This window comes from Streptomyces caniscabiei (genome assembly GCF_014930365.1).
GTDB classification, from domain to species: domain Bacteria; phylum Actinomycetota; class Actinomycetes; order Streptomycetales; family Streptomycetaceae; genus Streptomyces; species Streptomyces caniscabiei.
The window spans coordinates 1-57,536 of the sequence record NZ_JABXWI010000026.1; the positions used below are offsets into that span (position 1 = coordinate 1).

At 72.2% G+C, this 57,536-nt stretch carries 48 protein-coding genes (1 of these 48 running past the window's edge); 26 read left to right on the plus strand and 22 right to left on the minus strand.

Features of this window, described 5'->3' with window-relative positions:
• Nucleotides 1-109: 109 nt before the first annotated feature.
• Nucleotides 110-727 carry a TetR/AcrR family transcriptional regulator gene (locus tag HW837_RS42485; RefSeq protein ID WP_093791903.1) on the minus strand — a complete coding sequence of 206 codons (618 nt, stop codon included), beginning with the start codon at nt 725-727 and terminating at the stop codon, nt 110-112.
• 318 nt (nt 728-1,045) lie between these two features.
• Here HW837_RS42485 and hmgA point away from each other — a divergent pair, with 318 nt between their 5' ends.
• From hmgA to HW837_RS42500, 3 genes are read left to right on the plus strand one after another with little or no spacing between them, the layout of a single operon-like run.
• The gene (gene hmgA / locus HW837_RS42490; protein ID WP_045557012.1) at nt 1,046-2,371 is read left to right on the plus strand and encodes a homogentisate 1,2-dioxygenase; all 1,326 of its coding nucleotides are present in this window, start codon (nt 1,046-1,048) and stop codon (nt 2,369-2,371) included.
• 28 nt (nt 2,372-2,399) lie between these two features.
• Complete coding sequence (locus tag HW837_RS42495) at nt 2,400-3,149, plus strand: GntR family transcriptional regulator (protein ID WP_193381903.1); 750 nt, start codon at nt 2,400-2,402, stop codon at nt 3,147-3,149.
• Between the two features lie 12 nt (nt 3,150-3,161).
• Nucleotides 3,162-4,358 carry a type ISP restriction/modification enzyme gene (locus tag HW837_RS42500; protein WP_193381904.1) on the plus strand — a complete coding sequence of 399 codons (1,197 nt, stop codon included), beginning with the start codon at nt 3,162-3,164 and terminating at the stop codon, nt 4,356-4,358.
• A gap of 9 nt (nt 4,359-4,367) precedes the next feature.
• On the opposite strand, the gene HW837_RS42505 is transcribed toward HW837_RS42500, so the two are convergent.
• Nucleotides 4,368-5,075: a TetR/AcrR family transcriptional regulator gene (locus HW837_RS42505; RefSeq protein ID WP_193381905.1), complete on the minus strand. Its 708-nt coding sequence runs from the start codon at nt 5,073-5,075 to the stop codon at nt 4,368-4,370.
• Between the two features lie 63 nt (nt 5,076-5,138).
• Here HW837_RS42505 and HW837_RS42510 point away from each other — a divergent pair, with 63 nt between their 5' ends.
• The 3 genes from HW837_RS42510 (at nt 5,139) to HW837_RS42520 (ending at nt 8,225) form a co-directional block, all read left to right on the plus strand.
• A complete protein-coding gene (locus HW837_RS42510; RefSeq protein WP_093791899.1) occupies nt 5,139-6,116 on the plus strand; it encodes an ATP-binding cassette domain-containing protein in 978 nt (325 codons plus the stop codon).
• Nucleotides 6,113-6,895 (plus strand): ABC transporter permease, encoded by a 783-nt coding sequence (locus HW837_RS42515; protein ID WP_193381906.1) that lies wholly within the window; start codon nt 6,113-6,115, stop codon nt 6,893-6,895. Before HW837_RS42510 ends, HW837_RS42515 begins: the two co-directional genes overlap by 4 nt.
• A 106-nt stretch (nt 6,896-7,001) precedes the next feature.
• A complete protein-coding gene (locus HW837_RS42520; protein ID WP_045557006.1) occupies nt 7,002-8,225 on the plus strand; it encodes a CaiB/BaiF CoA transferase family protein in 1,224 nt (407 codons plus the stop codon).
• A gap of 39 nt (nt 8,226-8,264) precedes the next feature.
• Here the strand turns inward: HW837_RS42520 and HW837_RS42525 are convergent, their stop codons facing one another.
• From HW837_RS42525 to HW837_RS42535, 3 genes are all read right to left on the minus strand, one after another.
• The gene (locus HW837_RS42525) at nt 8,265-8,531 is read right to left on the minus strand and encodes a hypothetical protein (RefSeq protein ID WP_045557005.1); all 267 of its coding nucleotides are present in this window, start codon (nt 8,529-8,531) and stop codon (nt 8,265-8,267) included.
• Between the two features lie 115 nt (nt 8,532-8,646).
• A complete protein-coding gene (locus tag HW837_RS42530) occupies nt 8,647-9,459 on the minus strand; it encodes an anti-sigma factor (protein ID WP_093791895.1) in 813 nt (270 codons plus the stop codon).
• A 34-nt stretch (nt 9,460-9,493) separates the two neighbouring features.
• Entirely contained in the window at nt 9,494-10,036 is a 543-nt protein-coding gene (locus HW837_RS42535) for a sigma-70 family RNA polymerase sigma factor (protein WP_045557003.1), read from the minus strand.
• 233 nt (nt 10,037-10,269) lie between these two features.
• Between HW837_RS42535 and HW837_RS42540 the strand changes: the two genes are divergently transcribed.
• The 4 genes from HW837_RS42540 to HW837_RS42555 all read left to right on the plus strand — a co-directional run bounded on the left by HW837_RS42540 (nt 10,270) and on the right by HW837_RS42555 (nt 17,504).
• Nucleotides 10,270-11,793, plus strand: a complete 1,524-nt coding sequence (locus HW837_RS42540) for a DUF4331 domain-containing protein (RefSeq protein ID WP_045557002.1) — start codon at nt 10,270-10,272, stop codon at nt 11,791-11,793.
• A gap of 138 nt (nt 11,794-11,931) precedes the next feature.
• Nucleotides 11,932-13,821 (plus strand): tetratricopeptide repeat protein, encoded by a 1,890-nt coding sequence (locus HW837_RS42545; protein ID WP_196790137.1) that lies wholly within the window; start codon nt 11,932-11,934, stop codon nt 13,819-13,821.
• Entirely contained in the window at nt 13,818-15,671 is a 1,854-nt protein-coding gene (locus HW837_RS42550) for a nickel transporter (RefSeq protein ID WP_193382478.1), read from the plus strand. Before HW837_RS42545 ends, HW837_RS42550 begins: the two co-directional genes overlap by 4 nt.
• 72 nt (nt 15,672-15,743) lie before the next feature.
• Nucleotides 15,744-17,504: a serine/threonine-protein kinase gene (locus tag HW837_RS42555; protein WP_045556999.1), complete on the plus strand. Its 1,761-nt coding sequence runs from the start codon at nt 15,744-15,746 to the stop codon at nt 17,502-17,504.
• On the opposite strand, the gene HW837_RS42560 is transcribed toward HW837_RS42555, so the two are convergent.
• Entirely contained in the window at nt 17,488-18,294 is an 807-nt protein-coding gene (locus tag HW837_RS42560) for an SGNH/GDSL hydrolase family protein (RefSeq protein ID WP_045556998.1), read from the minus strand. The two genes, HW837_RS42555 and HW837_RS42560, sit on opposite strands and share 17 nt — an antisense overlap.
• 314 nt (nt 18,295-18,608) lie before the next feature.
• Between HW837_RS42560 and HW837_RS42565 the strand changes: the two genes are divergently transcribed.
• The 7 genes from HW837_RS42565 to HW837_RS42595 all read left to right on the plus strand — a co-directional run bounded on the left by HW837_RS42565 (nt 18,609) and on the right by HW837_RS42595 (nt 28,311).
• Nucleotides 18,609-19,814 (plus strand): S8 family peptidase, encoded by a 1,206-nt coding sequence (locus HW837_RS42565; protein WP_045556997.1) that lies wholly within the window; start codon nt 18,609-18,611, stop codon nt 19,812-19,814.
• Between the two features lie 205 nt (nt 19,815-20,019).
• Nucleotides 20,020-20,409 carry a hypothetical protein gene (locus HW837_RS42570; protein WP_045556996.1) on the plus strand — a complete coding sequence of 130 codons (390 nt, stop codon included), beginning with the start codon at nt 20,020-20,022 and terminating at the stop codon, nt 20,407-20,409.
• 3 nt (nt 20,410-20,412) lie between these two features.
• Nucleotides 20,413-21,534 (plus strand): GNAT family N-acetyltransferase, encoded by a 1,122-nt coding sequence (locus tag HW837_RS42575; protein ID WP_045556995.1) that lies wholly within the window; start codon nt 20,413-20,415, stop codon nt 21,532-21,534.
• A 349-nt stretch (nt 21,535-21,883) separates the two neighbouring features.
• On the plus strand, nt 21,884-22,687 hold the full coding sequence (locus tag HW837_RS42580) for a glycosyltransferase family 2 protein (RefSeq protein ID WP_045556994.1): 804 nt from the start codon (nt 21,884-21,886) through the stop codon (nt 22,685-22,687).
• Nucleotides 22,684-23,697 carry a glycosyltransferase family 2 protein gene (locus HW837_RS42585; protein WP_045556993.1) on the plus strand — a complete coding sequence of 338 codons (1,014 nt, stop codon included), beginning with the start codon at nt 22,684-22,686 and terminating at the stop codon, nt 23,695-23,697. Before HW837_RS42580 ends, HW837_RS42585 begins: the two co-directional genes overlap by 4 nt.
• Nucleotides 23,694-24,509 (plus strand): polysaccharide deacetylase family protein, encoded by an 816-nt coding sequence (locus HW837_RS42590; protein ID WP_177262097.1) that lies wholly within the window; start codon nt 23,694-23,696, stop codon nt 24,507-24,509. The genes HW837_RS42585 and HW837_RS42590 overlap by 4 nt, the downstream gene beginning before the upstream one ends.
• Nucleotides 24,502-28,311, plus strand: coding sequence for a lipopolysaccharide biosynthesis protein (locus HW837_RS42595; RefSeq protein ID WP_045556992.1), 3,810 nt, complete (start codon nt 24,502-24,504; stop codon nt 28,309-28,311). The genes HW837_RS42590 and HW837_RS42595 overlap by 8 nt, the downstream gene beginning before the upstream one ends.
• Before the next feature lie 30 nt (nt 28,312-28,341).
• Here HW837_RS42595 and HW837_RS42600 read toward each other — a convergent pair whose 3' ends face one another.
• On the minus strand, nt 28,342-29,757 hold the full coding sequence (locus HW837_RS42600) for a GH39 family glycosyl hydrolase (protein WP_045557342.1): 1,416 nt from the start codon (nt 29,755-29,757) through the stop codon (nt 28,342-28,344).
• Between the two features lie 146 nt (nt 29,758-29,903).
• Here HW837_RS42600 and HW837_RS42605 point away from each other — a divergent pair, with 146 nt between their 5' ends.
• Nucleotides 29,904-30,998 (plus strand): DUF5925 domain-containing protein, encoded by a 1,095-nt coding sequence (locus HW837_RS42605; protein ID WP_045557341.1) that lies wholly within the window; start codon nt 29,904-29,906, stop codon nt 30,996-30,998.
• A 30-nt stretch (nt 30,999-31,028) separates the two neighbouring features.
• The gene (locus HW837_RS42610) at nt 31,029-31,805 is read left to right on the plus strand and encodes a DUF72 domain-containing protein (protein WP_045556991.1); all 777 of its coding nucleotides are present in this window, start codon (nt 31,029-31,031) and stop codon (nt 31,803-31,805) included.
• A gap of 29 nt (nt 31,806-31,834) precedes the next feature.
• Here HW837_RS42610 and HW837_RS42615 read toward each other — a convergent pair whose 3' ends face one another.
• Complete coding sequence (locus tag HW837_RS42615) at nt 31,835-32,203, minus strand: GntR family transcriptional regulator (protein ID WP_045556990.1); 369 nt, start codon at nt 32,201-32,203, stop codon at nt 31,835-31,837.
• 71 nt (nt 32,204-32,274) lie between these two features.
• Between HW837_RS42615 and HW837_RS42620 the strand changes: the two genes are divergently transcribed.
• Nucleotides 32,275-33,204 carry a GNAT family N-acetyltransferase gene (locus tag HW837_RS42620; protein WP_045556989.1) on the plus strand — a complete coding sequence of 310 codons (930 nt, stop codon included), beginning with the start codon at nt 32,275-32,277 and terminating at the stop codon, nt 33,202-33,204.
• On the plus strand, nt 33,185-33,697 hold the full coding sequence (locus tag HW837_RS42625) for a ribonuclease FAU-1 family protein (RefSeq protein ID WP_093791887.1): 513 nt from the start codon (nt 33,185-33,187) through the stop codon (nt 33,695-33,697). The genes HW837_RS42620 and HW837_RS42625 overlap by 20 nt, the downstream gene beginning before the upstream one ends.
• A gap of 85 nt (nt 33,698-33,782) precedes the next feature.
• Here HW837_RS42625 and HW837_RS42630 read toward each other — a convergent pair whose 3' ends face one another.
• Nucleotides 33,783-34,442 carry a class I SAM-dependent methyltransferase gene (locus HW837_RS42630; protein WP_045556987.1) on the minus strand — a complete coding sequence of 220 codons (660 nt, stop codon included), beginning with the start codon at nt 34,440-34,442 and terminating at the stop codon, nt 33,783-33,785.
• Nucleotides 34,443-34,579: 137 nt separating this feature from the next.
• Between HW837_RS42630 and HW837_RS49805 the strand changes: the two genes are divergently transcribed.
• Nucleotides 34,580-34,714 (plus strand): hypothetical protein, encoded by a 135-nt coding sequence (locus HW837_RS49805; RefSeq protein WP_086785113.1) that lies wholly within the window; start codon nt 34,580-34,582, stop codon nt 34,712-34,714.
• A gap of 134 nt (nt 34,715-34,848) precedes the next feature.
• On the opposite strand, the gene HW837_RS42635 is transcribed toward HW837_RS49805, so the two are convergent.
• The 3 genes from HW837_RS42635 to HW837_RS42645 form a co-directional block, all read right to left on the minus strand.
• Nucleotides 34,849-35,616 carry a dienelactone hydrolase family protein gene (locus tag HW837_RS42635; RefSeq protein ID WP_093791885.1) on the minus strand — a complete coding sequence of 256 codons (768 nt, stop codon included), beginning with the start codon at nt 35,614-35,616 and terminating at the stop codon, nt 34,849-34,851.
• Nucleotides 35,617-35,893: 277 nt separating this feature from the next.
• A complete protein-coding gene (locus HW837_RS42640) occupies nt 35,894-36,763 on the minus strand; it encodes an esterase/lipase family protein (protein ID WP_193381909.1) in 870 nt (289 codons plus the stop codon).
• 173 nt (nt 36,764-36,936) lie between these two features.
• The gene (locus HW837_RS42645) at nt 36,937-37,383 is read right to left on the minus strand and encodes a MarR family winged helix-turn-helix transcriptional regulator (protein WP_093791881.1); all 447 of its coding nucleotides are present in this window, start codon (nt 37,381-37,383) and stop codon (nt 36,937-36,939) included.
• Between the two features lie 123 nt (nt 37,384-37,506).
• On the opposite strand from HW837_RS42645, the gene HW837_RS42650 reads away from it, so the two are divergent.
• Nucleotides 37,507-37,881, plus strand: coding sequence for a cupin domain-containing protein (locus HW837_RS42650; protein ID WP_045556983.1), 375 nt, complete (start codon nt 37,507-37,509; stop codon nt 37,879-37,881).
• A 15-nt stretch (nt 37,882-37,896) separates the two neighbouring features.
• Here HW837_RS42650 and HW837_RS42655 read toward each other — a convergent pair whose 3' ends face one another.
• Complete coding sequence (locus HW837_RS42655) at nt 37,897-38,865, minus strand: DNA polymerase Y family protein (protein ID WP_093791877.1); 969 nt, start codon at nt 38,863-38,865, stop codon at nt 37,897-37,899.
• Nucleotides 38,862-42,389 (minus strand): DNA polymerase III subunit alpha, encoded by a 3,528-nt coding sequence (locus HW837_RS42660; RefSeq protein ID WP_193381910.1) that lies wholly within the window; start codon nt 42,387-42,389, stop codon nt 38,862-38,864. The genes HW837_RS42655 and HW837_RS42660 overlap by 4 nt, the downstream gene beginning before the upstream one ends.
• Nucleotides 42,390-42,584: 195 nt before the next feature.
• On the opposite strand from HW837_RS42660, the gene HW837_RS42665 reads away from it, so the two are divergent.
• On the plus strand, nt 42,585-43,640 hold the full coding sequence (locus HW837_RS42665) for an ABC transporter permease (protein ID WP_193381911.1): 1,056 nt from the start codon (nt 42,585-42,587) through the stop codon (nt 43,638-43,640).
• Nucleotides 43,641-43,647: 7 nt separating this feature from the next.
• On the opposite strand, the gene HW837_RS42670 is transcribed toward HW837_RS42665, so the two are convergent.
• From HW837_RS42670 to HW837_RS42695, 6 genes are all read right to left on the minus strand, one after another.
• On the minus strand, nt 43,648-44,727 hold the full coding sequence (locus HW837_RS42670; RefSeq protein ID WP_193381912.1) for a S1 family peptidase: 1,080 nt from the start codon (nt 44,725-44,727) through the stop codon (nt 43,648-43,650).
• A 686-nt stretch (nt 44,728-45,413) separates the two neighbouring features.
• Nucleotides 45,414-46,193 (minus strand): slipin family protein, encoded by a 780-nt coding sequence (locus HW837_RS42675; protein WP_045557339.1) that lies wholly within the window; start codon nt 46,191-46,193, stop codon nt 45,414-45,416.
• A gap of 243 nt (nt 46,194-46,436) precedes the next feature.
• Entirely contained in the window at nt 46,437-47,339 is a 903-nt protein-coding gene (locus tag HW837_RS42680) for a S1 family peptidase (RefSeq protein ID WP_045556979.1), read from the minus strand.
• Nucleotides 47,340-47,832: 493 nt separating this feature from the next.
• Complete coding sequence (locus HW837_RS42685; protein ID WP_093791873.1) at nt 47,833-48,786, minus strand: LLM class flavin-dependent oxidoreductase; 954 nt, start codon at nt 48,784-48,786, stop codon at nt 47,833-47,835.
• 272 nt (nt 48,787-49,058) lie between these two features.
• The gene (locus HW837_RS42690; RefSeq protein WP_177262096.1) at nt 49,059-50,879 is read right to left on the minus strand and encodes an FAD/NAD(P)-binding protein; all 1,821 of its coding nucleotides are present in this window, start codon (nt 50,877-50,879) and stop codon (nt 49,059-49,061) included.
• A gap of 400 nt (nt 50,880-51,279) precedes the next feature.
• Nucleotides 51,280-52,515, minus strand: a complete 1,236-nt coding sequence (locus HW837_RS42695; RefSeq protein ID WP_193381913.1) for a DUF5685 family protein — start codon at nt 52,513-52,515, stop codon at nt 51,280-51,282.
• A 303-nt stretch (nt 52,516-52,818) separates the two neighbouring features.
• Here HW837_RS42695 and HW837_RS42700 point away from each other — a divergent pair, with 303 nt between their 5' ends.
• Nucleotides 52,819-53,262 (plus strand): cell division protein SepF, encoded by a 444-nt coding sequence (locus tag HW837_RS42700; protein WP_045556976.1) that lies wholly within the window; start codon nt 52,819-52,821, stop codon nt 53,260-53,262.
• A 53-nt stretch (nt 53,263-53,315) separates the two neighbouring features.
• Here HW837_RS42700 and HW837_RS42705 read toward each other — a convergent pair whose 3' ends face one another.
• Together HW837_RS42705 and HW837_RS42710 are read right to left on the minus strand one after the other, a co-directional pair.
• Nucleotides 53,316-54,485: an acyl-CoA dehydrogenase family protein gene (locus tag HW837_RS42705; protein WP_193381914.1), complete on the minus strand. Its 1,170-nt coding sequence runs from the start codon at nt 54,483-54,485 to the stop codon at nt 53,316-53,318.
• A gap of 220 nt (nt 54,486-54,705) precedes the next feature.
• On the minus strand, nt 54,706-56,319 hold the full coding sequence (locus tag HW837_RS42710) for an MFS transporter (protein WP_093791869.1): 1,614 nt from the start codon (nt 56,317-56,319) through the stop codon (nt 54,706-54,708).
• A 339-nt stretch (nt 56,320-56,658) separates the two neighbouring features.
• On the opposite strand from HW837_RS42710, the gene HW837_RS42715 reads away from it, so the two are divergent.
• On the plus strand, nt 56,659-57,536 hold the 5' portion of the coding sequence (locus HW837_RS42715; RefSeq protein WP_093791867.1) for a glycosyltransferase family 39 protein. Its footprint extends 340 nt past the window's final position; only the first 878 of its 1,218 coding nucleotides appear in the window; it begins with the start codon at nt 56,659-56,661; its stop codon lies beyond the right edge, outside the window.

The window sequence follows — 57,536 nt, forward strand, 5'->3', positions numbered from 1 at the left end:
GGCCGGGGCCGGAGGCCGGGGCCGGGGCCGGAGGCCGGGGCCGGGGTCGGAGGCCGGGGCCGGTGCCGGAGGCCGGCGGCATCGCCGGGCCCCGGCCCCCGGGCCGGCCTCAGTCCAATACACGCGCGAGATAGGCCCGCAGCAGCTCGCGCATCTCCAGGATGATCCGCTCGTCGCCCTCCGGGGAGACCCGGAAGGCCAGGTGGACCAGGGTGTCGGCGGTCTCGACGGCGATCAGGAAGGTGCGGCGCAGGTCCTCGTCGGGGGCGCGGTCGATGAACGCGGAGAGCAGCTGCGACAGGCGGTCGGCGACGCGGTGATTGGGTTCCTGGCGGCTGCCGCCGACCGGGATCTGGTTGCCGAAGTCGATGAGGGCGAAGCCCGGGGTGTTGCGCTTCATGTCGAGGTACTCGTCGAGGACGGCGTCCATCGCGGTGCGCCAGTCCCGCCCGCCCGTCGCCTTCAACCGGCGGGTGACCCGGTCGGTGAACCGGTCCAGGTTGCGCTCGGCCAGCGCGTCGGCCATCGCGCGCTTGTTGCCGAAGAAGCGGTAGACGGAGCCGATGGGCACACCCGCGCGCAGCGCCACGGCACGGGTGCTCAGCGCGTCGTAGCCGACCTCGTCGAGGAGGTCGGCGCAGGCGTCGAGGATCCTGGTCAGTCGTTCGGCACTGCGCCGCTGCACGGGGGCGCGGCGCAGGGAGGTCGCCTGGGACACGGGCTTCATGATGCCTTTCCGCCTAGGTCCGATGAGCTGTCCGAATATCAGTACGGCCGGTACCGCCGCTCCCGCTCAGCGCGGGACCGCGCGGACACCGGACATCCGCACGCCCACAGCCTGCCGGGAGACTAGAGCACCGCACTGACAGGACGGATCCCCCCGCGGTCCGGTTCTCCCCCTCCGCCCGATGCACCCGATCTGTGGACGCCCCGGCGGCGTCCGGTTGTCGTCCGTCGGGCCCTCGCCGCCGCTTCGCCCCCTTGCACCCGCCCCGGCCGAATCCTACGGTGAAGCACAGGAATCGAAGATCGCGAGGGAGCGGGCATGAGCGGGGACGCGAGGAAGACGGCCGAGGGGCTGGAGTACCTCTCCGGCTTCGGCAACGAGCACGCCTCGGAGGCGGTCCCGGGCGCGCTGCCGCACGGCCGCAACTCCCCGCAGCGCGCCCCGCTCGGCCTGTACGCCGAGCAGCTCAGCGGCACGGCGTTCACCGAGCCGAGGTCGCACAACCGCCGCTCCTGGCTCTACCGGATCCGCCCCTCGGCCGCGCACCCCGCGTTCACGCGCACGGACAACGGCACGCTGCGCACGGCCCCCTTCACCGAGACCGTCCCCGACCCCAACCGACTGCGCTGGAACCCGCTGCCGGAGCCCGCGGAGGGCACCGACTTCCTCGACGGGCTGTGGACCCTCGGCGGCAACGGCGACGCGACCCTGCGCACGGGTATGGCGGTGCACCTGTATCACGCCAATTCCGCCATGGAGCGGGTCTTCGGCGACGCGGACGGCGAACTCCTGATCGTCCCCGAGCGGGGCGGCCTCCTGCTGCGCACGGAGTTCGGCCTGCTGCGCGCCGAGCCCGGCGAGGTCGCCCTCATCCCCCGGGGTGTCCGCTTCCGCGTCGACCTCCTCGACGGCTCCGCCCGCGGCTACGTCTGCGAGAACTACGGCGCCCCCTTCCGCCTCCCCGACCTCGGCCCCATCGGCGCCAACGGCCTCGCGAACGCCCGTGACTTCCGGGCGCCGGTGGCCGCGTACGAGGATGTCGAGGGCCCGGTCACGGTGGTGAACAAGTTCTGCGGCAACCTCTGGACCGCCCGCTACGACCACTCCCCGCTCGATGTGGTCGCCTGGCACGGCAACCACACCCCGTACGTCTACGACCTGCGCCGTTTCAACGTCATCGGGACGATCTCCTACGACCACCCGGACCCGTCGATCTTCACGGTGCTGACCTCGCCGAGCGACACCCCGGGCCTCGCGGCGGTGGACTTCGTGGTGTTCGCGCCGCGCTGGCTGGTGGGTGAGGACACGTTCCGGCCGCCCTACTTCCACCGGAACGTGATGAGCGAGTACATGGGGCTGATCGAGGGCGCGTACGACGCGAAGACAGCCGGAGAAGGGGGCTTCGTGCCCGGGGGCGGCTCGCTGCACACCATGATGTCGGCGCACGGTCCGGACCGGGAGACCTTCGACCGGGCGAGCGCGGCGGAGCTGGAGCCGCAACGGGTGGACGACGGGCTCGCCTTCATGTTCGAGACGCGCTGGCCGGTCCTCACCACCGCGCAGGCGGCCCGCTCGGAGCAGCTGCAACAGCGGTACGACGACGTGTGGTCCGGGCTGCGGCGCCACTTCGGCCCGTTGCGCTGAACCCGCCGGGCCGGGTACGGATACCGACGTGACCTCCTTCGCTCCGGACTCGATCGTCCTGAACCGCAAGCTGCCGCTCTGGTACCAGGTGTCGCAGTCCCTGCGCGCCTCGATACTGGGCCGGCAGCCGCAGGAGCCCCTGCGGCTGCCGACCGAGGAGCAGCTGGCCGTGCACTACGGCGTGAGCGTGCTGACCATGCGGCAGGCGCTGAAGGAGCTGGAGGGCGAGGGGCTGATCAGCCGGCACCGCCGGCGCGGCACGTTCATCGAGCCGAGCGCCCGGCGGGGCTCACCGGTCCGGCTGCTCGGCTCCGTGGACGCGATCGTGGCCCAGCAGTCGGGGATGACGACCGAGCTGCTGGAGCAGGGCAGCACCCCCCTGTCGGGTGAACTCTCGCCGTACTTCCCGGACTTGACCGAGGTGGCCCTCTACCACCGACTGCGCGGCGACGAGCGGACGGGCGAGCCCACCAACCACGCCCGCAACTACGTGCGTCCCGAGCTGGCCGAGCGCATCGACCGTGACGATCTGCTGCGCTGGCCGATGACCAAGGTGCTGCGCGACGTCGTGGGCGTGCGCATCGGCCGGATCACCGACACGGTCGAGGCCCGGATCGCCGACCCGGAGACCGCCCGCCTCCTCCAGGTGCCGCTGCTCAGCCCGATCCTGCACTACACGGGCGTCACCCACGACGAGTCCGGCCGCGTCCTCGACGTCGCGGTCATCCACTACCGCGGCGACCGCTTCTCGTTCACCGTGTCCCTCGACGCCCACTGACGAGGCCGTACGATGCCCAGCGTGACGCCCGACGACGCTCCGCCGCTCGCGGACCTCATGCCGTGGTCCGTCGCACCGCCACGGCTGGGCCGGGGGTGGCCGGCGGCCCCCGACGCCGTGTCCCTGAAGGCCCGCTGGGACGCCCTGATGAAGGCGGAGGGCCCGGACCGCGAGACCCTGTTCGTCCCCACCCGCTCCCGCACGCTCACCTCGGCGGTGACGCAGCTGCCGGGCCGGACCACCGGCACCGGCCGGCTGGCCCGGGAGTCGGGCCCCTGCCCGGAGCCGGTCCGGGTGCTGGCCGCCCCCTTCGACGAGCAGTGGCTCGTCCCCGACCACCGGCTCATCGACGCCGCCCGTCCCGAGCTGTGGCGGGTGGCGGACGACCGTCAGGTCTTCGTGGTCGAACAGACGGTCGCCCAGGACTCCGTGGGCCCTCTGCTCACCGCGTCGTCCGTGCTCCCGCTCGCCCCGCCGCACGGCCCCCGCGTCGGCCGCGTCCACCCGCTGTACCGCCGCCCGGGTGCCGTCGAGCCGAACCTGGCACCGGGTCTGACGGAGTACCTGGGCGAGCGCCTCGGCACCGGCGGCGGCGTGGATCCCGTCGACGTCCTCGCCTGGATCCTGGTGGCCGCGCGCCCCGGCCCCGGCTCTGTCGCGGTGCCCCTCCCGGCCGACCCCGGCCGCTGGTCGCGGGGCGTCGAGCTGGGCCGCCGCGTCCTGTGGCTGATGCGCCGCGACGGCGAACGCCCGAAGCTCCCCGGCGGCCGTCGGCCCTATGTGCGCGCCCCGCTCCCGTCCCGTCCCGTCGAGTTCCGCTACGACCGCGACGAGGAGAGTCTCGTCGTCGACGAGGGCCGTATCTCCCCCGTCCCGTCCGAGGCCTGGGACTTCCACGTCGGCGGTGTCCGCGTGCTGGAGGAGTGGTTCACCCGCCGGACGGAACCGGCTCAGCCGGGCACCCTGGAGGCGATCCGCCCGGCGACCTGGCCGCAGTCCTGGACCTCGGAGCTGCTCGAACTGATCACGGTGCTGGCGCTGCTGGCCGAACTTCGGCCGAGGCAGGAGGAGTTGACGGTCGAGGACCCGATCACGACGACGGACCTGCGCCGGGCGGGGGTGCTCCCCGTCCCGGACTCCTCCCGTCGGCCCGCCTCGGTCCTGGACCACCGCGAGGAGGGCCCGGAGGGCCAGTTCACCCTGCTGTAAGGCGGCCCGCTAGGGCGCGAAGGAGTCCAGCACCCGGTCCAGCATCCACTCGAACACCGCCTCCAGGTCGATCGGCCCGGAGTCCTCCATGAACGCCGCGGCCAGCCGCGGATACGCCCCGCTCGCGATCTGCCCGCCGAGGTAGGCGATCCGGACCTCGTTCTCCCGCTCCTCCGACCACGGCAGCGACCGCACCCGCTCGGCGGTCGCCAGCTCGTTCGCGACATAGGTCGTCACGCACCCGTTCAGCATCCCGAGGAGCTGCATCTTCGCCCCGTACGGCGCTTCGAGCGAGTCCATGCAGGCCATGCAGTGCTCCAGATACCGCAGCCCGTTGGGGCTGAAGCCGTAGACCGGCGACATCAGCCGGGGCATCCAGGGGTGGCGACGCAGCAGGTCACGCGCCTGGTGGGCCACCCGGCGCAGATCGGCCCGCCAGTCGCCGCCCGGCTCCCACAGCTCGTGCTCCCCGGCGACCACGTCGACCATCAGCTCGTACAGGTCCTCCTTGCGGGGGACGTAGTTGTAGAGCGACATCGTGCCGCAGCCCAGCTCCGCGGCGACGTGCCGCATCGACACGGCGTCCAGGCCGCCCGCGTCGGCGAGCCGCACGGCGACCGCCGCGATGTCCGCGCGGCTGAACGCGGGCCGCGGGCCCCGGCCGGTGCGCTCGGGGCGCGCCCAGATCACTTCGGGTCGGGCCGCTCGGCCAGCCATCGGTCATCACCTCGGCCACCATCCTAGTTACGTACAGCGTACGTAATGCGCTATGGTCGACCCATGACTACTACGTACGCTGTACTTAGTGAGGGTCTGGAGAAGAGCTTCGGCGACGTCCGTGCCGTGCGCGGCCTCGATCTCGCCGTGGAGGAGGGCACGGTGGTCGGGATGCTCGGCCCGAACGGGGCGGGCAAGACGACGGCCGTACGGCTGCTGGCGACGCTGCTGCGGCCGGACGCGGGGTCGGCGCGGATCGCGGGCCACGACCTCGTGCGGGAGCCGGCCGCGGTCCGGCGGATGATCGGGGTGACCGGGCAGTACGCGTCGGTCGACGGCGACCTCACCGGGCGGCAGAACCTCCGGCTGTTCGCGCGGCTGCACCGGGTCCGCGACACGGCGGCTCGCGCGGCCGAACTCCTCGACCGCTTCGGCCTGACCGAGGCCGCCGACCGGCCGGTCTCCACCTACTCGGGCGGCATGCGCCGCCGGCTCGACCTCGCGGCCAGCCTCGTCCGCCGCCCGGCGGTGCTCTTCCTCGACGAGCCCACCACGGGCCTCGACCCGGTCAGCCGCAACCGGACGTGGGACGCCGTGCGCGCCCTGAAGGAGGAGGGGACGACCGTGCTGCTGACCACGCAGTACCTGGAGGAGGCCGACCAACTCGCCGACCGCGTCGTGCTGATGGACCGGGGCCGGATCGCGCACAGCGGTTCGCCACCCCAACTCAAGGCGCTCATCGGCGCGTACGCGGAGGTCGTCGTGGCCCACGCGGACGCGATGACCGCCGCGGCCGGTGTCCTCGACCAACTCACGGGCGCGGAACCCTCGTTCGACCACGACCGGCACGCCGTCGGCGTGATCGCGCTGGACCCGACGCTCACCCTCCCCCGGCTGGTGCGCGAACTCGACGCGGCGGGCGTGCCGTTGCTCGACGCGAGCCTGCGCCCGCCCACTCTCGACGACGTGTTCCTCCGTCTCACCTCAGGCGCACCGGCAGACCTCCGCGACCGACGAGACCTCGAGGAGCGTGCGGCATGAGCGCGTTGGCGTACGACGGCACGGCGATGCTGGGCCGGCAGCTGCGGAGGGTCCGCAACAACCCGGGGCTGCTGATCCTCACCCAGACCATGCCCGTCTCGATGCTGCTGTTCTTCGGGTACGTCTTCGGCAGCGCGCTCGCCGTGCCGGGCGAGGAGTACCGGCGGTTCCTGGTGCCCGGTCTGCTGGTGGCGACGGCCTCCGGCGGGATCATGACCGGGATGTTCCAGGCCGCCCAGGACACCCACCGGGGCGTGATGGACCGCTTCCGGACGCTGCCGATGAGCCGGGCCGCCGTGCCCCTCGGCCAGGCGCTGGCGGACCTGGTGGTGACCGTCGCGGGGACGGTGCTGTTCCTGCTCGTCGGGCTGGTGGTGGGCTGGCGGGTCGAGGGGGGCGCGCTCGCGGCGGCCGGCGCGCTCGCGCTGTTGCTGCTGTTCCGGTTCGCCTGCGTGTGGATCGGCATCTTCCTGGGGCTGCTCACCCGCAACGAGGAGGCGGCCGGGCAGCTGGGCGGTGCGACCTTCCTGCTGCCGCTGCTCTCCAGCGCGTACATCCCGACCGAGGGTCTGCCGGGCTGGCTGCGCACGGCCGCCGAGTGGAACCCGATCAGCGCGGTCGCGACCGCCCTGCGCGACCTCTTCGGGAACGCGGCCGTGCCGGAGGGGGCCGCCTGGCCGGTGTCGCATCCCGTCGCCGGGTCGCTGCTCTGGTGCGCGGTCCTGCTCGCGATGTTCGTGCCGCTCGCGGTGCGCACCTACGCGGCGGGCCCCAGGTGACCTCCGGCCCGTTCGGGGGACGGGCCGGAGGCCGTCGACGCCGGGACGCTCGCCGGGGCGCGTGACACGCGGCACTCCCTGGTGACAACGGCGCCCCGGCGGGGACATGATCCACGGCATGCGACCACTCCCCCGCGCCGGTGATCCCCTGCCCCTGGACGGCATCACCGTCGTCGCCGTCGAGCAGGCCGTCGCGGCCCCCTTCGCCACCCGGCAGCTCGCCGACCTCGGCGCACGGGTGATCAAGGTCGAGCGGGTGGACGGCGGTGACTTCGCCAGGGGCTACGACACGGCGGCCCGGGGCCTGGCCTCGCACTTCGTGTGGTGCAACCGGGGCAAGGAGTCCCTCGCGCTGGATCTGAAGGACCCGCGCGGCCTGGCCGTCGTACGCCGGCTGGTGGCGGACGCGGACGTGTTCGTGCAGAACCTCGCGCACGGCGCGGCGGCCCGGCTCGGTCTGGACGCGGCCACGCTGTGCGCGGCGCACCCCCGGCTGATCGCCGTGGACATCTCGGGGTACGGGGCGTCGGGGCCGTACGCCGGCAAGCGGGCCTACGACATGCTCGTGCAGTGCGAGGCCGGGCTGGTGTCGGTGACGGGGACCCCGGAGCGGCCGGTCAAGGCGGGCATCCCGGCAGCGGACATCGCCGCCGGGATGTACGCGTTCTCCGGGGTGCTCGCGGCGCTCGTCCGCCGGGGCGTGACCGGGCGGGGCGGGCCGGTGGAGGTGTCGATGCTGGAGGCGCTGGCCGAGTGGATGGGGCATCCGCTGCACCACGCGATGCACGGCGGGAGCGCTCCGGCCCGCACGGGCCTCGGGCACGCGGTGATCGCGCCGTACGACGCCTATCCGACGGCGGACGGCGGGCGGGTGCTGCTGTCGGTGCAGAACGACCGGGAGTGGCGGCGGCTCGCCGAACAGGTGCTGGGGCGGCCGGAGTTGGCCGACGACCCGGAGTTCGCGACGAATCCGGCGCGGGTCGAGCGCCGGGCGCGTACCGACGAACTGGTCGCCGGGGCGCTGGGGCTGCTGGACACCGACGAGGCGCTGGCGCGGCTGGAGGCGGCGGGGATCGCCTGTGCGCGGCTACGGGATGTGACGGAGGTGGCCGAACATCCGCAACTGGCGGCCCGGGACCGTTGGCGGGAGGTGGAGTCACCGGTGGGGCCGCTGCGGGCACTGCTGCCGCCCATCACGCTGCCGGGCGGGGACGAGGCGCGGATGGGGGCCGTGCCCGCGCTCGGGGAGCACACCGGTTCGCTGCTGCGTGCCGCGGGGATGACGGACGACGAGATCGCAGCGCTGCGCCGGGACGGCGTGGTGGCCTGAGCGCGGGCCTCCTGCGGGAGAGCCCTTGGTGCTGTGGTGCTAGCGGCTGCCGAACAGCGAGCGGCGCAGCCTCTTCAGGGGGGCGAACAGCGAGACCCGGCCGACGCGCGTGTCCTTGCGGCTGCTGCGCTCCTGCGGGGAACGTGACGTCAGCTCGCGCATCAGCGAGGTCGCCTCGGCCGCCTCGCGCTGTGGCACGGCGGGGCCGCTCAGCACCGAGAGATGTCGGTCGAGACGCGAACTGGTCGCGCTGCTCCCGCACGTGATCGCAGGGACCCGCGCCCTGCGCACTGTTATCTGTTCCATGTCACTCCCCACCCGTACGAGTCCACCCGGCCCGGGCAGCGTAACCATATCGCCCCTCCCGAGCACTCGGGAATCACGGCCCTGGTATTCACCTACCCCGTAACGGTGTTGCTGACTACTCTCCGAATCCGACCGATTCCAGGGCGAGTTGGACAACTGGCTGGCTGGTGGGCTGCGGTGATCCACCGTCGGGTTCGACGGTCACGGCGAGTGACGTCGCGTCGGTGTCCAATCCGCTCGTGACCAAGGGCGTGTCGCCGTCGAAGAGGCCCAGGGAGCGTGGTTGCACGTCGGGGCGCATGAGCCAGAGCTGGTGCACCCGCTTCTTCGGGAGGTCCTCGAATCCGCTGAGGGTCACGATCGCGCTCCCCTCCTCCGCGGAAGCGATCACTCCGATTCTGTGGCCCTCCGCGTCCCGGTCACTGGTCGCGCGGGCGTCCGGTGCCGCGAGAACGTGGTCGATCTCACTCGCCCGCACCCGCTCGGCGGCCAGCTCGTCGCGGGTGCGGTCGGCCTGGACGGCGAAGAGGGACGCCACCACGAGTGCGGCGGCCGCCGTGACGGTGGACAGCGGGACGAGCCAAGAGCGCAACCGGGGCGCACGGGCGCGCGACCTCGGCGGCGGCTCGGTCCCCCACACATGCCGCGGCAGATGCTGGGGCCGCGACGGCTGGGCGCTCCAGGACCGGTTCTCCTGGGGGGTGTTGAGTACGGCGGCGAAGACCCGGTCGCGCATCGCGGCCGGCGCGGGCGCGGCCGTCGACCAGGCGAGCCGGACCGCGTCCTCGGACAGGGCGCGCACCTCGGCCGGGCAACGGTCGCAGCGCTCCAGATGCTCCTCGAAGCGGCGCCGCTCGTCGGGCTCCAGGGCGTCCAGGGCGTAGGGAGCGGCGAGCGAGTGCAGGTCCTCGCGGCGGAACAGGCTCACTCGGCACCTCCCCCGGGCCGGCCGTACAGGGCGCTCATGCGACTCCTCCCAGGCATTCGCGCAGCCGTGTGAGTCCGTCGCGCATACGGGTCTTGACCGTGCCGAGCGGCAGTGAGAGCCGCTCGGCCACTTCACGGTAGGTGTAGCCGTCGTAGTAGGCGAGGGTGACGGACTCGCGCTGGAGGGTGGTGAGCTTATCCAGGCAGTGGCGTACCCATTGGCGTTCGAGTCCGGCCTCGACCTCCTCGGCGACCTGGTCGAAGGCGGGGTGGTGGTTGCGTCGTCCCTCGCGCTGCTCGCGCTCGGTGGCGGCGCGGGCGCTGCGCACCCGGTCCACCGCGCGTCGGTGCGCGAGGGTGAGTATCCAGGACAGTGCGCTGCCCCGGTCCGGATCGAACCGGCCCGCGGAGCGCCAGAGTTCGAGCAGCACCTCCTGGGCCACCTCCTCCGACTGCGCGGGGTCCCTCACGACCCTGCGCACCAGCCCGAACACCGGGCCGGACACCACCGCGTACAACTCCTCGAACGCCCGTTGGTCGCCCCCGGCCACCCGGACCAGCAGCTTGTCCGCCTCCACTCGCTCCCCCTCGCCTCCGGCCGAGCACGGCCATCCTCGCGCGTAAGGCATTCGCAACCGACCCACCTCCGGATGGGGTTACGGATCCGGACGACATCCGGATCAACAAATCCCGCTCTCCGCTGAAACAACCTTTCAAACGCGCCGTAAGAACGTTTGGGATTCGACCAATCCACCCTGCCGACCGCTCCGAATGGCGTTCGTCAGGCAAGTTGGGACAGAGGACGGACGGCATGACGACACCTACTTCCAGGAGCGGCGCGGGACGGCGGAGCATCGCGTCCCTCATCTGTGCTTCGCTGGCCGCCGGAGGACTCGCGGCCGCCGGCGTCACCGTGTTGCAGCCGGGGGCGGCCTCCGCCTCCAGCCACCGGGAAGCCCCGCTGATCTCGGGGGAGCCCCAGTTCGACAACACCGACGTGTACGCCTTCGTCAGCCCCGACAAGCCGGACACGACCACGGTGATCGCGAACTGGATCCCCTTCGAGGAGCCGGCGGGCGGACCGAACTTCTTCACCTTCTCCGAGGACGCGGAGTACGACATCCGCGTCGACCAGGACGGCGACGCCCAGGAAGACCTCATCTTCCGGTACACGTTCAAGACGAAGACGAAGAACGACAAGACCTTCCTGTACAACACGGGCGTCGTCGAGAGCCTCGACGACCCGGACCTGAACATCACGCAGACGTACGACATCGACCTCATCAAGCTGGACAACCGCCGCGCGGTCTCCAAGACCAAGCTCGCGGACGACGTGTGGGTGGCGCCGTCGAACGTCGGCAAGGCGTCGATGCCGGACTTCAAGAAGCTGCGCGACGAGGCCGTGTACAAGACGGCGAGCGGGGTGACCACGTACGCGGGTCAGGCCGACGACCCGTTCTTCCTGGACCTGCGCGTCTTCGACCTGCTCTACGGCGGTGACCTCTCCGAGGTCGGGCGGGACACGCTGAAGGGCTACAACGTCAACTCGATCGCCCTGCAGATCCCGAGCGAGGCGCTCGCCCAGTCCAAGGACCAGCCGATCGTCGGCATCTGGTCGACGACGCAGCGCGAGGGCGCCGACGGCCAGTACCACCAGGTGTCGCGCCTCGGCATGCCGCTGGTGAACGAGGTCGTCAACCCCATAGGCGACAAGGACAAGTTCAACGCGTCCTCGCCGGTGGACGACGCCCAGTTCCTGAAGAACGTCACCGAGCCCGAGCTGCCCAAGCTCATCGAGGCGATCTACAAGATCCCGGCCCCCAAGGAGCCGCGCAACGACCTCGTCGACGTCTTCCTCAAGGGCGTCGAGGGCCTCAACCAGCCGCCGCACGTGACCCCTTCGGAGCAGCTGCGGCTCAACACCTCCATCGAGCCCACCAAGAAGCCGAAGCGGCTCGGTGTGCTGGACGGTGACAACCAGGGCTTCCCGAACGGACGCCGGCTCACCGACGACGTGATCGACATCGCGCTCCAGGTCGTCGAGGGCGAACTGGTCGACGCGCCCAACGACCTGGGCGACGCGGTCGACAAGAACGACAAGAAGTTCGGCAAGTCCTTCCCGTACGTCGGTCTGCCGACGGCCGGTTCGCGGGGCAAGACGGTCAAGGGCAACACCACCAACAACGTCCGCAGCGCGCTGGGCGGCGGTGTCGAGAGCGGCACCGACGACACCACCCTGATCGCCGCCTCGGCGGGTGCCGGCGCCGCCGGTGTCCTGCTGATCGGCTCGGGCCTGCTGTGGTGGCGCCGTCGCAACGACCGCGCGTACTACTAGCCGGCCCCGCGTCCGGGCCCTTCCCCATGGGGCCCGGCCGCCGTGACCGGCGCGGCCCGCTCGTATCCATCCCCCACGGCGCGGGCCGCGCCCCACGACCACGATCACCGCAGTAGGCAAGGACGTTGAGGAGAGGGCATGTCCCCGCGTACGAACGAGAGCGCGCCGCAGCACGGGCGTCCGCGTCCCGACGAGGGTGCTCCCGAGCCCGCCCGGGACGCCCTCGCCGAACCCGGGCCGACGGCTGCCACCGGGCCGGCGCCCGACGCCGGGGCTGCGTCGGACGGCGGGGCCGCGTCCGACGCCGAGGCCACGTCCGGGTTCGATGCCGAGCCGAGGCTGATGCCCGACGCCGAGGCCGACACCGCATGCGACACCGAGGCCGCGTCAGGCACCGAGCACGACGCCGAGGCCACTCCAGACAGCAAGCCCGGCGCAACGTCCGCATCCGCATCCGCATCCGGGCGTAACGCCAAGCCGAACCCCGTGTCCGGCACCGAGCCCGACTCCGCATCCGACACCGAGCCGAGCCCGGTGTCCGAAGCCGCGTCCGACGGCGAGTCCGCACCCGGGTCGGACACCGAAGCCGGTTCCGCGTCCCGTTCCGGGGCCGGCGGCGGGCTCGGGGCCGTGGCGGAGAGTGAGGTGGGTCCGGTGCTCGGGCGCGGGGCTCGCCGCGGGCCCGCGCCCGAGTCGGCCCGTCGGCGGCTGGCGCGGCTCACCGCGTGCGCGGCGGCGCTGGCCGTCGCGTTCACCGGGTTCGCGGTGGCCCTCGGCGCCCGGGACGACGACCGGACGGTGGCCATGTCCTCCTCGCCCGGCGTCTCGGCGGCCCAGCTCGCCGGCGGCGACCTCGACACGGCGGTCGAGCGGCTCCAGGCCCATCTCAAGCAGCAGCCCAAGGACTTCGGCTCCTGGTCCACGCTCGGCCTCGCCTACGTCGAACAGGCCCGGGTCAAGGGCGACCCCTCCCGCTACCCGCAGGCCCAGAAGGCCCTCAAGCGCTCGCTGGAGCTGCGCCCGGACAACGACCCGGCGCTCGCTGGCCTCGCCGCCCTCGCCGCCGCCCGCCACGAGTTCGAGGACGCCCTGCGGTACGCGGACCGGGCGCTGAAGGAGAACCCGTACAGCGAACGGGCGTTGTGCAGCCGCGTCGACGCCCTCGTCGAACTCGGCCGCTACGAGGACGCGTTGAAGGCGGTCCGGCTCGCCGACACCCGCCGCCCCGGCATCCCCGTCTTCACCCGCTACGCCTATGTGTACGAGCTGCGCGGTGACGTGAAGACCGCCCGCCGGGTCCTGGAACAGGCCCTGGACTCCGCGACCACCCGCGGCGACATCGCCTACGTGGCCACCCAGCTCGGTCAACTCGCCTGGAAGCAGGGCGACTACGGGACCGCGCTCGACCACTACGCCCGCGCCCTCGGCGCCGACGACACCTATCTCCCCGCCCTGGAGGGCCGGGCCCGCGCCCAGGCCGCGAGCGGCGACGGCGCGGACGCCGTCCGCGGCCTGGAGCAGGTGGTGTCCGCCTACCCGCTGCCGGGGCCGCTCGTCGTGCTCGGCGAGCTGTACGAGGCCAAGGGCGACAAGAGCAAGGCGCGCGACCAGTACGCGCTGGTGGACGCCTACACCGCCATCGCCCGCTCCAACGGCGTCAACGCCGACCTCGACACCGCGCTCGCCGCCGCCGACCACGGCGACACCAAGTCCGCGCTGCGGGCCGCCGAGGCCGAGTGGAAGCGCCGCGAGACCGTGCACACGGCGGACGCCCTCGCCTGGGCGCTGCACGTCAACGGCCGCGACGAGGAGGCCCTGCCGTACGCCCGCCGCGCCACCGCCACCGGCTATCGGGACGCCACGTTCCTGTACCACCGGGGCATGGTCGAGTACGCGGCCGGCGACAAGAAGGACGCCCGCGCCTCGCTGAAGGCGGCGCTCGACCTCAACGCCGGTTTCTCGCCGCTGGGAGCGGCCGAGGCCCGGAGGACCCTGAAGACACTGCAGGCTCTGGAGACCGCCAAGTGATCGCTCCCCGGCGCGCGTTCGCCTCCGGCACGGCGGTGCTCCTGGCCGCCTGCGCACTCGTTCTCGCCGGCCCCGCCACGACGGCGAGCGCCCACCCCCTCGGCAACTTCACCGTCAACCGGTACGACGGCCTGGTCGCCGCCCCCGGGCAGCTGAGGATCCTCCATGTCGAGGACCTGGCGGAGATCCCGGCGACCCAGGCCGGCCCCGCCATCGAACGGCAGGGGAGGGAGAGCTGGGCCCGGGCGAGGTGCGAGAAGGCCGCCGAAGGCAGTGAGGTCACCGTCGACGGGAGCGCCGCCGAGGTGGCGCTGAAGTCGAGCCGGGCCGAGGAGCGGCCGGGGCAGGCGGGCCTGAAGACACTGCGGGTGGAGTGCCGGCTGACGGCCGCGCTGCCGGACCGGGCCGCCGACGTGCGTTTCCACGCCGCCGTGGACTCCGGGCCCGGCTGGCGCGAGGTCACCGCCCAGGGCGACCGGACGACCCTCGCCGGGTCGGACGTGCCGGAGGAGTCGGTGTCGAAGCGACTCACCAGCTACCCCGAGGAGTTGTTGCAGTCGCCGGAGGACACCGCGACGGCCTCGCTCCAGGTGCGGCCGGGCGGTCCCGCGCTGGCCGAGCAGGAGAGCGCGGCGCCCGGCGCCTCGATCCTCCCGCGCGGCGCGGACCGCTGGACCAGGGCCCTCGACGACCTGGTCTCCAGCCGCGACCTCACCTTCGGCTTCGGCGCCCTGGCCTTCGGCATCGCCCTGTTCCTGGGCGCCATGCACGCGCTCGGCCCGGGGCACGGCAAGACCCTGATGGCCGCGACGGCCGCCGCGCGCGACCGGGCCCGGATGCGGGACGTGCTGCCCATGGCCGCGTCCGTGACGGTCACCCACACCCTGGGCGTCGTCGCCCTGGGCCTCCTCGTCCTGGCCGGCTCCGCCGCCGCCCCGTCCGTGATCACCTGGCTCGGCATCGCGAGCGGCCTGTTCGTGATGGGAGCGGGCGTCACCCTGGCCCGCCGCGCCTGGCTCAACCACAAACTGGCGCTCAACCACGGGCACGGGCACGGACACCACGATCACTCGCGCGACCACGACCACGCCGATGGCCACGACCATGGTCACAGCCACAGCCATGAGCACGACGATGGTCACAGCCACGACCACGGAGACGGGCACAGCCACTCCCACGACCACGGCCATGACCACGAGCCCGAGCCCAGCCGGGAACTCGTACTCGCCCAGGCCGCCCCTTCACACACCCACGCGCACGGCGAGACCCACCCCCACACCCACGCGTCGGTCGCCACCCACGACCACGACCACGGTCACGCACACACCCACGACCACGACCACACACACGACAACCACCAGCACGACCACAGCCACGACCACAGCCACGACCACAGCCACGACCACGAGCACAGCCACGACCACGCCCCCCAGGAGAAGCGCTCTCTCTTCGGCGGCGGTGTCACCCACACCCACGGCGGCTTCACCCACACGCACCCCACCGCGCCCACCCTGCGCGGCACGATCCTGCTCGGCTTCGCGGGCGGCATGGTGCCGAGCCCGTCGGCCGTGGTCGTCCTGGTCGGCGCGGCGGCGCTGGGGAAGGCGTGGTTCGGGCTGCTGCTCGTGCTGGCGTACGGCATCGGTCTGGCGCTCACGCTGACGGCGGCCGGGTACGCCGTCGTGAAGGCCGGCGGCTGGGTGACGCGGGTGATGGACCGGGGCGAGGGCCGGCTCGGCGGGCCGACGGCCGCGCTGGTGCGCAGGACCGTACCGCTGGCGTCGGCTCTGCTGGTCGTCGCGCTCGGTGTCGTTCTGGTGTTCAGGGGGGCAACATCCGCACTGGGCTGAGCTACTTTTGGGGAGAAATCGCACGGAGTGGAGATTCCGGGCCGACGCGTGTGCGGATGCGAGTGACGGGGGATGGCCGTGTCCGAAGAACCGGGCGCTGAACGGGTGATCGCGGGCCGCTACCGGCTGCTGACCCCGCTGGGCGAGGGCGGTATGGGAACCGTGTGGCGGGCCCGCGACGAGGTGCTGCACCGCGAGGTCGCCGTCAAGGAGGTACGGGCGCCCGGCGGGATCGCGGTCTCCGACGTCGAGCGGATGTACGCCCGCCTGGAGCGGGAGGCGTGGGCGGCCGCCCGGGTCGCCAACCGCAATGTCGTCACGGTGTACGACGTGGCCATGGAGGACGGCCGCCCGTGGATCGTGATGGAACTGGTGCGCGGTCTGTCGCTCGCCGATCTCCTGGACGGCGAGGGCCCCCTGCCGCCGCAGCGCGCCGCGCACATCGGCGCCGAGGTGCTGTCCGCGCTGCGCGCCGCGCACGAGGCCGGGGTGCTGCACCGGGACGTGAAACCGGCCAATGTGCTCATCTCCAACGACGGCCGGGTCGTCCTCACCGACTTCGGCATCGCCACGGTCGAGGGCAGTTCCGCGCTGACCATGACGGGCGAGGTCATCGGCTCCCCCGAGTTCCTCGCCCCCGAGCGCGCGCTGGGCCGGGCGTTCGGCCCCGAGTCGGACCTGTGGTCGCTCGGGGTGCTGCTGTACGCGGCGGTCGAGGGCAACTCGCCGTTCCGCCAGAACACTCCGCTGAACACCCTGCGCGCGGTCGTCGACGAGGAGCTCCCGCCGCCGCACCGGGCCGGTCCGCTGACCCCGGTGATCGAGGGGCTGCTGCGCAAGGATCCGGCCGAGCGGATCTCCGCCGAGCAGGCCGAGCGGGACCTGCGGATCATCGGCGCCGGGGGCACGCCTTCCGGGGGAGGCGCGGCGTACTCCGGCACGGCCCCCACCACCCCGTACAGCCCGACGGTGGCGGGCTTCCCGAGCCCGGGCGCGCGGACCGGACCGGGAGCGGGCACCGACGAGTTCGGGCCGCCGACCCCGTCGCACGCCACCCCGGCGGCGACCCACCCGTCCCCGGTGCCGGCCCGCGGGCCGGACCGCAACCGCCGGGCCCTCGTCTTCCTGGTCGCGGGGATCGCGGCGATCGCCTTCGCCATCGCCGGCCTGACCTACGCCCTGGTCAACCAGGACGACGGCGGCAAGGACGGCAGCCCGACCAACGGGGCGGGCACGGTGGGCGGCACCAACGACCAGACGGGCGACGGCGGTACGGGCGAGGAACCCGGCGGCGGAGACGAGACGAGCGGCGACGACACGCCCTCGGACACGCCCACCGACGAGGAGAAGCCGACCACCGAGCCGCCCGCCCAGTCGGTCGAGGTGACCGTCGAAGGCGCGAACACCGACTACTCCGGCGCCTGCCCGCCGCAGGACGCCGACGCGCCCACCTTCACCGCGACGTTCACCGTGGGCAGTGTCCCCGTGGACGTCGACTACCGGTGGGTGGCGAGGAGCGGCGAGGTCGAGGACGAGGGCTGGAAGACCCTGTCGTTCGCATCCGGCGGTGAGAAGACCAAGCAGGACCGGGTCGTCGTCTCGACCAACGGGAGCCACACGGACGAGATCAGCGTCGAGGTGCGCGGCCCGGTGAAGACGGAGTCGAACAAGGTCGCGTTCTCGGTGACGTGCGAGTCGGAGGCCCCGACCACGGGCGGGACCTCCCCCTCCGACGACTCGGAGAACCCTGACGGGTACAGCGACTCCGACACCGACTACGAGGACGAAGCCGGAGCCGGAGCCCTGAACGGGGCCGTCAGGCCGCGTTCCTGAACACCGGCAGATACCCGCCGGACTGGCCGGCGGCCTTCGGGTGGTACGACTCGCCGATGTTCAGCAGGTTGAGGCTGTGCAGCCACGCGCTGCCCGAGCACAGTTCGTGCCCGGTGAACGCGGAGCGGACGTCGCCGAAGGTGAACCCGTGGTCGGCGGCGCGCTTGGCGATCGCGGTGTTCAGATAGTCGGCGGCGTTGTTGATGGCGGACCGCTTGGCCTGGGAGAGGCCGGGGCAGGTGCCGCCCAGCTGGTAGAAGCGGGGGTAGCCGAGCACCACCACATGGGCGGCCGGTGCCTTCGCGCTGATCGCCGAGTAGACCTTGTCGAGTTGGCCGGGGAGCGTGGAGTCGACGTACGCCTTGGCCGTGTTGATGCGGGTGAGACAGGCGCTGTCCGACTGCAGGACGCAGGTCGTCATGACGTCGGCGAAGCCGGCGTCGTTGCCGCCGACGGAGACGGAGACCAGCCCCGTGCTCGCGCCGAGCGGCCCGAGCTGACTCGCCAGAACATCACCCGTTCGGGCGCCCGAGCAGGCCGTGAAGTCGAAGGTCGAGGGAGCGTTGGCGGCCGCCCAGAGGTACGGGTAGGCCTTCGTGCTGCGCTTGCAGTCGCCGCTGGAGGAGAGGTAGCTCCCCGCGCCGACACCCGAGGAGTAGGAGTCGCCGAGCGCCACATAGCCGGTGGCGGCGGCCTGTTGGGACGCCTGCGCCGACGCGGCCCCGGTGAGGGATGCGCCGACGGCGAGGAGGAGTGAGGTCATGTATGCCGCAAGTCGGGAACGTCTCATGGAACCTCCCTTTAGCAGGATCTCTGCCTCAACCGTCGTAGCAACTACGCGTGTTGATCGGAAGTGTTCATGTCAATACTTTCCCGTCCGCAAGCGAACGCATCCGCCATGTTCCCTTCGCGTTCGATTTCAGGTGTGTGACAGAAACATGACAACACTTCAACTCTCTTGAGCTACGCCCGTAGAGCACCCAGTCTGCTTACAGCCGCGAGCGGAACGCGACGCTCCTGGCCGTGCGTGCGATCCCGCACGCACCCCCCACGAACGCGCGCCCCACCCGGGCGCGCGTCGCCTATGAGGAGGAAACCCTCGTAATGGCACACCTGCGTAGCAAGAACCTCCGCGTCGCCGCCGTCACCACCATGGCGACCGCCGCCCTGCTCGGCGGCCTGACCGCGCTCCCCGCCCAGGCCGCCCCGGCCGAGGGCAAGGTGCTCGCGGCCGGCTCCCCCACCGCCGTCAAGGGCAGCTACATCGTCACGCTCAAGAAGAGCGCGGGCCTCAAGGCCGCGTCGAACGCCGGCAAGGACCTGGTCGAGGAGTACGGCGGCACGGTGAAGCGGACCTTCAAGTCCGCGCTCAACGGTTACTCGGCCAAGCTCTCCGCGACCGAGGCGAAGAGACTCGCCGCCGACCCGGCGATCGCCTCCGTCGAGCAGGACCAGGTCTTCACCGTCGACGCCACCCAGACCAACGCCCCGTGGGGCCTTGACCGCTCCGACCAGGCGTCGCTGCCGCTCTCCGGCACGTACACCTACCCGGACAGCGCGGGCAGCGGGGTGACGGCGTACGTCATCGACACGGGTGTGCGCATCTCGCACGCCCAGTTCGGCGGCCGCGCGTTCAACGGCTACGACGCGGTCTCCAATGACAATGTGGCGCAGGACGGCAACGGTCACGGCACGCACGTCGCGTCCACCATCGCGGGCTCGACCTACGGCATCGCCAAGCAGGCGAAGATCGTTGCCGTGCGCGTGCTCAACAACGCCGGCTCCGGCACCACCGCCGGCGTCGTGGCCGGTATCGACTGGGTGACCGCGAACCACAGCGGCCCCTCCGTCGCCAACATGTCACTCGGCGGCGGCGCCTCGACCGCCATCGACACCGCCGTCCGCAACTCCATATCCAGCGGTGTGACCTACGCCGTCGCGGCCGGCAACAGCAGCGCCAACGCCTCCTCGTACTCCCCCGCCCGTGTCACCGAGGCGATCACGGTCGGCGCCACCACCAACACCGACGCCCGGGCGAGCTACTCCAACTTCGGCGCGGTCCTGGACATCTTCGCCCCGGGTTCGTCGATCACGGCCGGCTGGTACACCAGCGACACCGCGACCAACACCATCTCGGGCACCTCGATGGCCACGCCGCACGTCGCGGGCGCGGCCGCCGTCTACCTGGCCGGCCACACCTCGGCCACCCCGGCCCAGGTCGCCTCGGCCCTGACCGCCGGCGCCGTCACCGGCAAGGTGACCAGCCCCGGCACCGGTTCCCCGAACCGTCTGCTGCAGATCGTCCCGTAAGGACGACGGCGGCACCGTGAACAGAAGTTTCCCCGGAGGCGCGGGTCGCCTCCGGGGATTCCTCGTGTGCGGCCCCCGTCTCCCCGCCGGCGGGTGACGATCGGGCGTACGGTCGGCCGTGGCCGGTCTCGACGTATTGACTCCCCCGCGCCGACTGAGCGACATTGAAGCCCGGCATCCGGCGCTTCAGGGGGCAAAGTCGCCAATGCAGACCTCGCGTGTCAAGTCATCGCTGTCGGGCAGCGGCGGGCCGCTGCTGGCGGGCGTGGCCGCGGCCGTGGCGGGGGTGGGCGCGCTGCTCGCGTTCGCCGACACCGACTCGGTGCTGCGCGGCCCGTTCACCCTGTTCTTCCTCCTCGTCGCGCCAGGAGCCGCCATCGGTGCCGTGCTGCGCGGGCTGGAGCCGTTCGGCCGGGTCGTGACGTCCCTCGCGGGCGCGATCGCGGTGAACCTCCTCGTCGCCCAGGGCATGATCGCCACCCACTCGTGGTCGGTGACCGGTGGGATCACGGCCGTGACCGTGATCAGCTCGCTCGTCATCCTGCCGAGTCTGGTACGGCGCCCCGGTGCCCGTACGGAGAGAAGACGGACCTGAGACGTGGACATCAGTGTGTACCGCCCCGGCGAGCTGACCGCCGCAGACCGGGCGGCCTGGACCGCTCTGCAGTCGAAGGCCCACCTCCACGGCGCTCCCGAGCTGGCGAACCCGTTCCTGTCCCCGGAGTTCGCCCTGGCGGTGGGCCGCTGCCGACGCGGGGTGCGGATCGCGGTCGTGCGGGAGGGCGGCGAGCCGGCGGCCTTCTTCCCGTACCAGAGATCCACCGTCGGAGTGGGCAGAGCCATCGGTCTCGGTCTCTCCGACTGCCAGGGCGTGGTCCACCGCCCCGGCTTCACCTGGGACGCCCAGGAACTGCTGCGGGCCTGCGGCCTCGCGGTGTGGGAGTTCGACCACCTGGCCGAGGGGCAGACCCCGTTCGCCGCTCATGTCACCGAAAGCTTCCCGTCCCCGGTCATGGACCTGGAGCAGGGCTACGAGGCCTATCTGGACCAGGTGCGGGCCCGCTCGCCGAAGTTCCTCCGCTCCACGTTCGCCAAGGAGCGCCGGCTCGCCCGCGCGGTGAGCGAGGTGCGCTATGTGCACGACGAGCGCGACCCGAGGGTCCTGCGCACGCTGATGGCCTGGAAGTCGGCGCAGTACCGCAGGACGGGCCGCAGCGACCGCTTCGCGCACCCGTGGATCACCCGGCTGGTGCACCGGCTCTTCCACTCCCGCTCCGCGTCCTTCGCCGGCCAGCTGTCCGTGCTGTACGCGGACGGCAAGCCGGCCGCGGCTCATTTCGGACTGCGCTCGGAGCGGGTGCTGACCTGCTGGTTCCCGGCGTACGACCCGGCGTTCGCGCGGTTCTCGCCGGGCCTGCTGCTGCATCTGCACATGGCCGAGGAGGGTGCCGCCGACGGCATCGCCTACCTGGATCTGGGCCGGGGCCAGAAGCAGTACAAGGATTCCCTGAAGACCCGGGAGATCTCCGTGTCGGAGGGGTGGGTCACCCGGCGCCATCCGGTGGCGTTCGGGCACCGGGCGCGACGGGCGCCGGTCCGGGCCTTGCGGAACACGGTCCTGGCCCGACCGGAACTGTTCGAACCTGCCGATAAATTGCTGAAGCGGATGGGGAAATTCCGGTCGGGGGGTCAGGTAACGGACACATCAACAAAAACGTGAGACCTCGTAAGAGGTCTTGCCATATGGTCTCAATCATCAATACCGTCTTGCATCGTCGTACATTCACCCGCATCGGTCCGTCGGCACATGCTCCTAGGGGAGGGCTCAAGGAGCGCGGCGGTCCCGGCGCGGGGCGCGGTAGGGGGGTGCCGTGCTCGGTGACCGCGTTCACCGAGTCGTGCCGCGCGACCGACTGCCGAGTCGCGACAGTCGGCCGGCTTTGCCAGCTCACCCGGCATGCACGGAGATCGACTTCGCCGTGCCGTAAGTGAGAACCCCCCTTTCGAACCGGACAACATTCCGAACCACCCAGGGGCGGGTGGTTCACCGGACGAGAGGGACCAGACTCATGAGCTCAGTTCTGCGCCCGGCAATACCCGAGCCGGTCACGTACCGGCCCATCTCCAACCATCTGGCCATCGCTCCGCCCGTGAGCGTGGTGATCCCCGCCATGAACGAGGCGGAGAACCTTCCGTACGTCTTCAAGACACTGCCGGGCTGGATCCACGAGGTGGTCCTGGTCGACGGCAACTCCACCGACGACACCGTCGAGGTGGCCCGCTCCCTGTGGCCGGACGTCAAGGTCGTCCCGCAGCAGGGCAAGGGCAAGGGGGACGCCCTGATCACCGGCTTCGAGGCGTGTACCGGTGACATCATCGTGATGGTCGACGCGGACGGCTCGGCCGACGGGCACGAGATCGTCTCCTACGTCTCCGCCCTCGTCTCGGGCGCCGACTTCGCCAAGGGCTCCCGCTTCGCCAACGGCGGCGGCACCGACGACATGACCCTGATCCGCAAGCTCGGCAACTGGGCGCTGTGCACCACCGTCAACCGCAAGTTCGGCGCCCGCTACACCGACCTGTGCTACGGCTACAACGCGTTCTGGCGGCACTGCCTCGACAAGATCGACCTCGACTGCACCGGCTTCGAGGTGGAGACCCTGATGAACATCCGGGTCGTCAAGGCGGGCCTGAAGGTGCAGGAGATCCCCAGCCACGAGTACCTGCGCATCCACGGCGCGAGCAATCTGCGGGCCGTCCGCGACGGACTGCGGGTGCTGAGGGTGATCCTCAAGGAGCGCTCCAACCGGCGTGCCCTGCGCCGCCGTTCGCACGCGACGATGCTCACCGCCGGGCGGGGAGAGGTGTCTTGAACGAGCCGACCGTCTCGGTCGTGATCTGCGTGTACACCGAGGACCGCTGGGAGGACATCCTCGCGGCGGTCTCCTCGGTGCGCGCCCAGTCCCGGCCGGCCCTGGAGACGCTCCTGGTGGTGGACCACAACCGGTCCCTGCTGGAGCGTCTGAGCGGGGAGTACAAAGAGGTCCATGAGGTGCGCGTGCTCGCCAACGCGGGCCCCCGCGGGCTGTCCGCCGGCCGCAACACGGGCATCGCCGCCTCGTACGGGGAGATCATCGCCTTCCTCGACGACGACGCCGTGGCCGAGCGCGACTGGCTGCGCCACTTCGCCCAGGGGTACACCGACCCCCGGGTCATGGCCGTCGGCGGCCGTACGGTGCCCGTGTGGGCGTCCGGCCGCCGCCCGGCCTGGTTCCCCGAAGAGTTCGACTGGGTCGTGGGCTGCGCCTACAAGGGTCTGCCCGGCGGTGTCGCCGAGGTCCGCAACGTCCTCGGCGGCAACGCCTCGTTCCGGCGCAGCGCCTTCGACGCGGCCGGGGGCTTCGCCACCGGTATCGGCCGCGACGGGGACAAGCGCCCGCTGGGCTGCGAGGAGACGGAGCTGTGCATCCGGCTCTCCCGGGCCAGGCCGGACGCGGTGCTGCTGCTCGACGACCGGGCGGTGATCCACCACCGGGTGCCCGACGTACGGGAGCGCTTCGCGTACTTCCGCTCCCGCACCTACGCCGAGGGCCTGTCGAAGGCGCTGGTGGCCCGGAGCGTGGGCGCGGGCAAGGGGCTGGAGTCGGAGCGCCGGTACACCACGCGGGTGCTGCCCGCCGGGGTGGCGCGCGGGCTGCGGGACGCGCTGCTCGGCCGCGCGGGGGGCGCGGGACGTGCGGGCGCGATCGTCACGGGGGTGGCGGCGGCGGCCGGGGGGTACGTTGTCGGGAGCGTCCGGGCCCGCAGGGGCGAGGTCACGTTCTCGGTCGGCGAGATTCCGGACGGCCCGGTCGGCAAGGGGGGCGAGGGGGGCTCGTCATGACGGAGACGACGGGAACGGCGGCCGCGGCCGTGCCGATCCTGATGTACCACGCGGTGTCCACCGCGCCGAACGACGCCACCAGGGACCTGTCGGTGACCCCGGAGGCCTTCGCGGAACAGCTGGCGCTCATCGACGACCTGGGCCTCACCCCGGTGAACACCGCCGACCTGGCGGCGAGTTGGCGGCACGGCCGCCCGCTGCCCGCCCGGCCCGTGCTGATCACCTTCGACGACGGCTACGCGGGCGTGCACCGGCACGCCCTGCCCGTGCTCGCCAAGCACGGCTTCGCGGCCTCGCTGTTCGTCACCACGGGCTGGATCGAGGGCCCCTACGACAACGGCGAGGCCCTCGACACCATGCTCGGCTGGGACCAGGTCCGCGAACTCGCCGACAACGGTGTGGAGATCGGCGGGCACAGCCACACCCACCCGCAGCTCGACATGCTCGACGACGACCGGCTCCGGTTCGAGCTGCGGCGCTGCCGGCACATCGTCGCCGACGAACTGGGCGCCCGGCCCGTCTCGTTCGCCTACCCGTACGGCTACTCCAGCCGCCGGGTGCGCGTCGCGGTACGGGAGACGGGCTTCGCCCAGTCGCTCGCCGTCGGCAACGCGCTGGCCCGGCGCACGCAGGGCCCGTACGCGTTGCGGCGGGTGACCGTGCGCCGCTCCACGGGCATCGCGGAGTTCGAGCGGCTCGTCGAGGGCCGCGCGATCGCCCGCACCTTCGCCCGGGACCGTGCCCTCACCAAGGGGTACGCCATGGTCCGAAGAGCACGACAGCTCCGGAAGGCCGTCCGTTCCCGTGTCTGACACGACGACCACCACGGCTCACGAGGCCGACAGCGCCACGACTGGGGAGCCCGAGCCGGCGCCCGGCCCCGGGCGCCGGCTGCGCCTGCCCGGGCTGGGCCGGGGGGCGGGGGGCGACCAGCTGTTCCGCAACGCCTACGCCCTGATGCTGAACACCGGTATCTCGGCCGTGCTCGGCCTCGGTTTCTGGCTGGCCGCCGCCCGCTACTACACCGAGGCCTCGGTCGGTCAGGGCTCCGCCGCGATCGCCGCGATGAAGCTCCTCGCCGGGCTCACCGCGCTGACGCTGACGGGTGCCCTGGCCCGGTTCATCCCGGTCGCGGGGCGCGACACCGGACGGCTGATCTTCCGCACGTACGCGGGCAGTGCGGTGATCGTGGCGCTGGCGGCGGGCGTGTTCCTGCTGACGCTGGGCCTGTGGGGGTCGTCGTACAGCTTTCTGCACGATCCGTTCTACGCCGTGTTCTTCGTGCTCGCGGTGGTCGCCTGGTCGACGCTGACGCTCCAGGACGGGGTGCTCACCGGGCTGCGCAGCGCGGTGTGGGTGCCGGTCGGCAACACCGTGTTCTCGGCGGTGAAGCTGGTGCTCCTCGTGGTGTTCGCGGCCGCGATCCCGACCATGGGCGTCTTCGTGTCCTGGGTCGCGGCGATCGCGATGTCGGTGCTGCCGCTGGGCTGGCTGGTGTTCCGGCGGCTGATCCCGGGCCATGTGCGGGCCACCGAGGACCACGCGCACCCGCCGTCCCTGAGGGAGATCGGCCGCTTCCTCGCCGGTGACTACACGGGCTCCCTGTTCTCGCTCGCGGTGGTCTATCTGGTCCCGGTGATCGTCGCCGCCCAGGTCGGCTCCGCCGACAACGCGTACTTCTACATCACCACCACCATCGGCGGCACCGTCAATCTGCTCGCCATCAACATGGGGGCCTCACTGACCGTCGAGGGCGCGCACGACCCGGCGCGCCTGGCCGCCAACACCCGGGCCGCGCTGAAGCGGATGGCCCGGATCATGCTGCCGGTGTGCGCGGTGCTGTTCTTCGGGGCGCCCTGGATCCTGGCGGTCTTCGGGCAGGCGTACGCGGACGCGGCGACCCCGCTGCTGCGCTGGTTCGCCGTCGGCGCGGTCCTGCGGGTCGTCATGGAGACGTACTTCGCGGTGCTGCGCGCGCAGAGCCGTACCGCCGGACTCGCCTGGTTGCAGGGCCTGTTGTGCGCCCTGGTCCTCGGTCTGACCCTGCTCCTGCTCCCCCGTATGGGGCTGACCGGCGCGGGCGTCGCCGAGATCTCCAGCCTCGCGGTGATCGTGCTGATCGCCGCGCCGCGGCTGTACCGGATCCTGCGCACCGCCGGGCCCGCCGAGGCGCCCGCGGACGCGGCACCCGACGGCGATCTCGCCGACCTGGGCCGGGTGGCCGCCGCCGCGAAGAAGCAGAACGGCGCCTGGTCCCGGCGCCTGGACTCCGACACCCTCGCCCTCGGCGTCCACGTCGACTTCGACCATCTGGAACGCCGCCCGGACGTACGGCCCGGCCCCGGCACCCCGCCCACCGGAACCGCGATGCCACGCAGGGACCACCGCCCGGCCTGGGCCCAGGACCGGCCGACCCGTCCGCTCGGGCCGCCGGCCCCGGAGGCGGACGCCCCGTCCGAGGAGGCCCCGGGGGAACCGGACGCCGTACGAGCGGCCGAGAACCCGGAGGAGTCCGTACGGGAACCGCTGGCACCCCCGGCCGAGGCGGAGCCGTCCGCCGGGGACCCGCCTCGGGTGCCCCTCCGCGAACGACTGCCGCACCCCACCGTCACGGGGCTGGTCCTCGGCTTCCTGCTGCTCTCCGCGCTGCTGCTCTACTGGGTGCCCGCGCTGGCGCTGGACGACTCCGACCTGGACCGCATGGGCGGCCTCGGCCTGATCTCCGTGCTGCCGACGCCGACCCTGGCCGGGGCGGCCCTGCTGGCGGTCGTGTTCGCCGCGCTGCTGTGGCCGGCGCGGGAGCACCGCGCGCTGCTGCTGATCACACTGCTGGCCACCGTCTTCTCACTGCACGCGCTACCCGCCGTGATCGAGACCGAGCCCCGCTTCGCGACGGCCTGGCAGCACCTGGGCTTCATCGACTACATCGACCGCACCGGCACGGCCGTACCCGACCTGGACGCCCGGTGGAGCTGGCCGGGGTTCTTCGCGGCGGCGGCGTTCGTGGCGCAGGCCTGCGGGGTCACCGACTTCACCGAGATCATCCGGTGGTGGCCGACGGCCGTCCAACTCCTCTACCTGGCACCGATGTTCCTTCTCGCCCGCCATATGCGGGCGAGCTGGCGGGCCAGGTGGACGGGGGTCTGGATCTTCGTCCTGAGCGGCTGGGTGGGCCAGGACTACTTCTCCCCCCAGGGCTTCACCTACCTCCTCTACCTGGTCTTCGTCGCGATCCTGCTGGTCTGGTTCCGCGCCCCGCACATGCTGTGGGGCGCGGTGCGTCCCGGCGAGGCGGAGGTCGAGCCGACGAACCGCCGGCAGCGCGCGGTGCTCCTGGCGGTCCTGATCGCGCTGTACGCGGCGACGGTCCCGGCCCACCAGCTCACCCCGTTCGTGATGCTGGGTGTCCTCGCGGCCCTCGTCCTGGTCGGCCGCTCGGAACTGCGCGGCCTTCCCATTCTGTTCGCCGTGCTGGTCGCCGTCTGGGTGGGCTTCCTCGCCGAGCCGTACTGGTCGGGCCACTTCGACGAACTCTTCGGCGGGGTCGGCGGGGTCGGCGGGAACGTCACCTCCTCGGTCTCCGGCCGGATCGGCGAGGGCAGTTCGACCCACAAGCTCGTGCTGTACGCGCGCGTGGCGCTCGCCGGCTCGGTCATGCTCCTGGCTTGCCTCGGCTTCTGGCGCCGCCGCGCGAACAAGTACCGCGAACGCTCCCTGCTCGTGCTGACGTTCGTGCCGTTCCTGGGCTTCGGCATGCAGTCGTACGGCGGTGAGATGGCCCTGCGGGTCTTCATGTTCGCGCTGCCGGGTGCCGCGCTGCTGGGCGGGCTCGCCCTCTTCCCGCGCACCGGCGTCACCGCCGGGGAACGCGACAAGGACCGAAGGAACCTCGCCCCGCCGGCCGCGCTCATGGCCGGCCTCGTCCTCATCGGCGGCTTCCTGGTCGCCCGCTGGGGCAACGAGCCCTTCGAACGCGTCCGGCCGGGCGAGGTCGCCGCCATGGAGTACGTCTACGCCCACGACGACCCGACGGTACGGCTGCTCTGGCTCAGCGACGACCCGGTGAACAACGTGACGCCCGCGATGCCGTGGGGCGCCCGGGACATGGAGAAGGTCGAGTACGTGCCGACGCTCGCGCCGAGCGATCCGGTCCTGGTCTCCGGTGTGGTCAAGGCGCTGAAGGACGCGGGCGCGCATTCGTTCCTGATCGTCAACCGCAGCCAGGTCACCAACCTCCAGATGGACGCCGGTTACCCCGCGGACTGGGACACCCGGCTCATCGAGAACCTCGGCAGGCGCGCCGACATGAAGCAGGTGCTCGCCAATGACGACGCCACGATCTTCGCCCTGCGCGACCAGCCCGGGAAGGCACCGGAGCCCGATCCCGGCCCGATCGGCCCCCAGGTCACCTGGACGCCCTGGTCGGTGGTGGGCGGCCTGGCCGCGATCGCCCTGATCGTGCTGCTGAGCGTCCGCGAGACGGTCCGCGTGGCGGTCCGCCCCGGCGTCCGCCAACTCCGCTGGCTCCAGGGCAGCTTCTGGTTCAGCCTGCCGCTGCTGGCTCTGCTGCTGGCGTCACTGGTGCAGAGGTTCCTGACGATGGGCGCGCCGTAGCGCCCCTGAGAGGGGCGCGCGGTCACCCGACTACCTGTCGAGCCACTTCGTTTCGTACGCCCCCATGTCGAACTTCTTCCCGTCGATCTCCGCACTGATCCTGCGGTCGAGGGTGTTGACGACGAGCACGGCCTTGTCGTCGGCCAGCACGCGCACGTTCGGCTTGTCGTCGGCCGCGACGGACACCGTCTCGTACGTCGTCCCCGGCGGGAACTCCTCGCTGAACCGGGACAGCAGCCCGTACATGGGCAGCGACGCGCCACCGCCCTTGGTGTCGGTGGGGGTCCACAGGCAGCCGGGGCACTCGCCGGTCTTCTCCTCCGGGTTCCAGTAGAACCCGGAGGTGGCACCACCCTCGGCCATGGCCATCAGACCGGAGGCCTGGACGGCGACCCGGCGGTTCTCGGACCAGCCGTGCCGGTTGTCGTCCTTGTCGGCCGGTTCGACGTAGTACTCGGCCCACCACAGCGGCAGATCGCCGGACCGCTCCCGCACCCACCGGCTCACGGCCGTGAACTTGTCGGTCGCCGCGAACTCGTCGGGGACCAGTTCGTCGTCCCGGGTGTAGCTGGACCCGTCGACCACCACGAAGTCGGCGCCGGCCCTGTTCTTGTTCCAGTAGTCGAAGGCGTCGAGGATCCGCTGGTCCATGGCGCCCCACGGCCCCTTGAGCGACGTCGACGCGTCCTGCTTCTGGCGGGGGTCGACGCTGTCCATGACCAGGTAGGGCCCGCCGACCATGATGTCCTCGTCGACCTTCTTCAGGGCCTTGTAGACGAGGTTGTACAGCTGGGTGTATCCCTCGTAGTCCCAGCGGGCCTCCGCGTCGTTCCAGAAGCCCTTGAACTCGTTCCAGACGATGAAGTGCCGTACGTCCGGGTAACGCTTGGCGACGGTGGCGGCGAGGTCGGCGTAGTCCGCGAAGTGCTCGGGCTCGGGCGCGGTCTCCAGCGCGGCCTGGCTCCAGTCGGTCCGGTCGGCGCCCGGTCTGCCGCCCTTCATCCAGTCGGGCGCGCAGCACAGGGTCACGACGGGGGTGCCGCCGGTGGCGCGGACGAAGTCGACGCGCCGGTCCATCTCCTCGAAGTCGTAACGCCCCTCGACGGGTTCGGGGTTGCCCGCGCCCCAGCCCATGATGTGCTGGATCTGCGGCAGGGGTTGCTCGGCGAGCCGCTCCTCGACGCGCTCGACCGCCGTGCCGCTGCCCTCGTCCGCGCTGAACTGGGTGTGGGTGAAGCCCCAGCCCACACTGGGTGCGGTGACGCCCGGCGGGGTCGCGGGCGTGCCGTGCACCTTGTCGCCGTCCCGTGTGGTGCCGGCGGTGCTGCCGTCCCCGGGAAGTGTGTTGAGCAGGGTCACGACGAGGGCCAGCGCGGCCACCCCCACGCCCAGAAGCGCGGTGAGCCGCCACCGCCGGTCCCCCGCAATCCACCCATGACGTCCCATCATGGGCAACAGTAACCGCGCGGACCCCCGCCCGGGGAGGTTCCGTCGGTGAACTCCCGGGCAATCGGGCGGCTCACGGGAGGACACCACCGGCGCACCACGGAAAGCGGATGCACGGGGAGCCCTCGGTGACGGATCATGGCGACATGTCTGCCAACCCACACGACGCACTGCCGATCCGGCTCAACGTCGACGACAGCGACTCCCCGTCCGATGTCGTCGACGCGCTGTTCCTCGGCCGTTTCGCGACGGGCGAGCAGCCGTACGCGCACGCGGCGAACATCGACCGGGTACGGTCCGGGGCCACCCTGCTGCCGCCGGGCGCCCGGGTGCTGCGCTCCGCGCGGGACGACGACCGCAGCGCGACCCTCGCCGAGGGCGACGGCTGGACGGTGCTGATCTCCCGCTGGAACCGCGGCGCCGACGTCACGGTGACCGCGACCACCGCCGAGCTGGCTCAGAAGGTGCTCGGCCAGGCCACGGACGGCGCGGCCGACGAGCCCGAGCCGCAGCCGGAGAACGTGACGATGGGCTTCTGGTACGTCTCGCCGCGCCGGGGCCCGCACCGCACGACCCGGCAGATCTCGGCGGGCACCTGGGAAGAGGTCCGGCCGAACTACACGGCCCCGGTGGCGGACGCGATGGACCGCCTGATGAAGACGACCCCGGAGAACATCGCGGGCCGTCTCCTGCTGCTGCACGGGCCGCCCGGCACCGGCAAGACCTCCGCGCTGCGCACGCTGGCGCGTTCCTGGCGGGACTGGTGCCAGGTCGACTGCGTGCTGGACCCCGAGCGGCTCTTCTCCGACGTCGGCTATCTGATGGACATCGCGATCGGCGAGGAGGACGCGGCGGGCAAGGGCCGCTGGCGGCTGCTCCTGCTGGAGGACTGCGACGAACTGATCCGGGGCGAGGCCAAGCACACGGCGGGCCAGGCGCTCTCCCGGCTGCTGAACCTGACGGACGGCCTGCTCGGGCAGGGCCGCAACGTCCTGGTGGGCGTCACCACCAACGAGGACCTGGAGCGCCTCCACCCGGCCGTGGTCCGCCCCGGCCGCTGTCTGGCCCGGATCGAGGTGGGCGCGCTGACCCGCGCGGAGGCGGTGGGCTGGCTCGGCACGGACGAGGGTGTCGGCCGCGAGGGGGCGACCCTGGCCGAGCTGTACGCGCTGCGTCGCGGCACGTCACCGACGTCGCTGCCGGAGCCGCGGGGCGGGGCGGACGCGGGCCTGTACCTGTAGGCGGTCCCGTTCGAGTGTTTTCATGGATGTATGACCGTGTTCGTCGGCACGTCGGGATGGCAGTACAAGGACTGGCGGGGCGCCCTCTACCCGGCGGGCTGCCCCACCCGGCTGTGGCTGGAGGAGTACGCGGCGCGGTTCGCGACGGTCGAGCTCAACAACGCGTTCTACCGGCTGCCGACGAAGGAGAACTTCGAGGCGTGGCGGGAGAGACTGCCGGCGGACTTCGTGGTCGCGGTCAAGGCGAGCCGGTACCTGACCCACATCAAGCGGCTGCGGGACCCCGAGGAGCCGGTGCTCCGTCTGATGAGCCACGCGGCGGGCCTGGGCGACCGGCTGGGCCCGGTCCTGCTCCAGCTGCCCCCGACGCTGAAGGCCGACGCCGGTCTCCTGGACGCCTGCCTGGGCTGCTTCCCCGGCGGCACCCGGGTCGCGGTCGAGCCCCGCCACGACTCGTGGTGGACCCCCGAGATCCGCGAGGTCCTGGAGTCCCGCGGCGCGGCCCTGTGCTGGGCCGACAGCCGCTCCCGCCCGGCCACACCCCTGTGGCGCACCACCGACTGGTCCTACCTCCGCCTGCACCAGGGCCGGGCCCGCCCCTGGCCCCACTACGGCCACCAGGCCCTGACGACCTGGGCCCACCGCATCGCCGACACCTGGCCCGCCACCGCCGACGCCTACGTCTACTTCAACAACGACCCCCACGCGGCGGCGGTGAGGGACGCGACGACGTTCGCGGGCGCGGCCCGGAGCGCGGGCCTGCGGCCGACCCGCACGCCGCAGCCGCGACGGCCGGCGCGGACCTGAGCCGTCGGCGCGGGCCCGGCCCCGGGGTGCTACTCCGCGTACGCGGCCCGCAGCGCGTCCCGGGCCGCCGCGAGTGCCTCGGCCTCGCTCAGCCCGAGTCGGCGCGCCCTCTCCGCGTACGCCCCCGCCGCCACCGCCGCCTCACGCTCCGCGGCCGACCCGGCGGCGGCCACGAACGTCCCGTTGCGCCCCCGCGTCTCGATCACCCCGTCGGTCTCCAGCGCCCGGTACGCCTTGGCGACGGTGTTGGCCGCGAGCCCGAGCTGCTCGGCGAGCCCCCGTACGGTCGGCAGCCGGTATCCCACGGGCAGCGCGCCGGAGCGGGCCTGTTCCGAGATCTGGGCGCGCACCTGCTCATAGGGCGCGCTCCCCTCCACGATGCGAATCTTCAAGGTCACGCGGCGATTGTCCCGTACCCACCGGAAAATCGGAGGCGACTGCCGGCGCCGCCCCCGTAGCGTGCCCCCACATGACACTGATCGTGCGCGACCTCCGCGCCGCCGACCCGGCGGACGCCGAGGCCTTCGCCGACGTACGACGGCGTGCCCTGCCCTTCCTGGTCGGCACCGCCGAGTCCGTGCTCCACGACATGACGCTAGCGCCCGCCGAGGCGCACCACCGGCTGCTGGTCGCCGAGGCGGACGGCGAGGTGATCGGCACCGCGCAGCTCTCCCTCGCCCACGACAGCCCCGTACCGGGCCAGGGCGACGTCAATGTGTACGTCCATCCGGAGCGGCTGCGCCGGGGCGCGGGCGCCCTGCTGGCGCGGGCCGCCGAGGAGCGGCTGACCGCGGTGGGCGCGCGGCGGCTGCTGTCGTGGGTGCTGGACACCCCGGAGAACCGCGCGTTCGCCGAGCGCCGCGGCTACGCGCCGAGCCGCTCCGCGCACTTCCTCCGCCTGGACCTGGCCCACGGCACCCTCCCCCCGCTCGACTCCCCGCCCGGGGGCGTGGAGCTGCGGACGGCCGCCGACTTCGCGGACGACCCGCGTCCCCTGTTCGACCTGGACGCGGAGACCACGGCCGACGAACCGGGCGATGTCGAGGCCGAGTTGGGCGACTACGGGCAGTGGCTCGCGCAGACCTACGGCCACCCCCTGCTGGACCGGGATCTGAGCACGGTGGTCGTGGTGGACGGCACCCCCGCCGCCTTCACCGCGGTCCGCACGGACGGCCGGGACCGCTACTTCACCGCGATGACGGGCACGGCCCGTGCCCTCCGCGGCCGGGGTCTCGCCAAGCTCGCCAAGAACGACTCCCTGCGCCGCGCCCGGGCCGCGGGGTACGCAGAGGCGTTCACGGGCAACGACGCCGGCAACGGCCCGATGCTCGCGGTCAACAAGTGGTTCGGTTACGAGGTGTGCGCGACGGAGGTGCGGTATGTCCGTGAACTCGGCTGACTCCCGGCAGGAGGGACGCGCGGTGGACGTCGTCCTGCTCAAGGCGGGCCGTACGAAGATCCGTTACCCCGCGCGGCTGTTGGGCGACGACGGCACCCGGATCGTGGTCCGCGCCGACTGGGCGACCGAGGGCGTGCGGGACTTCGGCTTCGTACGCTTCGGGCCCGGTGACGTGTTCACCGAGTACTACTGGCGCGACCGGTGGTACGCGGTGAAGGAGGTCCGGGACGCCCGGGGCGGGCTGAAGGGCTGGTACTGCGACATCACCAGGCCCGCCGTCCTCTCCGGTGGGGAGGTCGTCGTCGAGGACCTCGATCTGGATCTGTGGCGGTCCGCCGACGGCGGGACCGTACTGCGGCTGGACGAGGACGAGTTCGAGGAGAGCGGGCTCGCGCGGAGCGACCCGGAGGCCGCGGCGGCGGCCGTCGCCGCCCTCGACGCGCTGGAGGCACTCGCCACCACCGAGGGGGGCCTGGAGTCGCTGCTGGCGTAGCCGGGGTCGGTGCGGGGCGGGGCGTGACCGGTGCCGGCTCGTCGTGGCCGGTGCCGGCTCGTCGTGGCCGGTGCCGACGCGGGGGTCAGAGGCGGGCCACGATCGCGTAGCGCTCGTCCTCGACCTCCCTGCCCCACAGCAGCGGGTCGTCGGACAGCCGCACCAGCCGTGCCTCGGACACGAGGGGCGCGAGCAGTCCGCGGAGCCGCTCGGCGGACATGCCGACCGGGCTGACCGTGCCCCACACCCCCTCGACCAGCACCAGCCGCCCTCCGGGCCGCAGCAGCCCGCACCAGTGGCGCAGCACGCGGGCCGGGTCGGGCAGGGTCCACAGCACATGGCGGACGAGGAGCACGTCGAACCGCTCCTCCCCCACGGGCGGGGCCGCCGCGTCGCCGACGAGGAACACGGCGGGGCGCCCGGCGAGCTTGGCGCGGGCGAGGGCGACCATGGCCCCGGAGGAGTCCACGCCGGTCACCCGGTGCCCCTGCTCGGTCGCGAGGAGCGACAGGCTGCCGGTGCCGCAGCCGAGGTCGAGCACGTCCGAGGCGCGGTTCGGCAGCCAGTCCCGCAGCCGGGCCGCCCAGGCCTCCCGGACAGCGGGTTCCCGCAGGCCGTGATCGGGTTCGTCGTCGAAGGAGGGGGCCTCCGCGTCCCAGTCGACGGCTCCCAAGGAGTCATCTGCCGTCGGGTTCCCCGGTGTTCGCAGGGCTGGAGAGGTTTCGCCGTCGTCGATGTTGGTCATGCCGCCAGAGTGACACCTGCCACTGACAGTCCAGATGGTGACAGCCGCCACTGACAGAGCACGAACGATGAGTAACGCTCCCGGAAAAGGTCTACCTCCGTGAAAACGCGGAACCCGGTGGACGCAAGGAGGCAGCCATGCGCCGTACGACCGTGCAGAAGCCCCTGAGGAAGTCCTCGTCCCGCCGGGTGCGGGACGAGGCCGACGAACGCCCCGTCGAGCGCCGGGAAGTGCGAAAGGACATCGCGCGCACCTGGTGGCCCGACGGCTGAGGCACCGCGCCCCTGCCGCGAGCGCGTACGCGCGTCCACCGACTCCAGCAACCCCACCGACCTCCGGCAAGCCGCCCCGACGCCCCGACCGCGGGCGTCGGGGCGTACCGGTCCGTGGGCCCCGACGGGCCCGGTCAGACCCCCTGCCGCAGGGTGCGGTCGAGCAGGTCCAGCAGGGCCGTCCAGTGGCGCTCCGCCGCCTCGGCGTCGTACGAGGCGGTGTCGGCCTGGGTGTAGCCGTGCGGGGCGCCCTCGTAGACCTCGGTGCGGTGGCGCACCCCGGCCTCGGTGAGCGTCTTGTCGAGCAGGTCGATCTGCTCCGGGGGCAGTGACGGGTCCTCGTCGGCGTGGCCGAGGTAGACCTCGCCGGTGATGCGGGGCACCGCCAGGTGCGGGCTGTCCGGGGCGTCGGTCGCCAGCCGTCCCCCGTGGAAACCGGCCGCGGCGGCGACGCGTTCGGGGAAGGCGCCGGCGGTGTGCAGGGCCAGCCGGGCGCCCATGCAGTACCCGGTGATCCCGACGGGCCCCTCGGCGGCCCGCGGGCTGTCGGCGAGCCATCCCAGATACGCCGCCGCGTCCCGCAGCGCGAGTTCCGGCGTCAGCGCCGTCATGGCCGGCAGGATCTGCTCCCATATCTCCGGGCGCGCGGCCGGGTCGATGAACTCGGGCAGGTCGAACACCGGTGTCCGCCCCGACCGGTGGAAGACGTTGGGCACGAGGACCGTGTACCCGGCACCGGCCAGCCGGTCGGCCATCGCCCGCAGGTGCGGCCGGAGCCCGAACGCGTCCATGTAGAACAGGACCGCCGGATGCGCGGCGTCGTCGTCGGGGTGGACGAGGTAGGCGTCGACCGTGCCGTCCTCGGTGGCGATGTCCACGGTTGTTCCGCGTACGGCGGTCATGCGCGGGTTCCCTTCTCTCGTACGGCGGTTGCGAACGGGCCCAGTGTCACGCACCGAGGTAAGAACCGGATCTTCGGGAGGCTCCGAGCGCTCCTCCGAAGGTGTTTCCTGAGCCCTCGGTTAGCCCCTCCTTAACGCCACCATAAGGATCCTCCGCACCCGCCCTCAGCAGGCGATTCCGCGGCCCCTTGGGGCTAGCTTGCTGATCGTCCCCGGCATCCGGGGCCTGTCGGGCGGCTCAGGCCGGACAGGCCCCGGCGGGACGTACCGGCACGTGTCAGCCGGCGACCGAGAGGCAGGTCGTCGGGGTGGCGTGGGCCGGGTCGAGGGCGTTGACGACCTCGTGGAACGCGATCCGGTCGAGGAGCCCGATCGCCGCGTGCTCGGAGAGGTCGAGCGCGCAGAGGTCCTGGATGACGATGTTGCGTACGTTCGGCCCGTCGAGGAACTGGGACCGGTAGGGCGTGACCACCTCGTCGTACCGGGTGGCGAGGACGGTGTAGGTCACGCCGGGGACGGTGTCGCCGCCCGCGTTGAGCTTGGTGAGGAAGGGGGAGCCGACGACCTGGTCGGCGAGGGCCGGGGTGGCGGTGGAGAGCAGGTCGCCGGCGCCGGGGAAGTGGTCGAGGAGCTGGGTGAGGCCGTTCAGGGTGGTGCCGTGGTTGGAGGGCGCGATGCCGACGAGCGCGTTCACCTCGGCGGCTCCACCGAGGAACTTGAGGTAGTAGCGGGGCATCATGCCGCCCTGCGAGTGGCCGACGAGGTCGGCCTCGGCGGCGCCGGTCGCGGCGAGCACCCGGTCGACGAACGCGTCGAGCTGCTGGGCCGACCTGTCGATGGGGCCGAGCCCGTTGAAGAAGGCCACGCCGGGGAGTTGGCCGTAGTCGAGGGAGTAGACGCAGTAGCCGCGGTTCACGAGGTACGGCGCGAGGCCCAGCCAGTTGTCGACGGAGTTCGCGAACGTGCCGTGGACGAGGACGACGGGGCGGGGGTGGGCGCTGGAGGGTTCGCAGGAGTAGTCGTTCCAGCCACGGCTCGGCGCGGCGGCCGCGTCGGCGGCCTGGGCGGCGGTGCCCGGCACGAGGGTCGCCGCGACGGCGAGACTCAGGGCGGCCAGCGGTCTGATCAGGCGCTTCCAGGGCAGCATCGGGTGATCTCCTTGCGGCTCAAGGGACGTGCGGCGACGTTCGCCCTGTGATCCGGATCACGAGGATGCTGTTCTTCTTCGCCAAGTTACGGGCGAGTAGGAAAGGTGGGAAGTTACGCGTCAGTAAAAACTTCAAGTGATGATCGGGACCACTGACACGTGACGTCGAACCGTCACCAGGCGGGCTTGATGGGACCGTAGGGCGCGATACGCAGCAATCGGTCGCGCAACGCCCGCACCTCACCCTCTCCGCCGAGCGCTTCGGCCCACGCCGCGACCACCTCGGCCGCCGCCTCCTCCGCCGCCCGCGTGCAGGCCCAGCCGCGTTCGGTCAGCACGATCAGCCGGGCGCGGGCGTCCCGCGGATGCGGCCGACGCTCCACGTACCCCTTGCGCACGAGTTCGTCGGCCAGCTGACTGGCCGCCTGCTTGGTCACCCCGAGATGGGCGGCGAGATCGGTGACCGTCGCACCGTCCGGAGCGAGCCGCGCGAACGCGAACCCGTACGAGGGCCGCCCCTCGAACCCGCGGGCGGCGACCCCCTCGTCGATACGGCGCGTCAGATCACCGGCGGCGGCGAGCAGGGCGGCGGACAGGGCCAGGGCTTCGGAGTTCTGCACGCCCGCATTGAAACACCCTTGACGGATCGGTCAAGCAGCTTGACCATAAGGTCAGGTAGTCAAGCTACTTGACCATCCCGCCCGAATTTCCCGAAGACCCCCCGAAGATCCCAGGAGGCCCGTATGCCTGTCGTCCGTTCGTCCGAGGCCGTCGTCCACGAGATCCACGGCGCGCGTTTCGTCTCGTACGCCACTCCGCTCACCGGCAGCAGGGAACTGGCCGCCTGGCGGGGCGAGATACCCGCCGGGACCAAGGCGCCCGCGCACACCGTCAACCGGGAGGAGATCTTCCACCTCCTCGGCGGGGAACTGCTGATCACCCTCGACGATCACACCCATCGCGTCACGGCGGGCGACACGGTGATCATCAACGCCGGCACGACCGTCACCGTGGAGAACCCGACGGACGAGGTCGCCACGTCCTGGGTCACCACCTCCGTCGGTCTGGAGGCGGAGCTGGCCGACGGTACGCGGATCGTGCCGCCGTGGGCCAACTGACCGCCCGCCGGGGTGTCACGCCGCCAGCGTCCCCGGCATCACCGCGTGCGGGCCGAACTTGGCGCGGGCCCGGTCGGCGACCTCCTCGATACGGCGGAGCCTCTCGTCGACGGGATCGAAGGCGAGCTGGTGCGAGGCCTGGTCGGCGGGGGTGAGGCCCTCCGCGCGCAGGGCGATCGCGCGGACCCGGGCGCGCTGGAGGCCGAGGGCGTCGTAGAGGGCGTAGGCGGTCGCGGTGAGCGCCGGGGAGTGCGCGGTCGGCTCCTTGAGCGTGCGGGTACGGGTCGTCGAGGACCGGTCGGCGTAGCGGACGGTGAGGGTCAGGGTGCGGCAGACCTTCTCCAGGGCGCGCAGCCGGGAGCCCAGCTCCTCGGTGGCGGCGAGCAGGGCTCGGCGGTGCCGGTCCGGGTTCAACTCGTCGTACGGAAAAGGCTGTTCGGTGGCGAGCGAGCGCGCGACGGCGTTCGGTACGACCCGGCCCCGGTCGACGCCGTTGGCCTTCTCGTACAGGTCGCGGCCGGTGCGCGCGCCGACCAGACGCTGGAGTGTGGACAGGGGGGCGCAGGCGACCCCGCCGAGGGTTTCGAGGCCGTACTCGCGCAGGGTGCGGGCGGTCGCGGTGCCGACGCCGGGCAGCTCGCCGACGGGCAGCTCGGCGAGGAAGTCCACGACGAGGTCCTCGGGCACCGCGCAGGGCGAGCCGGGTGCCGCCGCCCCCAGCGCCAGCCGCGCCGTCAGCGGTCCGGGCCCGGCGCCGATCAGGCAGTCGACGCCGTACAGCGCGAGGGCGCGGACCCGGATCAGCCGGGCCAGTTCCTCGGCGTCCCGGCCGAAGTACCGTTCGGCGCCGCGCAGATCGGCCAGCGCGCCGTCCGGCGGCAGCGCCTCCACGACCGGGGTGAAGTCCTCGACCAGGCCGAGGAGACCGGGCAGGGCGGCCTCGTACCCCGACGGCAGCTGGAAACGTACGCAGAGGATGGTCATCCCGCACTCCCTGGGCTCTGGTGCCACAACTTCCGCATCTGAGAAGGACCTTGTGAGGGCTCTTCGCCCGCGGGCCTGAGGTCGGCCCATGGATGCATCTCGTATCCGGTGGGCATCCGGATCCGCCGCCCGGTGTCGCCGCGCCTGCCGTCCGGCTCACCATCGGTGCTCCCGGTGCCCCCGGTGTTTCCGTCGTTCCCGGTTTCCGCCGGCGCCGCCAGCCGGGGTGCCACCGCGTCGAGGCCGCCCTCGCGCCGCAGCTCCACCAGCTCGGCGAGGTTCCAGGCGGCGGCGCCCACCACGCTGAGGCTGCGCGGGCCACGCCGCTGCACCACCCCGCGCACCAGCAGCAGCCAGGAGTGGAAGACGGTGTGGGCGCAGGTGTCGTGGGAGTCGTCGAAGAAGGCGAGGTCGACCAGGCCGGTGCCGTCGTCGAGGGTGGTGAAGACGACGCGCTTGCCGGAACGGATGGGCGGGGTCTGGGTCGCCGCCTTGGCCCCCGCGACCAGCACCGTCTCCCCGTGCCGCGCCTCGCGCAGCCGCCGGGCCGACACCACGCCCAGCTCGTCGAGGAAGGCCCGGTGGTCGTCCATCAGGTTGCGCGAGACGTCCATCGACAGCACGCCCAGCTCGGCGCTGAGCCGTTCGGCGGAGGACAGGTCCGGCAGACCCGCCGAGGCGGTCCGTCGCCCGCCGGACAACGGGAGCTGGCCTCCGCCCGCGCCCCGGCCCGCCCGGTGCAGCTCGGTCAGGTGCAGTTGCAGATCACGCCGGTTGGCGCCGAACGCGTCCAACGCGCCGACCTGGGCGAGCCTCTGCGCCAGCGGCCTGCTCGGCCGCGCCCGCTCCCAGAAGTCCAGCAGCGAGGCGTACGGCTGCCCGTCCGCGATCCGCGCCGCCTCGGCCTCGCTGATGCCGTGCACATCGGAGAGCGCGAGCCGGATCCCCCAGGCCTTCTCCTCCCCCGACCCCCTTGATTCAGACACCAGTTCGATATGATGGGCGACCGCGGACCGGTTCACGTCCACCGGCAGGATCGGCACCCCACGCCGCCGCGCGTCCGCCAGCAGCAGCCGCTTGGGGTACATCCCGGGATCGTGCGTGAGCAGCCCGGTGTAGAAGGCCGCCGGATGATGCGCCTTCAGCCACGCCGACTGGTACGTCGGCACCGCGAAGGCCACCGCGTGCGCCTTGCAGAAGCCGTACGACCCGAAGGCCTCGACGATCTCCCAGGTCCGCCGGATCGTCTCGGCGTCATATCCCTTCGCCGCCGCGTGCTGCGCGAACCAGACCCGGATCCGCCCCTGCGACTCGGGGTCGGACAGCCCGCGCCGCACCCGGTCGGCCTCGTCCCGGCCGCAGCCGGTCATGAGGTGCACGATGTCGATGATCTGCTCGTGGAAGACGACCACGCCGTACGTCTCCCGCAGCGGCTCCGCCAGATCCTCGTGCGGGTAGCGGACCGGCGCCCGCCCGTGCCGGGCCTCGATGAACGGCCGCACCATGTCGGCGGCGACCGGCCCCGGCCGGAACAGCGAGATGTCCACCACGAGGTCGTGGAAGGTGGCCGGCTGGAGCCGCCCCACCAGGTCCCGCTGCCCCGGCGACTCGATCTGGAAGCAGCCCAGCGTCTCGGTGGAGCGGATGAGTTCGTACGTCGCCGGATCGCCGGCCCCGCGTTCGAAGTCGAGCGCGTCCAGGTCGACCCGCTCCCCCGTCGCCCGCGCCACCTCCGCCACCGCGTGCGCCATCGCCGACTGCATCCGCACGCCCAGCACATCGAGCTTGAGCAGCCCGAGATCCTCGACGTCGTCCTTGTCGAACTGGGACATGGGCAGCCCCTCCCCGCTGGTCGGCATCACCGGCGTACGGCTCAGCAGGGACGCGTCGGACAGGAGCACCCCGCACGGATGCATGGCGACCCCGCGCGGGAGCGCGTCCAGCGCCTCGACCAGCTCCCACAGCCGGCCGTACCTCTCCTTCTCCCCCGCCAACTGCCGCAGCTCGGGCAGCTCTTCGAGCGCCGCCCGCGCGTCCCGCGCCCTGATGTGCGGGAAGGACTTGGCGATCCGGTCGATGTCGGCGGGGTCCAGGGAGAGGGCCGCGCCCACGTCCCGGACGGCGTGGCGGACGCGGTAGGTCTCGGGCATCGCGACGGTCGCGACCCGCTCGGTGCCGAAGCGGCCGATGATCGCGCGGTAGACCTCCAGCCGGCGCGCGGACTCCACGTCGATGTCGATGTCGGGCAGCGCGACCCGCCGCCTGGACAGGAACCGCTCCATCAGCAGCCCGTGTTCGACGGGATCGGCGTGCGCGATGTCCAGGAGGTGGTTCACCAGGGAACCGGCGCCGGACCCGCGCGCGGCGACCCGTATCCCCATCTTCCGTACGTCGTCGACGACTTGGGCGACCGTCAGGAAGTAGGAGGCGAAGCCGTGGTGGGCGATCACATCCAGCTCCCGGTGCATCCGCTCCCAGTACGCCCGCCGGGCGCCGTAGCCGTGCCGCATCATCCCGGCCGCCGCCCGCGAGGCCAGCACCCGCTGGGCGGTGCGACGGTCCGCGCCGACGAGACGTGGCTCGGGGAAGTGGACGGTGCCGAGGCCGAGGTCGTCCTCCGGGTCGACCAGGCACTCGGCGGCCGTCGCCCGGGTCTGCTCCAGCAGCCGGTACGCGGTGTCCCGGCGGTACCCGGCGGCCTCGACGACCCGCTCGGCGACGCCCAGCATGGCGTCCGCGCCCTTGAGCCAGGCCTCGCCGGAGTCCAGCTCCCCCCGGGGGTCGACGGGGACGAGCCGCCGGGCCGCGTCCAGGACGTCGGCGACCGGGCCCATGCCGGGGTCGGCGTACCGGACGGCGTTGCTGAGCACGGGCCGTATCCGCTGCTCGGCGGCGAAGCCGACGGTCCGGGCGGCCAGCCGCAGCGAACCGGGGCCGGTGCCCTCGCGGCCGTGCCACACCGCTTCGAGGCGCAGGGCGTCGCCGTACCTCTCCCGCCAGGGCCCGAGGAGTCTCGCGGCGCGGTCGGGACGCCCGGCGGCCAGCGCGCGCCCCACGTCGGAGGCGGGGCCGAGGAGCACGGTCAGGCCCTCGGCTCCACACTCCGACCAGGGCAGCAGCGGCGGAACCTCGCTCCTGCTCCCCTCCGGGCCACCGCCCGCATGCGCCGCCGAAACGATTCTGCACAGCTCGGCCCAGCCCTTGGCGCCCTCCCGGGCGAGGAACGTCACCCGGGGGGTCGACTCGTCGAGGAAGGCGCCGCCGCGCACGGGGGCGCGCCGCCGCGCCTGCCGCGCGGAAGGCGCGGGCGCCCCCACCGCCAGCTCCACCCCGAACAGTGGGCGGACCCCGGCCCCGGCGCACGCCTTGGCGAACCGGACGGCGCCCGCGAGGGTGTCCCGGTCGGTGAGCGCGAGGACGTCCATGCCCCGTTCGGAGGCGCGCTCGGCCAGCCGCTCCGGGTGCGAGGCGCCGTACCGCAGGGAGAACCCGGAGACGGTGTGCAGATGCGTGAACCCCGGCACACGCACCTCCCGCACTCGATCCACCAGTCGCCCAGCCACTCGCAGCCTCGATCAGCCACTCGATCAGCCACTTGGCTCGAACATCAGTTCACAGCCTCCTCACCTCCACCATAGACCACTTTTCGAACTTCTGTACGACAACCATTCGGCCCCGTCCCACCTGCGCAAACGCCGCCCGCCTCCGACCGTGGGGACATGACACAGACGGCCGAGCCCGCCCCCAGGTCCTTCCTCGACGAGCTCAGGGACGGGGTCACCCCGCGGGCCGTCCTGCTCGTCGTCGGGGTGCTCGCCCTGCAACTGCTCTTCGTCGCCTCGTACGTGGGGGCGCTGCACAACCCGAAGCTCAGGGACGTACCGTTCGGGGTGGTCGCGCCAGGAGCGGCGGCCGAGCAGGCGGTGACCCGGCTGGAGCGGCTGCCGGGCGAGCCGCTGGACCCGCGGACGGTGACCGACCGGGCGGCGGCACGTGAGCGGATCCTGGACCGGGAGATCGACGGTGCCCTGCTGATCGACCCGGCCGGCACCACCGACACCCTGCTGGTCGCCTCCGGCGGCGGACGCACCCTGGCCAACGCGCTGGCCACCCTCGTCACGGCGCTGGAACGGTCCGAGGGCCGCACGGTACGAACGGTGGACGTGGCCCCGGCCGACATCGGGGACGCCAACGGGCTCACGTCCTTCTATCTGGTCGTGGGCTGGTGCGTGGGCGGCTATCTGTGCGCCTCGGCACTGGCGGTGAGCGCGGGCGCACGGCCCACCAACCTCCGGCGCGGGATCATCCGCCTCGGCACCCTCGCGCTGTTCTCGATCCTCGGCGGACTCGGCGGCGCGGTCATCGCCGGGCCCGTCCTCGGCGCCCTGCCGGGGAGCCTGGCGGCGCTGTGGGGGCTGGGGGCCCTGGTGGTCTTCGCGGTCGGCGCGGCCACGCTGGCGCTCCAGTGCGTCTTCGGGATCGCCGGTATCGGCGTGGCCGTCCTGCTGGTGGTGATCGCGGGCAACCCGAGCGCGGGCGGCGCCCTGCCGCCGCCGCTGCTCCCACCGTTCTGGGCGGCGATCGGCCCGGCACTGCCCCCGGGCGCGGGTGTCTGGGTGGCCCGCTCCATCGCCTACTTCGAGGGCAACGACACCACCGGCCCGCTGCTGGTGCTCTCCGCCTGGGCAGCGGCGGGGGCCGCCATCACCGTGGTGATGGCGGCCCTGAGGAAGAAGCCGACGGACCGGCCGGCACCCGAACGGCCGGCCGGCTGACCGGCTGTCAGCCGATCTGCGTGCCGGTCGCCGACAGCGCCTCGGTGACGGGCTGGAAGAACGTCTCGCCGCCCGAGGTGCAGTCGCCGCTGCCGCCGGAGGTGAGGCCGATGGCCTTGTCGCCCGAGAAGAGCGAGCCGCCGCTGTCGCCCGGCTCGGCGCAGACGTCGGTCTGGACGAGGCCGTTGACGATGTCGCCGTTGCCGTAGTTCACGGTGGCGTCGAGGCCGGTGACCGTGCCGCTGTGGACCTGGGTGGTCGAACCGCTGCGGGTGACCTTCATGCCCACGGTCGCCTCGGCGGCCCCGGAGATGGCCTGCGTGGAGCCGTTGTAGAGGTTGACCTCGCTCGGGTGGTCGACGTCGGCGGTGTACTTCACCAGGCCGTAGTCGTCGCCGGGGAAGCTGGAGTCGGCGTTCTCGCCGATGACCTGGCCGCCGGCCGACCATGTGGAGATGCCCTCGGTGCAGTGACCGGCCGTCAGGAAGAACGGCTCGCCGCCCTTGACCACGTTGAAGCCGAGGGAGCACCGGCCGCTGCCGCCGGTGATGGCGTCGCCGCCCGCGACGAAGGGCTTGTACTCGCCCTTGGTGCGCTTGAGTTCGGCCTTGGCCCCGAGACCGTCCACGACCTTCGTGAGTCTCGCCAGCTCCGCCTTGGAGACGGTCCGGTCGGCGGTGACGACGACCTTGTTGGTGGTCGGGTCGGTGGCCCAGGCGGTACCGGGGATGGTGGCGTCCGCCTTGAGGGTCGTCCGGGCGCTCTTCAGCTCGGCCAGGGAGTTCTGCACGAGGCGGGCCTTGGCGCCGGCCGCCTCGACGGTCTCGGCGGCGGCCTGGTCGAGCACGTTGACGACGAGGAGCTTGCTCTTCGCGTCGTAGTACGTTCCCGCCGCGTCGGCGCCGAGGTCCGCGTCGAGGGTCAGGGCGAGCTTTCCGGCCGCCGTGATGGAGAGCGCTTTCGGCGCGGGGGTCGGCGCGGTCTCACTCGCGTTCGCAGTCTGGAAGGTCACTCCCGCGGCGACCAGTGCGGCGATGCCCGCACCCGTCACGACGGCACGGCGCCTGGGTATGCGTCGGTGCTTCAACTTGCTTCCTCCTGTGGGGGGTTGGCCAAGAGGGGCGTGGGGGCCCCTTTCGACCGGAAGGTATACGGGCAGGAAGGCGGCAGACGGTAAAAACGCCGCGTCCATGCCAACTGTGCGGCGACAACTATTCCTAGGCGCACGGGGGGCACACAAGGTCGACTTCAGGCCTGACGCACGACGAGGGCGCACGCCCCCTATGTCATTACCGTCCGGTAACGCCCCACCTCTCGACCACGCTTGTTCACACTGCAAACACGAGAAGCAACGGATTCCTCAGCAACGGGTGAGGTCTAGTCCTGTCTGAAATTCACCCATCAGAGGTCCGGAACCAAACGGGTCTCGCGGGACGGGAGTTGCTTCCGCATCGATTCTTGGGGCGCGCGCGAGTTCCTCGCCCCCGCCGCCCCTACCCGTCCCATCGTCCAGGGGCTGCGCCCCTTTGACCCCCAGCCGCGGGTCCGGTGGGGGCTGGTCGCGCAGTTCCCCGCGCCCCTGAAAAGCAGGGGCTGCGCCCCGTGCCTTTCAGACCCGCAGCGCCGTGGTCATTTCAGGCCCGCAGCGCCGTGGTCATTTCAGGCCCGCAGCGCCGTGGTCCTTCAGGCCCGCAGGGGCCTGAGGCTTTCAGGGGCGCGGGGAACTGCGCGAGAAGCCCCACCGGCCCGCAGACGAACCACCAGCTCCACCGACTAAGACGCCCCGCTCCCCGGCGGAGCCGCCCGTTCCAGGAACCGCAGCAGTTCCACCGGGAACGGCAGCACCAGCGTGGAGTTCTTCTCCGCCGCCACCGCCACCACCGTCTGCAACAGCCGCAGTTGGAGCGCGGCAGGCTGCTCGGACATCTCCTTGGCCGCCTCCGCGAGCTTCTTCGACGCCTGCAACTCCGCGTCCGCGTTGATGACCCGCGCCCGGCGCTCCCGGTCGGCCTCGGCCTGTCGCGCCATGGACCGCTTCATGGTCTCGGGCAGCGAGACGTCCTTGATCTCGACCCGGTCGATGGTGACGCCCCACTCCACCGCCGGGCTGTCGATCATCAGCTCCAGCCCCTGGTTGAGCTTCTCCCGGTCGGCGAGCAGATCGTCCAGCTCGCTCTTGCCGATGATGGACCGCAGCGAGGTCTGGGCCATCTGGGAGACGGCGAACCGGTAGTCCTCCACCCGCACGATCGCGTCCGCCGCCGAGGTCACCTTGAAGTAGACGACGGCGTCGACGCGTACGGTGACGTTGTCCCGGGTGATGCCCTCCTGCGCGGGCACCGGCATCGTGACGATCTGCATGTTGACCTTCTGGAGCCGGTCGACGAACGGCACGATCATCGTGAAACCGGGCCCCCGCACCTGCGGCTTCAGCCGGCCGAGCCGGAAGACCACCCCCCGCTCGTACTGCTTCACGACCCGGGCCGCCGACATCACATAGACCGTGCCGAAGGACGCGAGGGCCACCCCCGCCGTCACCAGCTCCTCGACCATCACGGCCCCCCAGGGTCCGACGTGGGCGTACGAGAGGGAGTACAGGTCGACGGTAACCCCGCCCCGGAACGAGGGCGAGCCCCCGCACACGATGTGTGTGCGGGGGCTCGCCTGCTGCCGCCTACTGCCGGCCGCGGCCGGGGTGGGGAGTCGGCGCCGGGGGGAAGTGCGCCGGCTCCCGCCCGGCCTGTCGAGCTGTCGATCTGTCGGCCTGTCTACCTGTCGGCCTGTCGATCCGCCGACCTAGTAGACCGAGACGCCGTACGCGCTCAGGGCCTCGGTGACCGGCTGGAAGAAGGTCGTGCCACCGGAGGTGCAGTTGCCGCTGCCACCGGAGGTGAGACCGTACGCCACGCCGTTGCTGCCGTAGAGCGGACCGCCGGAGTCGCCGGGCTCGGCGCAGACCGTGGTCTGGATCATGCCGTAGACGATGTCGCCGCCACCGTAGTTCACGGTCGCGTTGAGAGCGGTCACGCGTCCGGTACGGGTACCGGTGGTGGAGCCGGTGCGGATCACGTTGGTGCCCACGCTCGGGGTGGCCGCACTGGTGATGTCCACGCTGCCCGCGGTGCCGTCCTTGGCGATGGACGTGTTGCTGTAGCGGACGAGGCCGTAGTCGTTGGTCGGGAAGCTCGACCCGGCGGTCGGGCCGAGAACCGTGGTGCGGCCGGAGTTGGAGTACCAGGTGCCCGCGCCGTCGGTGCAGTGACCGGCGGTCACGAAGTAGTACGTGCTCCCGCTGCGGACGTTGAAGCCCAGCGAACAGCGCCAGCTACTCGCATAGATGGCGTCGCCGCCCTTGATCAGCTTGTTGAACTTGCCCGGGGTCCGCTTGATCGTCAGGGCGTCGGCGTTCCCGCCCGCCGCCTCCTTGATCTTCGCCAGCTCGCCCTGGGAGACGGTGCTGTCGATGGTGACGACGACCTTGTCGGTCGCCGGGTCGATCGCCCAGGCGGTGCCCGGGATATCGGCCTTGAGCACCGATGAGCTGGCGCTCTTGAGCTCGGAGGCGCTGAACGTCTGGGTGCCTGCCGCGTTGGCGGTGGGGACCGTGACGGCGGCCGCGGCCGCGAGTCCGGCGGTCACGGCGATCAGCCGGGTCCGTCTCGCTATGCCGCTGCGGGGGGTGGTGCGCTTGATCCTCACTGTTCGTTCCCTCCAAAGGGAAGTCGGGGGCCCGCGTGGGGTCGGGGCCCGTGAGGCGCAGATCAGGGGCATCGGTCCGGATTCCGGACACGCCGTGCCCCTGACAAGGCGCTGGGGGGAAGTATTCGGCCGTACCGCCGACCCACGCAAGGGTGCCTTTCGGCCTCTTGGGACCCAACCGGCTCGCCCTCCATGCCAGTTGATCCCACCAGGCCATATGTGCGGGTTCTGTGTGAATCCTTGTCGGCTCCCGGAGGGATCGGCTGACGGGTCGTCGGAGCAGGCCGCAGGGCCCGGAAGCGTCGATCACCACTATCGTCGGCCGCGGTGGAGGCCACCGCCCGAGGCGCCCGGTCGGAGTACCCGGGTCCACCGCCCGGGGGTGTCCGGAAGTGATGCGTTGGGCCGTTCAGCCGTTCGGTTCCGCCACCCGGGGTCATGGACGGCCTTGAGCATGGCCACACTTGGCGAGCCGCGCCCGTTCGGCGGTCGGTCATACCCCTCCTCCGGTCACGATGTGCCGCTGGGCGGGCCCCAGCCCCAGGTGCTCGCGGAGCGTGCTGCCCGGATAGAAGGTGCGGAACAGCCCGCGGTGCTGGAGCAGCGCCACCGTCCCGTTGACGAGTCGCTCCAGGTCACGGCGCGGTTCGACGGGGACGAGATGGAAGCCGTCCGTGGCCCCGGCCCGGTGCCAGTCGGCGATCAGCTCGGCGAGGGCGACGGGGCCGCCCCGGTAGAGCGGGCCGTCGGCGGTCCGGCGCGGCCCTCCCCCGCCGTGGCCCGGCTCGGCCGCGTACTCCCCACCGCCGAGGTCCACACGCAGGCTCACCAGGACCCGCAGCTCGTCGGGGTCGCGTCCGACCCCGGCCGCCCCGTCCCGCAGCTCCGTCCGTACGGCGTCGGCGTGGTCCGGGTCGGCGACCCGCAGGAGTGCCACGTCCGCACAGTGGGCGGCGGCCCCACGGCTCTCCCCCTCGGTCGCGTCGACGACCCGTACGGGGTGCCCGTGCTGCGGCCGGGTCCCCGCCGAGGCCTGCCGGGCGGGGTGCCAGGCACCCCCGGCATCCCCCGCGCCCACGGACCCGACGTGACGCGCCCTCACCTGCACCGCCCCCTCCTCCGGGCCCGGCGTCCCGAGCCACCACCCGGCCCGGCCCCGGCTGACCCGGTCGAGCGTCGCCACGGCCGCCCGCACCCGGCACGGCTCGTCGGGCGTCGCCGTCACCACCGGCACGAGCCCGACCCGTCCCGTCTCCGGCGCCACCTGGGCCGACACCGCCAGCGCGTCCGGCCCCGGCCGCGTGAACGCGTCCCCGACCGTCACGAAGTCCAGTGCCCCGCGCTCCGCGAGCCGGGCGAGCTCGACGCACACCTCCGCGCCGCCCTCCACCCGCTGATCGATGGCTGCGGCCAGGTGCAACCGCCCCCGACCGTACGACGACCCCATACCGACCGACCTCTCTCCATTCCGACCACGGACACGGAAACCGCACAGACACGGCTACGAAAACCTCACCGAACGCAGAGCCCCCGGCGCAGAAACCCCTTCGGCACACCGCCCCGAGCCCCGCGACACCCGCGCCCTCGACACCCGCGCACCTCGCACGTCGCTCGCCCCTCGCCGTCCGCCGGGCACAAAGGCATCGGGCATCGGGCATCGGCGACAACACCGGCACCGGACCGGCACCGGGGCCGAGGCAGCACCCCCTCGGCCGGTCCTCACGCGGCCGCGCGCTGCCCGAGGTCACGCAGGAACGCCAGTACGGCCCGGGCCGTGGCGTCGTTCTGGCGGAAGGCCGGCCCTCCGGTACGCGGCCGGGTGAACGCGCCCGGCGTACGGCTGTTCGTGTAGGGGCCGAGGGCGAAGCGTCTGGGGTGCGGGTGCCCGGCCCGGTCCAGGACGCGTCCGTCCCGCGGGTCGACGGCGACCAGCCCCTCCGCCGTCTCGACGACACCCCCGCCCTCGAACAGCTCGCGCAGCAATCCGTCCCGTACCCGCGCGACCGTCGGCTCCGGCAGCCGTGCCTCGACCAGCGTTCTCGCCTCGACCGACCCGCCGGGCACGGTGGCACCGGAGGCGCGGAAGACCCCGTCCACGGCGGCCACCGCCATGTCCGCCCCAAGGAAGTTCAGGACGCCGGCCCGCGACAGCGCGAGCATCTGCCGCAGCCGGGGTCCGGGCGGACCGGAGGCGAGACAGCTGAAGAACCCGTGCCACCACGGTCCGACGTCACCGAGCCGGATCAGCTGCCCGTAGACGGAGAGCAGTCCGAAGAAGACGCCCAGGTCCGGGCTGAACGAGGGATCGTGACGGCGTGCGAGATCGGCCTCGACATAGCCGCGGAGACCGTCCTGGAGTTCCTCGAACGACCCGTACCGCACCCCCGCCAACGGGCGGTCCAGCGCGGCCAGGTCCAGCCGGTCGGCCGCGTCCGGCACCGCCGAGGCCACCAGCACCGACCGCTCCCCCGCGTCCGCCGCCGCGTACTTCTCCTCGAAGTCCGCCCAGGCCATGGCAGTCCGCTCGGGATGGGCCCGGAACAGCCGGTGGTAGTGCGCGAACCCCAGTTCCTTCTCCACCGCCGGCCACACCTCGCGCCGGAAGTCCACCCGCCCGGCCCGGCCCGTCAGCTCCAGCACGGCGTCGACCTCGGCGGGCCCGAAGAACCGGGGCAGCGGCGGCCGTTCACCCTCCAGGTCGTACCCGATCTTCGAGTGGTACGGCACCCCGCGCCGCGACCCGACGTACAGCACGGGCTCCCGTCCCGAGGGGTGATACGTCAGCTCCCCGTCGGCGTCCCCCTCGTACCGCCCGCCGCGCCCCTCCGTCAGCAGCACCATGAGGTCGACGAACGCGAGCCCGAAGCCCCGCACGAGCACCGGTTCCCCGGGCGCCAGCGACGACAGGTCGCTGTCGGCCGTGAAGTCCGGCGGCAGATGGACGAGCCCGTGGGTGCGGGCGTAGGCCGCCAACTCCCGCTGCTCGTCGTCGAGTTCGGCGTCCAGATGGCCGAGCGCGAGGACCACGAGGTCTGCGGGCAGCGGACGGGACCGCCCCTCCAGCCACACCTGCTGGCGCCCTTCGGGCGGACCGGTCACCCGGAGCGCCCGCCGTGGATGATGGCGGACGGTGACCCCCTCGGGGAGGTCGGCCACGGCGCGGCCGTGCACCCAGCGCAGATACTCGCCCTGGGTCCGCCGGTCCGGGAAGACCCGTCCGTCGAGGCCCGCCCACTCGTGCAGGGTGGGCCCCTCCCGTACGGGACCCTCCATGTGCACCGTCTCGTCGGTGAACATGGTGACGTCCTCGGCCTGCGAGTTCATCCACAGCAGCGGTGACTGCTCCGCCCGCCAGATGCGCCCGGCACCCGGCGGATGGGGGTCGACGAGATGGATGTCGAACCCGGCACCCGGGTGGAGCGCGCCGGCGTTGGCGGCGATCCGTTCGATCAGGCCGGTGCCGCGCGGCCCGGCCCCGACGATCACCAGGGACGGGCGCGAGGAGGGCAGGGAGGGGTGGGAGGAAGAGGCAGACGGCATGCGAAAGGCTCCGTGATGTCCGAGTTGAACACGGGTGCCTTCACACGAGCGCGTCCGGTCGAGCCGGACGCGGGCGACCGAGCCCCTCAGCAGCGGTCTGCGCCGAGACTACGGCCGCTGTTCCCCTCGCTGTCAAGGTTGTCCGAACTATGAGCGTCGCGTCTCAAGCCGGTTGACGCGCATTCGGATGCCTGTTCCACTTGGTCCATGCATCCGCAGCAGTGGCTGGTCAAGCGCTCCCACATCGACTTCGGTCGAGTGTGGTCCTCCTCCTGTTGAGCTGAGCCGATCCCACTGCGCGCCCCGATTCCGCGGGGCGCCGTTCGCGTTTTCCCCCGGCCTTCACACAGCGCCCTCCCCTCGCGCTCCCCTGTTCTCCCGGTTCCGCGCGGCCGCGCTCTCAGCAGTCGCAGCCGCAGCACTCGCACGCGTCACAGCAGTCGCAGTCCCGGCAGATGCCCTCGCGCTTCTTCCGGGACCAGGGACCTTCGTACTCCTTCGCACAACACATCTGACAGGTGCAGCACAGCAGCATGAACATCCCGCACCCCGCCCAGAACCCCCGCCGCCGCGGCGGCTGCGGCGCCGGCCCGCCACCGAAACCACCACCCCCGCCGTATCCGGAGCCACCACCGCCGAACGGGTTGCCGCCCCCGCCGGCGTACGGATTCCCTCCGCCTCCGATATAGGGGTCACCGGCACCGCCCGCGTACGGATTGCCCGGCACCTGCGGACCGCCTTGCTGATGCGGCCCGCCCTGCTGATGCGCCGAGCACACCGGCACGGCTCCGAACGCGCGGTCCACCGACCTGCGCAGTTCGTGCACGAGGAGCAGATGGGCCAGCTTGCCGTCCACGAACTCGGCCTCGCGCAGGGCGAGGCGGATGCCGTGCAGCGCGTCGTCGGCGAGCCTGCGGACCTCGGCGAGGGAGGTCCCGGTGGCGGTCAGCGGGTTCCACGCGCCGCCGGCGGCGTCGGCGGCCCGGTCCTCCACCGCGTCCAGCAGATGGGCGAGCCGCCCGAAGAGGCATCCGGCCTCGGCGAGCGGTTCGGCGTTGCCCGGTCGTCCCGCCAGGATCGCGGTGTGCGCGAACGCCGCGGCGGTCGCCGTCTCGGTCGGTTCGGTGATTGTCAGCAGCGGGGTCCCGGGACCGGCGAGCGCCTCGATGCCGAGCTGTCGGTCCACGGCGTCGACCAGCACCGCCGTGTCGAACCCGATGTCCGATCCCGTACGCGCCCCCGCGCGCCCCCAGTTCGTCGCGATCCGGCGCGCGGCGTGCGCCACCGGCTTGCGCGCGAGCAGTCCATCCCCATCTGCGACATGGTCACGCACCTTGGCCGAGGCGAGCACCAGGGAGACGGCGGCGGCGAGCCGCGCGCCCTCACCCCGTGCGACGGAGGCGGTACGCATCCCGCGCAGCGGACAGGGCCCGGCGGTGCGCCGCCAGTCGGTGGTGCGCTCGGCCTGAGCCTCCGTCAGAACCGAGACCAGCAAGCCGTCGTAATTGGTGACGATCCGGGCGAACTGCCCGTGATCCCCCCGCAGTGCGAGACAGAGCCCGCACAGATGCGCCATCCATTGCGTCCGCAGCCCCTCGCCCAGCCGATGGCTACAGGGCCTCACCATTCCGAACACGACACTCCCCCGTGTCTCCCGATGCCTTCGCACGCCCCTCGGCGTGGCCGCATCGTAGCCGCCGGAACGTTCACCCGGACGCAGCAGTACTCACCCAAACGCCGTGAACAATATTATTTCACTCCCTGTCAGCAGGTGTGTACAGCGGAGCCCTTGGGGCACATGGACTCTCGACGAATTCGTTCTGCACCAGTACCGTCACGAAACCCCCGTGCGGCGTCTATCCACTTGGCGAGACATCCGCATCATGGACGACGATAGGGATGCGGAAAGCACGAAAGACCGCTGCGAGAGGAGGCGTCCATGGGATCGGTGCGCAAGGCGAGTGCCTGGCTTGGCCTCGTCGACGACAACGACGACGAGCGTTACTACGACGACGACTACGCCGATGAGCGGGAGTCCGGCACCGGCGAGGCCTGGGTCACCGACCCTCGTGTCAAGGTCGCGTCCGAGTCGGCGCAGGAGCACGGCCGCCGGATCGGCACGGTCACGCCGGACAGCTTCCGTGACGCCCGGCACATCGGCGAGCTCTTCCGGGACGGTGTCCCGGTCATCATGAACCTCACGAACATGGAGCCCGCCGACGCCAAGCGTGTCGTCGACTTCGCGGCCGGTCTGATCTTCGGTCTGCGCGGTTCGATCGAGCGCGTGTCGAACCGCGTGTTCCTGCTGACCCCCGCCGACACCGAGATCGTCAGCGGCGAGGTCGCGAGCCGCCCGGTGGACGGCTTCTTCAACCAGAGCTGAGGCAGGGCCGCTCGCCGGCCCGTCCTTTCGGTGTCCGGGTCACCCGGCGCGGCTCACCGGAAGGCGTCGAGACCGGTGAGCGCCTTGCCCAGCACGAGTTGGTGCATCTCGACGGTGCCCTCGTAGGTGAGCACGGACTCCAGGTTCGTCGCGTGCCGCATCACCGGGTACTCCAGGGAGATCCCGTTCGCGCCGAGAATCGTGCGGGCGGTACGGCAGATCTCGATCGCCTCACGCACGTTGTTCAGCTTGCCGAAACTGATCTGCTCGGGACGGAGCCGTCCCGCGTCCATCCGCCGCCCCAGATGGTGGGCGAGCAGAATCCCCTTGTGCAACTCGACCGCCATGTCGGCGAGTTTGGCCTGGGTGAGCTGGAACGCCCCGATCGGCTTCCCGAACTGCTCCCGCGTCTTCGCGTATTCGACGGCCGACTCGAAACAGGCGCGCGCGGCGCCCATCGAGCCCCACACGATTCCGTAGCGGGCGTGCGAGAGACAACTCAGCGGGCCCTTCAGCCCCGTGACGTCCGGCAGTACGGCGTCGGCGGGCAACCGCACGTCGTCCAGGACGAGTTCACTGGTGACGGACGCGCGCAGGGACCACTTGTGCTTGATCTCCGGCGCGGAGAACCCGGCGGTGTCCGTCGGTACGGCGAACCCCCGGATGCCGTCGTCGGTCTGCGCCCAGACGACGGCGACCCCGGCGACGGACCCGTTGGTGATCCACATCTTCCGCCCGTCGAGCACCCAGTCGCCACCGTCCCGCTTGGCGTACGTACGCATCGACGCGGGGTCGGACCCGTGGTCGGGCTCGGTGAGACCGAAGCAGCCGATCACCTCACCGGAGGCCATGCGGGGCAGCCAGGTCTGCTTCTGCTCCTCGCTGCCGAACCGGTGGATGGCGTACATCGCGAGCGACCCCTGCACGGAGACGAGCGACCGGATCCCCGAGTCCGCGGCCTCCAGCTCCAGACAGGCGAGCCCGTACTGCACGGCGCTGGCCCCCGCGCACCCGTACCCCTGGAGCGACATCCCGAGGGCCCCGATGGTCCCCAACTCCCGTGCCAGCTCCCGGATCGCGGGCAACTCCCCGCGCTCGTACCACTCGGCGACGTACGGCATCACCCGGTCCGCCGCCCAGGTCCGCACGGTCTCCCGCACGGCGAGATCCTCGGGGTCGAGCAGATCGTCGAGGCCGAGGAGATCGGCGGGGGCGAAGCTCATGGGTGCACCTCCGGCTCACGAAAACTAGCGACGCTAAGCACCGTACCCACTCGCCCACTCAGCCGCTCCCAGCTGCGGGCAATCGTGCCGCTGGGCGGTGGGGGCGCCTCCCGCTCGAGCGAAGCCGAGAGTGGGGGAGGGTGGGCGCAGCGGCACCCCGCAGGCGCCGGTGAGCGGAACCCCGCCCGGCCCAGCACCAGCAGAGGGTGCCGAACGCGACTCAGCGCATCGACTCCGCACGTACTGGCGTCGCCGACTTCGCCTCCCGCGGCCCGGGCACCTCCGCGGACGCGCCCTCGCACTCCATCCCGCGGGGCAGCCGCAACGCCATCACCGCGCCGAGCACCAGCAGCGCCGCGCTCACCAGCAACGTCACATGCAGACCATGGACGAACGAGTCCCGGGCGGCATGCCGCAGCGCCTCCCCGGAGGACCCGCCCAGCCGGTCCGCGACCTCGTACGCCTCCCCCAGCGAGTGCCCGGCGGCAGCGGACGCCGACGAAGGCACCCCCGGCACTGACGACAGCCCGGGCGCGTACGCCGCGTTCATCACACTGCCGAGGAGCGCGATCCCGATGCCGGCGCCCAGCTGGTAGGAGGTCTCGCCGATCGCGGACGCCCCGCCGGCCGACGACGCGGGTGCCTCGCTGAGCATCGACTCGTACGCCCCGAACAGGGTCGTCTCCAGGCCGAAGCCCAGCAGCACGAACCCGGCGAGCAGCAGCCCCGCGTTGTCGTGGCGTCCCATCGCGGTCAGCAGGACGACCGCGAAGGCGGTGAGGCAGAAGCCGGCGCAGACCATGCGGCGCGGCCCGAAGCGGTGCAGCATGTGGGAGCCGACGAGCCCGGCGGCCATCGCGGCGACGGTCAGCGGCAGCAGCCGCAGGCCCGTCTCCAGCGGGGAGAGGCCGAGGACCAGCTGCAGATACTGAGCGGCGATCAGTTCGAGCCCCACCAGCGCGAGCATCGCGAGGACGATGCAGCCGACGGAGGTGCTGAACGCGGGGCGCGCGAACATCCGCAGGTCGACCAGCGGATGGGTGCGGCGCCGCTGCCGTCGTACGAACGCGGCCAGCAGGGTGGCGCCGCCGAGGAGGGCGAGCGCGGTGCCCGGGTCGAAGGGCGGGTGGCCGCCGCCGAGCCGCTTGACGCCGAGGACGACGCCGAAGAGACCGACCGCGGCCGTCAGGGCGCCGATCACGTCCCAGGGGCCGTCGCGGTCGCCCGTCGACTCGGGCAGCAGCAGCCGTCCGACGGGCAGGCTGACCAGCATCAGCGGGATGTTGACGAGGAAGACCGAGCCCCACCAGAAGTGCTCGAGGAGGAACCCGCCGAGGAGGGGTCCGACGGCCGCGCCCACGGCGGCGACCGCGCTCCAGATGCCGATGGCGAACGCCCGTTCGCGGCGGTCGGGGAAGACCTGGCGCAGGATCGACAGCGTCGCGGGCATGATCATCGCGCCGCCGACGCCGAGCAGGGCACGGGCCGCGATCAGCACCTGGGGGCTGTCCGCGAAGGCGGCGAGGGCGGAGGCGATGCCGAAGAGGGCGTAGCCGAGGAGGAGGATCCGTCTGCGGCCGACCCGGTCGCCGAGCGTGCCGAAGAGGATCAGCAGCGAGGCGCAGACCAGCGGGTAGACATCGACGATCCAGAGCAGCTCCATGGCGCTCGGCTTGATGTCCTCGGTGACGGCGGGCACCGCCACGTGCAGCACGGTGGCGTCGACGGCGACGAGCAGCAGGCTGACGCAGAGGACGACGAGGACGACCCAGCGGTTGGCACCGGCCCCGGCGTCCCGACGGCGTCGTGCGGCGGCCGTGGGCGTCCCGGACATGTACGTACCTCCCAGAATGCTCTCGCGTTCGGCGGAACCGGCGGGGCGGGGAGTCCCCGGCGGTCACGGTTCGGGAGGAGCGGTGTCCCGGACCCGCGCAACGAATAGGCGAGCGAGCCGTCAGCGTACGCGAGTTCCCGCCGGTGGAACGTGGTGGGTGTCTCATGGAACGCTCATGTGACGTGTGGCATACGCCACGCGCCGGGCCGTCCACCGGTCCTCCATGGCTCCTTCATCACTCGTCCGTGGAGTTCCGCGGTCACGGACCATCACGGTTCCTCATGGACCACTACGTGACGGCGTCCGGGCCGGTTCCCGGCGCCGTCGATAATCGAGCGCGTGACCGATCTTGCCACGCGCCCGGCGGCGCCCCTCCTGAGGCGGGCCGCCCCCGCGCTCCTCGGGTACGCGGCCGTGCGCGCCCTGGGCCTCGTCGCCCTCGCCGGGTGGAGCGCGGCCCGCGACAAGAGCGCCCTGACGCTGCTGTCGGCCCGCTGGGACTCGCTCTGGTACACCCGGGTCGCCGACCTCGGTTACGGCTACGAGGTGCGGCTGCCGAACGGTGACATCCACTCGAACCTGGCCTTCTTCCCGCTGCTGCCCTGGCTGGAGCGGGCGGTGTCCGCGGTGACGCCGCTGTCGTACGCCCATGCCGGTCTGGTCGTCGGCACCGTCGCCTCGCTCGCCGCGGCCTGGGGGATCTTCGCGGTCTCGGACCGGCTGTACGGACGCCGGGCCGGGGTGTGCGCGGTACTGCTGTGGGCCGTGCTGCCGGTCGGGGTCGTGCAGTCGATGGCGTACACGGAGTCGCTGTTCACCGCGCTGGCCGCCTGGTCGCTGTACGCCGTCCTCACCGGCCGCTGGGTGACGGCGGGCGCGCTCGCGGCGCTCGCCGGGCTGACCCGGCCGGTGGGGCTCGCGGTGGTGGCTGCGGTGTGGGCGGCGGCGATCGTGTCGTACCTACGGGAGCGGCGAGACACCCTCCCGCGCGCCGGGGGCCCCACCCCCGCTCCCCCGTTCGTACGAAACCGGGGCACGGATATATCGGGAGGCGCTCGCTGGTGGCCGCGCGCCCTCGGAATGCTCCTCGCTCCCCTGGGGGCGGCCGGCTATGTGCTGTGGGTCGGCCGGCGCACGGGCAAGGGCCCGCTCGGCTATCTGGACGTCCAGGCGGGGTGGCGCAACGGCTTCGACGGGGGCTACGCCTTCACGCGTTT

Bases quoted from the DNA above. Each gene is read 5' to 3' on its own strand.
- HW837_RS42485 (WP_093791903.1), bottom strand. From the start codon at position 727: ATGAAGCCCGTGTCCCAGGCGACCTCCCTGCGCCGCGCCCCCGTGCAG.
- hmgA (WP_045557012.1), top strand. From the start codon at position 1,046: ATGAGCGGGGACGCGAGGAAGACGGCCGAGGGGCTGGAGTACCTCTCC.
- HW837_RS42500 (WP_193381904.1), top strand. From the start codon at position 3,162: ATGCCCAGCGTGACGCCCGACGACGCTCCGCCGCTCGCGGACCTCATG.
- HW837_RS42505 (WP_193381905.1), bottom strand. From the start codon at position 5,075: ATGGCTGGCCGAGCGGCCCGACCCGAAGTGATCTGGGCGCGCCCCGAG.
- HW837_RS42510 (WP_093791899.1), top strand. From the start codon at position 5,139: ATGACTACTACGTACGCTGTACTTAGTGAGGGTCTGGAGAAGAGCTTC.
- HW837_RS42515 (WP_193381906.1), top strand. From the start codon at position 6,113: ATGAGCGCGTTGGCGTACGACGGCACGGCGATGCTGGGCCGGCAGCTG.
- HW837_RS42520 (WP_045557006.1), top strand. From the start codon at position 7,002: ATGATCCACGGCATGCGACCACTCCCCCGCGCCGGTGATCCCCTGCCC.
- HW837_RS42525 (WP_045557005.1), bottom strand. From the start codon at position 8,531: ATGGAACAGATAACAGTGCGCAGGGCGCGGGTCCCTGCGATCACGTGC.
- HW837_RS42540 (WP_045557002.1), top strand. From the start codon at position 10,270: ATGACGACACCTACTTCCAGGAGCGGCGCGGGACGGCGGAGCATCGCG.
- HW837_RS42545 (WP_196790137.1), top strand. From the start codon at position 11,932: ATGTCCCCGCGTACGAACGAGAGCGCGCCGCAGCACGGGCGTCCGCGT.
- HW837_RS42555 (WP_045556999.1), top strand. From the start codon at position 15,744: ATGGCCGTGTCCGAAGAACCGGGCGCTGAACGGGTGATCGCGGGCCGC.
- HW837_RS42560 (WP_045556998.1), bottom strand. From the start codon at position 18,294: ATGAGACGTTCCCGACTTGCGGCATACATGACCTCACTCCTCCTCGCC.
- HW837_RS42565 (WP_045556997.1), top strand. From the start codon at position 18,609: ATGGCACACCTGCGTAGCAAGAACCTCCGCGTCGCCGCCGTCACCACC.
- HW837_RS42570 (WP_045556996.1), top strand. From the start codon at position 20,020: ATGCAGACCTCGCGTGTCAAGTCATCGCTGTCGGGCAGCGGCGGGCCG.
- HW837_RS42580 (WP_045556994.1), top strand. From the start codon at position 21,884: ATGAGCTCAGTTCTGCGCCCGGCAATACCCGAGCCGGTCACGTACCGG.
- HW837_RS42590 (WP_177262097.1), top strand. From the start codon at position 23,694: ATGACGGAGACGACGGGAACGGCGGCCGCGGCCGTGCCGATCCTGATG.
- HW837_RS42600 (WP_045557342.1), bottom strand. From the start codon at position 29,757: ATGGGACGTCATGGGTGGATTGCGGGGGACCGGCGGTGGCGGCTCACC.
- HW837_RS42605 (WP_045557341.1), top strand. From the start codon at position 29,904: ATGTCTGCCAACCCACACGACGCACTGCCGATCCGGCTCAACGTCGAC.
- HW837_RS42610 (WP_045556991.1), top strand. From the start codon at position 31,029: ATGACCGTGTTCGTCGGCACGTCGGGATGGCAGTACAAGGACTGGCGG.
- HW837_RS42620 (WP_045556989.1), top strand. From the start codon at position 32,275: ATGACACTGATCGTGCGCGACCTCCGCGCCGCCGACCCGGCGGACGCC.
- HW837_RS42625 (WP_093791887.1), top strand. From the start codon at position 33,185: ATGTCCGTGAACTCGGCTGACTCCCGGCAGGAGGGACGCGCGGTGGAC.
- HW837_RS42630 (WP_045556987.1), bottom strand. From the start codon at position 34,442: ATGACCAACATCGACGACGGCGAAACCTCTCCAGCCCTGCGAACACCG.
- HW837_RS49805 (WP_086785113.1), top strand. From the start codon at position 34,580: ATGCGCCGTACGACCGTGCAGAAGCCCCTGAGGAAGTCCTCGTCCCGC.
- HW837_RS42635 (WP_093791885.1), bottom strand. From the start codon at position 35,616: ATGACCGCCGTACGCGGAACAACCGTGGACATCGCCACCGAGGACGGC.
- HW837_RS42640 (WP_193381909.1), bottom strand. From the start codon at position 36,763: ATGCTGCCCTGGAAGCGCCTGATCAGACCGCTGGCCGCCCTGAGTCTC.
- HW837_RS42650 (WP_045556983.1), top strand. From the start codon at position 37,507: ATGCCTGTCGTCCGTTCGTCCGAGGCCGTCGTCCACGAGATCCACGGC.
- HW837_RS42655 (WP_093791877.1), bottom strand. From the start codon at position 38,865: ATGACCATCCTCTGCGTACGTTTCCAGCTGCCGTCGGGGTACGAGGCC.
- HW837_RS42665 (WP_193381911.1), top strand. From the start codon at position 42,585: ATGACACAGACGGCCGAGCCCGCCCCCAGGTCCTTCCTCGACGAGCTC.
- HW837_RS42675 (WP_045557339.1), bottom strand. From the start codon at position 46,193: ATGGTCGAGGAGCTGGTGACGGCGGGGGTGGCCCTCGCGTCCTTCGGC.
- HW837_RS42685 (WP_093791873.1), bottom strand. From the start codon at position 48,786: ATGGGGTCGTCGTACGGTCGGGGGCGGTTGCACCTGGCCGCAGCCATC.
- HW837_RS42690 (WP_177262096.1), bottom strand. From the start codon at position 50,879: ATGCCGTCTGCCTCTTCCTCCCACCCCTCCCTGCCCTCCTCGCGCCCG.
- HW837_RS42700 (WP_045556976.1), top strand. From the start codon at position 52,819: ATGGGATCGGTGCGCAAGGCGAGTGCCTGGCTTGGCCTCGTCGACGAC.
- HW837_RS42705 (WP_193381914.1), bottom strand. From the start codon at position 54,485: ATGAGCTTCGCCCCCGCCGATCTCCTCGGCCTCGACGATCTGCTCGAC.
- HW837_RS42710 (WP_093791869.1), bottom strand. From the start codon at position 56,319: ATGTCCGGGACGCCCACGGCCGCCGCACGACGCCGTCGGGACGCCGGG.